The sequence below is a fragment of the Tardiphaga sp. 768_D3_N2_1 genome (genome assembly GCF_052076105.1).
Taxonomy (GTDB): Bacteria; Pseudomonadota; Alphaproteobacteria; order Rhizobiales; family Xanthobacteraceae; genus Tardiphaga.
The window spans coordinates 5,942,703-6,000,373 of sequence record NZ_CP197245.1 but is presented as its reverse complement, the minus strand read 5'-3'; the positions used below and the strand labels follow the sequence as shown (position 1 = coordinate 6,000,373).

At 61.7% G+C, this 57,671-nt stretch carries 49 protein-coding genes (2 of these 49 cut by a window edge); 28 read left to right on the top strand and 21 right to left on the bottom strand.

Annotation, left to right across the window (positions count from 1 at the left end; all coding sequences use genetic code 11):
* Together AB8A27_RS28185 and AB8A27_RS28180 are read left to right on the top strand one after the other, a co-directional pair.
* On the top strand, positions 1 to 105 hold the 3' end of the coding sequence (locus tag AB8A27_RS28185) for an FAD-dependent oxidoreductase (protein WP_441244723.1). Its footprint begins 1,119 nt before the window's first position; the window shows 105 of its 1,224 coding nt (coding positions 1,120-1,224); its start codon lies beyond the left edge, outside the window; its stop codon occupies positions 103 to 105.
* A 154-nt stretch (positions 106 to 259) separates the two neighbouring features.
* On the top strand, positions 260 to 1,237 hold the full coding sequence (locus AB8A27_RS28180) for a Bug family tripartite tricarboxylate transporter substrate binding protein (protein WP_441244722.1): 978 nt from the start codon (positions 260 to 262) through the stop codon (positions 1,235 to 1,237).
* Positions 1,238 to 1,629: 392 nt separating this feature from the next.
* On the opposite strand, the gene AB8A27_RS28175 is transcribed toward AB8A27_RS28180, so the two are convergent.
* Positions 1,630 to 3,864, bottom strand: a complete 2,235-nt coding sequence (locus AB8A27_RS28175) for a putative bifunctional diguanylate cyclase/phosphodiesterase (protein ID WP_441244721.1) — start codon at positions 3,862 to 3,864, stop codon at positions 1,630 to 1,632.
* A gap of 378 nt (positions 3,865 to 4,242) precedes the next feature.
* On the opposite strand from AB8A27_RS28175, the gene mepA reads away from it, so the two are divergent.
* The 6 genes from mepA to modC all read left to right on the top strand — a co-directional run bounded on the left by mepA (position 4,243) and on the right by modC (position 8,379).
* Entirely contained in the window at positions 4,243 to 5,178 is a 936-nt protein-coding gene (mepA, locus tag AB8A27_RS28170; RefSeq protein ID WP_441244720.1) for a penicillin-insensitive murein endopeptidase, read from the top strand.
* 153 nt (positions 5,179 to 5,331) lie between these two features.
* On the top strand, positions 5,332 to 5,541 hold the full coding sequence (locus tag AB8A27_RS28165; RefSeq protein ID WP_089262895.1) for a TOBE domain-containing protein: 210 nt from the start codon (positions 5,332 to 5,334) through the stop codon (positions 5,539 to 5,541).
* A 2-nt stretch (positions 5,542 to 5,543) separates the two neighbouring features.
* The gene (locus tag AB8A27_RS28160; RefSeq protein WP_441244719.1) at positions 5,544 to 6,041 is read left to right on the top strand and encodes a hypothetical protein; all 498 of its coding nucleotides are present in this window, start codon (positions 5,544 to 5,546) and stop codon (positions 6,039 to 6,041) included.
* A 170-nt stretch (positions 6,042 to 6,211) separates the two neighbouring features.
* A complete protein-coding gene (gene modA / locus AB8A27_RS28155) occupies positions 6,212 to 6,997 on the top strand; it encodes a molybdate ABC transporter substrate-binding protein (RefSeq protein ID WP_441244718.1) in 786 nt (261 codons plus the stop codon).
* Between the two features lie 3 nt (positions 6,998 to 7,000).
* A complete protein-coding gene (gene modB / locus AB8A27_RS28150) occupies positions 7,001 to 7,696 on the top strand; it encodes a molybdate ABC transporter permease subunit (RefSeq protein WP_441244717.1) in 696 nt (231 codons plus the stop codon).
* A gap of 2 nt (positions 7,697 to 7,698) precedes the next feature.
* Positions 7,699 to 8,379, top strand: a complete 681-nt coding sequence (gene modC / locus AB8A27_RS28145; protein WP_441244716.1) for a molybdenum ABC transporter ATP-binding protein — start codon at positions 7,699 to 7,701, stop codon at positions 8,377 to 8,379.
* Positions 8,380 to 8,384: 5 nt separating this feature from the next.
* Here modC and AB8A27_RS28140 read toward each other — a convergent pair whose 3' ends face one another.
* Positions 8,385 to 10,181: a potassium/proton antiporter gene (locus AB8A27_RS28140; protein ID WP_441244715.1), complete on the bottom strand. Its 1,797-nt coding sequence runs from the start codon at positions 10,179 to 10,181 to the stop codon at positions 8,385 to 8,387.
* Between the two features lie 240 nt (positions 10,182 to 10,421).
* Between AB8A27_RS28140 and AB8A27_RS28135 the strand changes: the two genes are divergently transcribed.
* The 4 genes from AB8A27_RS28135 to radC all read left to right on the top strand — a co-directional run bounded on the left by AB8A27_RS28135 (position 10,422) and on the right by radC (position 14,239).
* Positions 10,422 to 11,744 carry a mechanosensitive ion channel family protein gene (locus AB8A27_RS28135; protein ID WP_441244714.1) on the top strand — a complete coding sequence of 441 codons (1,323 nt, stop codon included), beginning with the start codon at positions 10,422 to 10,424 and terminating at the stop codon, positions 11,742 to 11,744.
* A gap of 5 nt (positions 11,745 to 11,749) precedes the next feature.
* Positions 11,750 to 12,463, top strand: coding sequence for a DNA/RNA nuclease SfsA (gene sfsA, locus AB8A27_RS28130; protein ID WP_441244713.1), 714 nt, complete (start codon positions 11,750 to 11,752; stop codon positions 12,461 to 12,463).
* Positions 12,464 to 12,594: 131 nt separating this feature from the next.
* Positions 12,595 to 13,422 carry a type I methionyl aminopeptidase gene (gene map, locus AB8A27_RS28125; RefSeq protein WP_068733840.1) on the top strand — a complete coding sequence of 276 codons (828 nt, stop codon included), beginning with the start codon at positions 12,595 to 12,597 and terminating at the stop codon, positions 13,420 to 13,422.
* A 97-nt stretch (positions 13,423 to 13,519) separates the two neighbouring features.
* Entirely contained in the window at positions 13,520 to 14,239 is a 720-nt protein-coding gene (radC, locus tag AB8A27_RS28120; protein WP_441244712.1) for a RadC family protein, read from the top strand.
* A 5-nt stretch (positions 14,240 to 14,244) separates the two neighbouring features.
* Here radC and AB8A27_RS28115 read toward each other — a convergent pair whose 3' ends face one another.
* The 6 genes from AB8A27_RS28115 to AB8A27_RS28090 all read right to left on the bottom strand — a co-directional run bounded on the left by AB8A27_RS28115 (position 14,245) and on the right by AB8A27_RS28090 (position 19,457).
* On the bottom strand, positions 14,245 to 14,940 hold the full coding sequence (locus tag AB8A27_RS28115) for a tetratricopeptide repeat protein (RefSeq protein ID WP_441244711.1): 696 nt from the start codon (positions 14,938 to 14,940) through the stop codon (positions 14,245 to 14,247).
* Between the two features lie 156 nt (positions 14,941 to 15,096).
* Positions 15,097 to 15,747, bottom strand: coding sequence for an AprI/Inh family metalloprotease inhibitor (locus AB8A27_RS28110; RefSeq protein ID WP_441245060.1), 651 nt, complete (start codon positions 15,745 to 15,747; stop codon positions 15,097 to 15,099).
* 56 nt (positions 15,748 to 15,803) lie between these two features.
* Complete coding sequence (locus tag AB8A27_RS28105) at positions 15,804 to 16,787, bottom strand: 2-hydroxyacid dehydrogenase (RefSeq protein ID WP_092140052.1); 984 nt, start codon at positions 16,785 to 16,787, stop codon at positions 15,804 to 15,806.
* Positions 16,787 to 17,623, bottom strand: coding sequence for an ABC transporter permease (locus tag AB8A27_RS28100; RefSeq protein ID WP_115031516.1), 837 nt, complete (start codon positions 17,621 to 17,623; stop codon positions 16,787 to 16,789). The genes AB8A27_RS28105 and AB8A27_RS28100 overlap by 1 nt, the downstream gene beginning before the upstream one ends.
* Entirely contained in the window at positions 17,620 to 18,426 is an 807-nt protein-coding gene (locus AB8A27_RS28095) for an ABC transporter ATP-binding protein (protein WP_441244710.1), read from the bottom strand. The genes AB8A27_RS28100 and AB8A27_RS28095 overlap by 4 nt, the downstream gene beginning before the upstream one ends.
* A gap of 8 nt (positions 18,427 to 18,434) precedes the next feature.
* Complete coding sequence (locus AB8A27_RS28090) at positions 18,435 to 19,457, bottom strand: ABC transporter substrate-binding protein (protein ID WP_441244709.1); 1,023 nt, start codon at positions 19,455 to 19,457, stop codon at positions 18,435 to 18,437.
* Positions 19,458 to 19,545: 88 nt separating this feature from the next.
* Between AB8A27_RS28090 and AB8A27_RS28085 the strand changes: the two genes are divergently transcribed.
* From AB8A27_RS28085 to AB8A27_RS28075, 3 genes are all read left to right on the top strand, one after another.
* Positions 19,546 to 20,367 (top strand): creatininase family protein, encoded by an 822-nt coding sequence (locus AB8A27_RS28085; protein WP_441244708.1) that lies wholly within the window; start codon positions 19,546 to 19,548, stop codon positions 20,365 to 20,367.
* A 171-nt stretch (positions 20,368 to 20,538) separates the two neighbouring features.
* The gene (locus tag AB8A27_RS28080; RefSeq protein ID WP_092140059.1) at positions 20,539 to 20,802 is read left to right on the top strand and encodes a hypothetical protein; all 264 of its coding nucleotides are present in this window, start codon (positions 20,539 to 20,541) and stop codon (positions 20,800 to 20,802) included.
* Between the two features lie 416 nt (positions 20,803 to 21,218).
* The gene (locus tag AB8A27_RS28075) at positions 21,219 to 23,204 is read left to right on the top strand and encodes a carbohydrate porin (protein WP_441244707.1); all 1,986 of its coding nucleotides are present in this window, start codon (positions 21,219 to 21,221) and stop codon (positions 23,202 to 23,204) included.
* Between the two features lie 59 nt (positions 23,205 to 23,263).
* Here AB8A27_RS28075 and AB8A27_RS28070 read toward each other — a convergent pair whose 3' ends face one another.
* Both AB8A27_RS28070 and AB8A27_RS28065 read right to left on the bottom strand, forming a co-directional pair.
* Positions 23,264 to 24,904 (bottom strand): FMN-binding glutamate synthase family protein, encoded by a 1,641-nt coding sequence (locus tag AB8A27_RS28070; protein WP_441244706.1) that lies wholly within the window; start codon positions 24,902 to 24,904, stop codon positions 23,264 to 23,266.
* 211 nt (positions 24,905 to 25,115) lie between these two features.
* Positions 25,116 to 25,889, bottom strand: coding sequence for a ferredoxin--NADP reductase (locus AB8A27_RS28065; protein ID WP_441244705.1), 774 nt, complete (start codon positions 25,887 to 25,889; stop codon positions 25,116 to 25,118).
* 374 nt (positions 25,890 to 26,263) lie between these two features.
* On the opposite strand from AB8A27_RS28065, the gene AB8A27_RS28060 reads away from it, so the two are divergent.
* Together AB8A27_RS28060 and AB8A27_RS28055 are read left to right on the top strand one after the other, a co-directional pair.
* A complete protein-coding gene (locus AB8A27_RS28060) occupies positions 26,264 to 27,271 on the top strand; it encodes a hypothetical protein (protein ID WP_441244704.1) in 1,008 nt (335 codons plus the stop codon).
* Complete coding sequence (locus AB8A27_RS28055) at positions 27,264 to 28,583, top strand: bifunctional folylpolyglutamate synthase/dihydrofolate synthase (protein WP_441244703.1); 1,320 nt, start codon at positions 27,264 to 27,266, stop codon at positions 28,581 to 28,583. Before AB8A27_RS28060 ends, AB8A27_RS28055 begins: the two co-directional genes overlap by 8 nt.
* 177 nt (positions 28,584 to 28,760) lie before the next feature.
* Here AB8A27_RS28055 and AB8A27_RS28050 read toward each other — a convergent pair whose 3' ends face one another.
* Together AB8A27_RS28050 and AB8A27_RS28045 are read right to left on the bottom strand one after the other, a co-directional pair.
* Positions 28,761 to 29,675 carry an amino acid ABC transporter substrate-binding protein gene (locus AB8A27_RS28050; protein WP_441245059.1) on the bottom strand — a complete coding sequence of 305 codons (915 nt, stop codon included), beginning with the start codon at positions 29,673 to 29,675 and terminating at the stop codon, positions 28,761 to 28,763.
* An 8-nt stretch (positions 29,676 to 29,683) separates the two neighbouring features.
* Positions 29,684 to 30,979, bottom strand: coding sequence for a dicarboxylate/amino acid:cation symporter (locus AB8A27_RS28045; RefSeq protein ID WP_441244702.1), 1,296 nt, complete (start codon positions 30,977 to 30,979; stop codon positions 29,684 to 29,686).
* A 234-nt stretch (positions 30,980 to 31,213) separates the two neighbouring features.
* On the opposite strand from AB8A27_RS28045, the gene AB8A27_RS28040 reads away from it, so the two are divergent.
* The 4 genes from AB8A27_RS28040 (at position 31,214) to AB8A27_RS28025 (ending at position 36,232) form a co-directional block, all read left to right on the top strand.
* Entirely contained in the window at positions 31,214 to 32,215 is a 1,002-nt protein-coding gene (locus tag AB8A27_RS28040; protein WP_441244701.1) for an NADP-dependent oxidoreductase, read from the top strand.
* A gap of 1,235 nt (positions 32,216 to 33,450) precedes the next feature.
* On the top strand, positions 33,451 to 33,909 hold the full coding sequence (locus AB8A27_RS28035) for a PaaI family thioesterase (protein WP_441244700.1): 459 nt from the start codon (positions 33,451 to 33,453) through the stop codon (positions 33,907 to 33,909).
* A 221-nt stretch (positions 33,910 to 34,130) separates the two neighbouring features.
* The gene (locus tag AB8A27_RS28030) at positions 34,131 to 34,541 is read left to right on the top strand and encodes a response regulator (protein ID WP_441244699.1); all 411 of its coding nucleotides are present in this window, start codon (positions 34,131 to 34,133) and stop codon (positions 34,539 to 34,541) included.
* 128 nt (positions 34,542 to 34,669) lie between these two features.
* Positions 34,670 to 36,232, top strand: coding sequence for an ATP-binding protein (locus AB8A27_RS28025; RefSeq protein ID WP_441244698.1), 1,563 nt, complete (start codon positions 34,670 to 34,672; stop codon positions 36,230 to 36,232).
* A 3-nt stretch (positions 36,233 to 36,235) separates the two neighbouring features.
* On the opposite strand, the gene AB8A27_RS28020 is transcribed toward AB8A27_RS28025, so the two are convergent.
* The 7 genes from AB8A27_RS28020 to AB8A27_RS27990 all read right to left on the bottom strand — a co-directional run bounded on the left by AB8A27_RS28020 (position 36,236) and on the right by AB8A27_RS27990 (position 46,835).
* Positions 36,236 to 38,860 carry an EAL domain-containing protein gene (locus tag AB8A27_RS28020; RefSeq protein ID WP_441244697.1) on the bottom strand — a complete coding sequence of 875 codons (2,625 nt, stop codon included), beginning with the start codon at positions 38,858 to 38,860 and terminating at the stop codon, positions 36,236 to 36,238.
* A 190-nt stretch (positions 38,861 to 39,050) separates the two neighbouring features.
* Positions 39,051 to 41,684, bottom strand: coding sequence for an EAL domain-containing protein (locus tag AB8A27_RS28015; protein ID WP_441244696.1), 2,634 nt, complete (start codon positions 41,682 to 41,684; stop codon positions 39,051 to 39,053).
* A 269-nt stretch (positions 41,685 to 41,953) separates the two neighbouring features.
* A complete protein-coding gene (locus AB8A27_RS28010; protein ID WP_320446456.1) occupies positions 41,954 to 42,739 on the bottom strand; it encodes an ABC transporter ATP-binding protein in 786 nt (261 codons plus the stop codon).
* Positions 42,736 to 43,509, bottom strand: a complete 774-nt coding sequence (locus AB8A27_RS28005) for an ABC transporter permease (RefSeq protein ID WP_093761596.1) — start codon at positions 43,507 to 43,509, stop codon at positions 42,736 to 42,738. The genes AB8A27_RS28010 and AB8A27_RS28005 overlap by 4 nt, the downstream gene beginning before the upstream one ends.
* A 135-nt stretch (positions 43,510 to 43,644) precedes the next feature.
* Positions 43,645 to 44,589 carry an ABC transporter substrate-binding protein gene (locus tag AB8A27_RS28000; protein ID WP_441244695.1) on the bottom strand — a complete coding sequence of 315 codons (945 nt, stop codon included), beginning with the start codon at positions 44,587 to 44,589 and terminating at the stop codon, positions 43,645 to 43,647.
* Between the two features lie 105 nt (positions 44,590 to 44,694).
* Entirely contained in the window at positions 44,695 to 45,456 is a 762-nt protein-coding gene (gene hutC / locus AB8A27_RS27995; RefSeq protein ID WP_441244694.1) for a histidine utilization repressor, read from the bottom strand.
* Complete coding sequence (locus AB8A27_RS27990; RefSeq protein ID WP_441244693.1) at positions 45,456 to 46,835, bottom strand: formimidoylglutamate deiminase; 1,380 nt, start codon at positions 46,833 to 46,835, stop codon at positions 45,456 to 45,458. The genes hutC and AB8A27_RS27990 overlap by 1 nt, the downstream gene beginning before the upstream one ends.
* Positions 46,836 to 46,930: 95 nt before the next feature.
* Here AB8A27_RS27990 and hutI point away from each other — a divergent pair, with 95 nt between their 5' ends.
* From hutI to AB8A27_RS27970, 4 genes are all read left to right on the top strand, one after another.
* Positions 46,931 to 48,160 carry an imidazolonepropionase gene (gene hutI, locus AB8A27_RS27985; RefSeq protein ID WP_441244692.1) on the top strand — a complete coding sequence of 410 codons (1,230 nt, stop codon included), beginning with the start codon at positions 46,931 to 46,933 and terminating at the stop codon, positions 48,158 to 48,160.
* An 11-nt stretch (positions 48,161 to 48,171) separates the two neighbouring features.
* The gene (hutU, locus tag AB8A27_RS27980; protein ID WP_441244691.1) at positions 48,172 to 49,845 is read left to right on the top strand and encodes a urocanate hydratase; all 1,674 of its coding nucleotides are present in this window, start codon (positions 48,172 to 48,174) and stop codon (positions 49,843 to 49,845) included.
* A 10-nt stretch (positions 49,846 to 49,855) separates the two neighbouring features.
* Positions 49,856 to 50,440 carry a HutD/Ves family protein gene (locus tag AB8A27_RS27975; RefSeq protein ID WP_441244690.1) on the top strand — a complete coding sequence of 195 codons (585 nt, stop codon included), beginning with the start codon at positions 49,856 to 49,858 and terminating at the stop codon, positions 50,438 to 50,440.
* 138 nt (positions 50,441 to 50,578) lie between these two features.
* A complete protein-coding gene (locus AB8A27_RS27970) occupies positions 50,579 to 51,460 on the top strand; it encodes a LysR family transcriptional regulator (RefSeq protein WP_441244689.1) in 882 nt (293 codons plus the stop codon).
* 185 nt (positions 51,461 to 51,645) lie between these two features.
* Here the strand turns inward: AB8A27_RS27970 and AB8A27_RS27965 are convergent, their stop codons facing one another.
* Positions 51,646 to 52,605 carry a phospholipase D-like domain-containing protein gene (locus tag AB8A27_RS27965; protein ID WP_441244688.1) on the bottom strand — a complete coding sequence of 320 codons (960 nt, stop codon included), beginning with the start codon at positions 52,603 to 52,605 and terminating at the stop codon, positions 51,646 to 51,648.
* A 73-nt stretch (positions 52,606 to 52,678) separates the two neighbouring features.
* Positions 52,679 to 54,022: a TAXI family TRAP transporter solute-binding subunit gene (locus AB8A27_RS27960; protein WP_441244687.1), complete on the bottom strand. Its 1,344-nt coding sequence runs from the start codon at positions 54,020 to 54,022 to the stop codon at positions 52,679 to 52,681.
* A 181-nt stretch (positions 54,023 to 54,203) separates the two neighbouring features.
* Here AB8A27_RS27960 and AB8A27_RS27955 point away from each other — a divergent pair, with 181 nt between their 5' ends.
* The 3 genes from AB8A27_RS27955 to feoB form a co-directional block, all read left to right on the top strand.
* The gene (locus AB8A27_RS27955; RefSeq protein WP_441244686.1) at positions 54,204 to 56,009 is read left to right on the top strand and encodes an ABC transporter ATP-binding protein; all 1,806 of its coding nucleotides are present in this window, start codon (positions 54,204 to 54,206) and stop codon (positions 56,007 to 56,009) included.
* Positions 56,010 to 56,256: 247 nt separating this feature from the next.
* Positions 56,257 to 56,544, top strand: a complete 288-nt coding sequence (locus AB8A27_RS27950) for a FeoA family protein (protein WP_441244685.1) — start codon at positions 56,257 to 56,259, stop codon at positions 56,542 to 56,544.
* Positions 56,541 to 57,671: the 5' portion of a ferrous iron transporter B gene (feoB, locus tag AB8A27_RS27945; protein ID WP_441244684.1), read on the top strand. It continues 756 nt past the right edge of the window; only the first 1,131 of its 1,887 coding nucleotides appear in the window; the start codon lies at positions 56,541 to 56,543; its stop codon lies off the right edge, out of view. Before AB8A27_RS27950 ends, feoB begins: the two co-directional genes overlap by 4 nt.

Here is a 57,671-nt window from a genome sequence, read left to right as displayed (position 1 = left end):
GCCGCCGATCCGGAAAAGGGACGACAACTATTGCGCCGGATCGCGATGCTCGACTCGCTCGAGCGGGCCGGTGCGTTGCATGTCGCTGAACACCGCCCAGGGTGATCAGCAAACCTCTCTGAGACGATGTCGACGACAACCGGTCACGAGGCTGGATAAAAACCGCGACAATGGAAGCGCCAGTAAGCCTGGAGGAGCCAACACCATGGTTCCCAAGATGTCATGCAGGAGTTTCAGAATGCCAAGCAAGGATTTACGGATGAAGTGGACGACGTTTCTTTTCGCAGCGCTGGCAGCGCCTGTCGCCTTCGGCGTGCCCGGCGCGGCAGCGGCCGGCTTTCCTGAAAAAATGATCACGATCGTGGTCCCCTATCCGGCTGGAAGCACGGCGGACGCGATTCCGCGACTGGTGGCTCCGCTGATGTCGAAGTCGCTCGGCGTCACCGTGATCATCGAGAACCGCGGCGGCGCCAACGGCTCGATCGGAGCGGCTCGCGTCGCCGCGTCGCCGGCGGATGGCTATACGATCCTGCTCGCGACGACCGGCATGATGGCGATCAATCCGTGGATCTATGAGAAGCCCGCCTATAATCCCGAAAAGGATTTCGCGCCGATCACCAATGGTGCCTCGACGCCGAACATCCTGGTCGTCAATCCGTCGGTCAAGGCGAACTCGCTGAAAGAACTGGTGGCGCTGGCCAAGGCCGAGCCGGGCAAGCTGACATTTGCGTCAGCCGGTATCGGCAGCACGAGCCATCTGTGCGGCGAGACGCTGAAGGTGCTCGAAGGCATCGATGCCGTCCACATCCCGTATCAGGGCGCAGCTCCGGCACTTCAGGACGTCATCGGTGGTCAGGTATCCATGATGTGCGACAACCTGTCGAATACGGTCCAGCAGGTGCAAAGCGGAGCATTGAAGCCCATCGTCGTGACCGCGGCTGAACCAAGCAAGCAGTTGCCCAATGTGCCGACGTCACCGCAGGCAGGCTATCCCGATCTCCTCGCAGGCAACTGGTACGGTTTTGTCGCTCCATCGGCGACACCCAAGGACGTGATTGAGAAGCTCAACACATCGATCGTGGAGGCGTTCCGAGATTCAACCGTTTCGGCTCGCCTGGAAGGCCTTGGTTTGACCGTGATCGCCGACAAGCCCGATCAGTTCGGAGCGGTTATCGTCAAGGATTCTGCGCGGATGGAAAACATCGTGAAGCGCTCGAAAGCGAAGATTTCCAACTAGGGACTTTTCGACATCCTCCGAACTTGAATCGATCTTGACTTTAATCCTAGATCGAGCTATCTCGACTCCGGCCTGATCGATTGCTGCGTGCTCATGACACACAGCATCGATCAGACTGCAGCGGCGGCCCGGTCATCCGGGCAACTGCTGGTGGAGCGCCGGGAGGCGCAGCGTTCGCTCGGCGGGCTTCGCACCCCCACCGATGTCGTAACGCGTGCGTCTCTCCTGCGGGACTCGCAATCCCGCCGGTGCTGACGTGCAGGCCAGCCCTCGCAAGGCTAGCCTCAAGGGGTCTCGCAAGCCCCTGGCGCCTCCCGGCGCTCCATTCTCGCAATGGGAAACGGGATGAAGGGTCGTCCGCACCCTCGCCGAAGCGGAGATCGGCGCGTGCCTTATGCGACCTGTGCGCGGACGGATAGTTCCGTGTCCGGCGCAGCGGTAGCCTGAGCGCGCAGCAACTCGATGATCTCCTCATTCGGCCGCGCCCGACTGAACAGGAATCCCTGACCTTCATGGCAACCCTCGCTGCGCAGGCAGGCGAGTTCGGATTCGGTCTCGACGCCTTCCGCCGTGATGGTGACGCCGAGGCCCATGCCGAGGCTGATGATCGAGCGCACAATCGCCTGCGCATCGCGATTGGAACCGAGATCGCGCACGAAGGACTGGTCGATCTTGATCTTGTCGAACGGAAAGCTTCTGAGATAGCTCAGCGACGAATAGCCGGTGCCGAAATCGTCCATCGAGATGCGCACGCCGAGCGCGCGCAGCGCGTGCAGGGTCGCCAGCACCTGATTGCTCTTTTCCAGCAGCAGCGTCTCGGTGATCTCAAGTTCAAGCCGCCGCGGCGGCAGTCCCGAATGCTTCAGCGCATCCATCACCACCGAAAGCAGATTGCCGACGCGGAACTGCAGCGGCGACAGATTGACGGCGACGCGCACTTCATCGGGCCAGCGCGCAGCCTCGTTGCAGGCGCGGCGCAGTATCTGCGTACCGAGCGCATTGATCAGGCCGGTGTCTTCGGCCACAGGGATGAAATCTGCCGGCGATATCATACCGCGTTCTGCATGCGGCCAGCGCACCAACGCCTCGCAGCCGGTGATGCGGCCGGTCTTGAGATCGATCAGCGGCTGGTAGAATGGCCGCAATTGATCGTCCTGAATCGCGGCACGCAGATCGATTTCGATCTTGCGACGCGCCTGCGCGCGAGCATCCATGCCGGACTCGAAGAAGCTGAAGGTGCCGCGCGAGTCATTCTTGGCGCGCGACAGTGCCATGTCGGCGTTCTTGAGCAATCGCTCGGATTCGTCGCCGTCGCTCGGCGCCATCGCGATGCCGATCGAGGCGCCGATGACCACCGAATGACCGTCGAGCAGATAGGTCTCACCGACGGCGTCGAGCAGCCGGCGCGCCAGCAGCACGACATCCTCGGGACGATTGATGCCGGTCTGGATGATGGCGAATTCGTCGGAGTTCAGCCGCGCCAGCGCGTCTTCCTCGCGCAACGACGAGCGCAGCCGCCGCGCCACGCCGCGCAGCAGCTTGTCGCCGATACCATGACCGAGCGTGTCGTTGACGCCCTTGAAGTTGTCGAGGCCAAGAAACAGGACCGCGACCTTCTCGCCGCTGCGCCTTGTATGCGCGAGGACCTCGTCGAGACGCTGACGCAGCAGATTGCGATTCGGCAGGCCGGTGAGACCATCGTGATGGGACATGAAGGCCAGCCGCATCTCGGCGCGCTTGCGCTCCGTGATATCCATCAGCGCCAGCATCACCGCTGGCTCCTCGTTGTAGACGAGGTGCCGCGAATAGATCGCCAGATCGATCAGCGAGCCGTCGGCCTTGACGTGTTTCCAGGTCCGCGCGGCCTGCTCGTCATTGGCATGATCGCCGACCCAGGGCGGGGCGGCCTCGAAGGCCTGTAACTGGCGGATGGTGAGCTTCTCGAATTCCGGACGCGTGTAACCGTAATGTTCGATCGCAGCGTCGTTGACGCTGAGGATGCGTTCGTCATCGAGCGCACAGACGATCATCGGCACCGGATTGCTCTCGAACAGCAGACGGAACGACGCCTCACGCTGTTTCAGCTCGGTGATGTCGACGCGCAGACCGACGACACCGCCGTCTTCGGTGAGCCGCTCTTCGATCAGGATGACGCGGCCGTCGGCCAGAACCTGTTCGTGGCGTTCGCCGGGATGGAACAGCTTGGCGACGCGCTCCGCGATCCATTCGTCCTCGCGACCGATGGCTTCAGGATAGTCGCCGCGCTCGACACCGACGCGGATCGTGTCCTGCAGACGGGCACCCGACACGAACAGATCCGAGCTGCGGTTGTAGATCTCCGCGTACTTCTTGTTCCAGAGGATGTAGCGCCCGTCGGGATCGAGAAACACGATGCCTTGCGGCAGGATGTCGATCGCCTCGCGCAGACGCTCATGGGATTTACGGGCTTCGGCGATCGCCGCCTCAGCCTGGGCACGCTGTCGCACGATTTCGCGGATGGGACCGCTGACAAGACCCTTTTTCGGCGCCAATTTCGGTGCAGCCGCGATCGCCCGGCTCGGCCGGGTAATCCGAGACGCCAGTCCGGCTTTCGCTTTCTTCTTCGCTTCAGGCCGGAACTTCGGCATCAATGATCCACTCGCAACGCGCGTGTGACAATCTGTGCAATAAGTGTCTGAAAAAACGGTATCAATGCCCGTTCGCAGCAACTGATTACCGTCTGCACTGCGGGCCTGTACACATCCCGTGCCTTCACAACAGGCAAAAGCCGTGGGCGTATGGTTACCCATGTCTGGATGTTAGCGGGTTACGCACGATCATCCCCGCCAAGTGAGAGACGCAAGCGGCTCGAAACGCTGATAAAATGATCGAGCCGGTGGCAATTGGAGGACCGGCAAACCCAAACGCAAAAAAAAGCGCCAGCGTCTGACATGGTTACCTGCGGATTAAAATCAGGCGCGCCGCAGGTCACTCACCTCATCGACAGCTTCGGCTATAGTCGCAGGATGAGCCTTCGCCTGATTCTCAGCCTCATATCCCTGCCGGCTGTCATTGCTTCAACGTCGCTGGCGTTGGCGCAAACCCTAGGCAGCGTCGATCCGAAACCGCTGCCGCCGCTGGCCAATCCGAACGACCCGACCATCGGCGCCAAGGAATTGTTCGGCCGCAAGGTACTGCCGACGAAATCGCCGGTGCGCGTGGTCGGCTTCTACGCCAAGGGCTGCATCGCAGGCGCCGAAGCGCTGCCAATCAACGGGCCGACCTGGCAGGTGATGCGACTGTCGCGCAATCGCAACTGGGCGCATCCGCAATTGGTCGAGCTGCTGGAGCGGCTGTCGGTCAAGGCCAACAAGAATGCGGGCTGGCCAGGCATCCTGGTCGGCGACATGTCGCAGCCACGCGGCGGGCCGATGATCACAGGCCATGCCAGTCATCAGGTCGGGCTTGATGCCGATATCTGGCTGACGCCGATGCCGAACCGCCAGCTCTCGCGCAACGAGCGCGAGGAAATGTCGGCGGTGATGATGGTGCGGCGCGACCGGCTCGACATCGATCCGACCACCTGGACTCCGTCCCATCTGCCGGTGATCCGCGCCGCGGCGCTGGAGCCCAGCGTGGAACGCATCTTCGTCAACGCCGCCATCAAGAAGGCGCTGTGCCGCGAAGCCAAGGGCGACCGCAGCTGGCTGTCGAAGGTGCGGCCGATGTACGGCCACGACTATCACTTCCATGTCCGCATCAAATGCCCGGTCGGCAGCACCGAATGCGAAGCCCAGCCACCGCCGAACGAAAGCGAAGGCTGCAGCGCCGGCGATCTCGCTTACTGGTTCAGCGATGCCGTGCTGCACCCGAAGCCGCCGCCGGTACCGCCCAAGCCGAAGCCGCCCATGACGCTGGCGGAAATGCCGGCCGCGTGCCGACAGGTTCTGACGGCACCGTGATCGGCTGACTGGCTATCGCATTGTCGTGAAACCGGGGTAGAACACGCCATCGTTGCGCCGTAAGCCGACGATCAATAACGGGCGCCCCTCCCGAACTCCTTGTCGTATCAGCCGTGGCTGTCAGCTGCCCGGCCCAATCCCGCGAGATCCAACATGCGCATCAGTGCACGCAACCAGATCAAAGGTACTGTCCTCGAAGTCACCAAGGGCGCGACCACATCCCACGTCCGCGTCGATATCGGCGGCGGCCAGGTCGTGACCTCGTCAATCACCAACGAAGCTGTTGACGATCTGGCGCTCAAGGCCGGCGGCAAATGCATCGTCGTGGTGAAGGCTTCCGACGTCATGATCGCGGTGGATTGATCATGATTGCGCGTCTGATTGTCGCGCTCACGCTGCTCGGTTCGGCGCCCGTATGGGCGGCCGAGCCAAGCGGCTGTGACAAGTTCAAGTGGCCGATCGACAAGGAGCGTGCTGCACTGACGGCGCAGGATCGCCCCAGGATTGCCTCCGGTAGCGACCTCGCAATTCCCGCTGCAGCGACCCTCGATCTGAAGGCGCCCGCTGAGGCGAAGCTGCCGACATCGCCAGAGCGAAAGCCGAAAGACGGTACATTTGCAGGCTTTACACGCTTCCAGAAAGCGCCGAAGGCCGGCACCTACACGGTGAGTGTATCGGTCTATGCCTGGGTCGACGTGGTGCAGGACGGCGAGATCCTGAAGCCAATGGAATTCAGCGGCGCGACCGATTGCGCCGGCATCCGCAAGACCATGGAATACGATCTGGCAGCAGGTCCGTTCGTGATCCAGCTCACTGGCGTGACCGAGAACAGCATCAGTCTGGCCGTACTGCCATCCGAGTAAGGATCAGGGGTCTTTACCCCCTTGATCAGCCTGATATTGTTGCCCTGCGATATCCTGGCGGACCGTAAGTCCCCGGGATTGCCGGAACGGCGCTTCCGCCTGTCGCTCTCCTTCCCAACCTACGCCTGAGTTGCGCGCGCTTTGCGCTGCGACCACGCATGGAGCGCCACATGAATCGATTTGCCGGACTTTTTGCTGCGTTCTCGATCCTGCTCGGATCGACCTTCACGCCTGCACACGCGCAGGACAAAGCCCTGACCGTGTTCGCCGCAGCGTCGATGAAGAACGCGCTCGACGAGCTCGATGCCGCCTATACTGCCAAGACCGGCGTGAAGATCACCGCCAGCTATGCTGCAAGCTCGGCGCTCGCCAAGCAGATCGAACAGGGCGCCCCGGCCGACGTCTTCGTGTCCGCCGACACCGACTGGATGGACTACGCCATCGGCAAGAAGAACATCAACCCAGCGTCCCGCACCGACCTGCTCGGCAACAGCATCGTGCTGATCGCCGCAAAGGACTCCAAGCTCGACAACGTCACCATCGGCCAGGGCTTCGACCTCGCCAAGCTCGCCGGCGACGGCAAGATCGCCACTGGCGACGTGAAGTCGGTACCAGTCGGCAAATATGCCAAGGCGGCGCTGGAGAAGCTTGGCAGCTGGAGCGCTGCCGAGCCCAAATTCGCCATGGCCGAAAGCGTGCGCGCCGCGCTAACGCTGGTCTCGCGCGGTGAAGCCCCGCTCGGCATCGTCTATGCGACCGATGCCAAGATCGATCCGGGCGTGAAGATCATCGGCACCTTCCCGTCGGACTCGCATCCGGCGATCATCTATCCGGTCGCTGCGACAACGACCGCCAAGACTGAAGCCGCCGACTATCTGGCCTTTCTGAGGTCATCGGCCGCAAAGACGGTTCTTGAAAAGTACGGCTTCACATTCCTGGTCAAGCCGACGTCCTGACGCGTGTTCGACATTTCACCTCAGGAATGGACGGCGATCCTGCTTTCAATCAGGGTCGCCGTAATCGCGACATTGATCTCGACGCCGATCGGAATCGGCGTCGCGTGGCTGCTCGCGCGGCGTGACTTCTGGGGCAAGCCGATCATCGACGCCATAATCTATCTGCCGCTGGTGCTGCCGCCTGTCGTCACCGGCTATCTGCTGCTGCTGCTGCTCGGCAAACGCGGACTTCTCGGCGCCTGGCTCGCCGAACATCTCGGCATCGTCTTCGCCTTTCGCTGGACGGGTGCCGCGCTCGCATGCGGCGTGATGTCGTTCCCTCTGCTGGTGCGGCCAATCCGGCTCTCGATTGAAGCGGTTGACCGGCGGCTCGAACAGGCGTCGAGCACGCTTGGCGCATCACCCTGGAAAGTATTTGCGACGGTGACACTGCCGCTGGCGCTGCCAGGCGTTTTGGCCGGCATGGTGCTCGGTTTCGCCAAGGCTATCGGCGAATTCGGCGCCACCATTACGTTCGTTTCAAACATCCCCGGCGAGACCCAGACGATTTCCTCCGCGATCTACTCGTTGATCCAGACGCCCGACGGTGACGCGGCAGCCTCACGTCTGGTGATGATCTCCATCGGCATCGCCGTACTGGCGCTGATCGCTTCGGAATGGTTCGCGCGCCGCGCGACGCAACGGCTGCACGGAAACTGATCGTGCTGCGCGTTGACGTCTTCAAACAACTCGGCGAATTTTCGGTCGACGTCGCTTTTACCAGCGAAGGCCGCGTGACGGGCCTGTTCGGCTCCTCAGGTGCGGGCAAGACCTCGCTGGTCAGCATGATCGCGGGCCTTGTACAGCCGGACCGCGGCATCATCGCCGTGGATAGTGACGTACTCTATGACGGCAGCGCGCGCATCCACGTCCCGCCGCATCGGCGCCGCATCGGCTATGTGTTTCAGGATGCGCGACTGTTTCCGCATCTGAGCGTCGCGCAGAACCTCGATTACGGGCGCCGGATGAACCGCCTGACACGCGACCCCACTGAGGAAACGCGCATTACGGAGATGCTTGATATCGGACATCTGCTCGATCGTCGCCCCGGCGGCCTTTCGGGCGGTGAACGCCAGCGCGTGGCGCTGGGACGCGCGCTGCTATCGCAACCGAGGCTGCTACTGCTCGACGAACCGATGGGTGCGCTCGACGAGGAGCGGAAGGCGGAGATCCTGCCCTACCTCAAGCGGCTGCGCGATGCAGGCGACGTGCCGATGATCTTCGTCAGTCACGATGCCGATGAAATGCGGCAACTGGCGACGCAGGTCGTTATGCTGAAGCGAGGCCGTCTCACGGCCTTCGGTGGCACCGAAATCCTGCCGCGTATCATCCCGGCAGCCTGAGCCAATCAGGCGCCGGACAGTGTGGTCCACCCTCGCTTCAGTTTCGCCTTGAGGGCTTGCCTGCGCGTCAACTTTGGCGGCGCGGGCTCTTCATCTTCAGGCAGACGCAGGCCAACCACATTGACACGCCCGCCACCGAGACTGCGCGCGACGAGATCGATGCTGTCGATCGGCAATGCGGCGCCAACGGTCGGCGCATGATCGAGATGGATATCGAAATAATCGGCCAACGTCAGCGATGACTGGGCTGGATCGACGGCGATGCCGTAGATCGCGGCAAGATCGCCGAGAGTGATTTCACCAGACACCATGAAGTCACCAAGCAGATGCGGGTCCGGCGCCGTGCTCGGCGGCATATCGACGAAGAAGCGATCCAGCGCTTCAGCTTTTTCCGGCGGCGCCAGCAGATAGATGTAATCGCCGGCCGCAACCGGCTCGGCCTCCGCTGGCGTCAGGATGCGCTCATCGCGAATGACCAGCGTCGGCTTCGACCACGACGGAATGAGGTTGCGCTTCAAATAAAGGCTCTTCGGGCGCACGGCATAGCCAACCAGTTGCTGTTCGAGCTGACCTGGCAAATCGAGTTCGATACGGCGCGGCCCCCTGTCGGTGCGCGGCAGAGCGACATGCAGCTTCCGGGCGGCAAAAGCCAGCGTCCATCCCTGGAACAGCAGCGAGATGATCACGACCACGAAAGCGACGTCGAAATACAGCGGTGCCTTGGGCAGACCGACCAGCATCGGTATCGAGGCGAGGAAGATGGCGACCGCACCGCGCAGGCCGACCCATGACACGAATACCTTCTCGCGCCAGTTAAAGCGGAATGGCTGTAAACACAGGAATACGGCAACCGGACGCGCCACAAACATCAGAGCCAATGCAACGCCGACCGCCGGAATGATGCTGCCCACCAGTCGCTCCGGCGACACCAGAAGACCGAGCATGACGAACATCACGATCTGCGCCAGCCACGTCGCGGCGTCGAGGAACGTCACCACGGAGTTGTGCGCCCGCGTCGGGCGATTACCGATGATGATGCCGGCAAGATAGACCGCCAGAAAGCCCGAGGCGTGAGCGATCTGAGCCAGCCCGAAGATCACCAAAGCCGCCGTACAAACGAAGGGCGCATGCAACCCCTGCGGCAACGCCACGCGATTCATGGCCAGGACAACCAGCCGGCCACCGACGACGCCGATCACGGTGCCCAGCACGGCTTCCTGAGCAAATTCCATTGCCACATGACTGGCAGTGGTGTCCCCCAGCGACAGAAGTCTGACCAGCGTCAGGGTCAGAAAGACGGCGAACGGATCGTTCGTTCCGGACTCAACTTCGAGCGTTGCGCCAACCCTCGGCCTGAGGCGCAGGCCTTGCGCATGGACCAGCAGAAAGACAGCCGCCGCGTCCGTGGACGCCACCACCGCGCCGGTCAAGAGCGCCTGGGTCCAGTTCAGGTCGAGGGCATATTTGGCGACAGGTGCAGTGATCAATGCCGTCAACAACACGCCAATCGTGGCCAGTACCATCGACGGGGCCAGCACCGCGCGAATGGCCTGAAATCGTGTCTTCAACCCACCGTCGAAGAGGATCAGCGCGAGTGCAACCGAGCCGACCACGTAGGTTGTATGGACGTCGTCGAACCGCAGTCCGCCGGGGCCCGCCTCGCCGGCCACCATGCCGATAAACAGGAAGAACAGCAGCAAGGGCGCGCCGAAGCGAAGCGCAAGCAGGCTGGACAGGATGCCAGCCATGACCAGAACTGCGCCGAGAAGGATGGCAATGCTGACGGAATCAAGTGACGCCATGAGGCTCCGAGGCCGGAAATACTTGTAAATCCATGCTTATCGTCGTCATCCCGAGACGCCAAACGTTTTCTGCGTGATACCTGTTTGCAGGTATATTTCTCGGGAATTGCTCGAGGCAGGAGCTCCGCTCGATGGCGCCGACGCGGTGCTTGTGTGAATCTCCTGCCCATCCGAATCAAATGCGCCGTCCAGCGATGATTCCACACCACACGATACATTCACGACAACGAGAGCTGCGCGATGCTTGACCTGACCGACACCCACGAATTCGTGCTGTCGACCGCACGATCGTTCGGCGCCGAGGTAACCTCGCCGTGGTTCTATCTGCAGCTCGGACTGATGATGGCCGGCGGTGGCATTGCTTTCGCCATCGGGGCCGCAATCCGCTCGCGAGTCGATATGACCTCGCTGGCGATGGGCTGGCCGGCGCCGCTGCGCATGTTCATGCGCATTCTCGTCGGCAGCGCAGCCACCGCAGCCTTTGCGATCCTGATGACCCTCGACCGCGTGATCATGCTGAGCGTGACATGGCCGAGCCGCAGCTATTTGCTGTCGGTGGCCGCGAAGCTTGCGCTCGCCTGGCTGGTGATCCGGCTTGTCACGAGCGTGATCCGTAACGAATTCCTGGTCCGGCTGGTGTCGATCTCGGCCTGGTTCGTGGCGGCCCTCAGCATTGTCGGCCAGTTGCAGCCGACCATCACCATGCTGGACGCGAACGGGATTGATCTCGGCGGCCTCCGGCTGACCCCGCTGCTCTTGATCAAACTCGGCGTCTTGCTCGCGGTGGCGCTGTGGCTCTCGAACATTGCCAGCAATTTTCTCGAAGGACGCATCAGGCAGTCCCATGACCTCACGCCCTCGATCCAGGTCCTGCTGATCAAGCTGGTGCGGCTGCTCTTGATGGTGTTCGCCGTCGCTCTCGTCATGGGTGCGGTCGGCATCAACCTATCGGCGCTCGCCGTATTCTCCGGCGCGGTTGGTGTCGGTATCGGTTTCGGCCTGCAGAAAATCGTCGCCAATTTCATCAGCGGCGTGATCCTGCTCGCGGACAAATCGGTGAAGCCTGGCGACCTCGTCACCATTGGCGACAGTTCCGGACGTATCAGCGCGATGAATACGCGCTACATCTCGGTCGCCGCGGGCGACGGCCGCGAGTTCCTGATCCCCAACGAGGACCTCATTACCCAGAAGGTGGTGAACTGGACCTATACGGACAAGGACACGCTGGTGAAGGTCAATTTCAGCGCCAATTACGATGCGGATCCGCGCGTCGTCTGCAAGCTGGCTATCGACGTCGCAACGGCATCGCCAAGGGCCAATACGGCCAAGACGCCGAACTGCATCCTCACCGAATTTGCCGAAGCCGGCATGAAATTCTCCCTGACCTTCTGGATCGACTCGCCCGACGGCATGGACGCCGTAAAGAGCGAGGTGATGCTGGGCCTGTGGGATGCCTTCAAGCGCGAGGGCATCCGCGTGCCTTATCCGGTCCGCGAGCTGAAAATCCGCAGCGGCGCATTGCCGGTCGAAACCATCGTCGAAGTCGCCTCTGGTCCGGAATAGGCCCGATGAAGCTTCCGCTCGACCTCGTTCCGGCGACGCTGCTGCGGCGCTACAAGCGCTTCCTTGCCGATGTCGAACTGGCCGATGGCAGCGTGATCACCGCCCATGTTGCCAATCCCGGCGCAATGATCGGCCTGCAGGCGCCCGGCGCACGGGTCTGGCTGTCGAAGTCGCCGAGCAAGACCCGCAAGCTGCCTTTTTCGTGGGAGCTGATCGAAGCCGATTTCGGCAATGGCCCCGAACTGGTCGGCGTCAATACAATGCACCCCAATGCCATCGTCGCCGAGGCACTGGCCGACAACGCGATCCCCGAACTCGCCGGTTACGACATTATCCGCCGTGAGGTAAAATATGGCGCGGCGTCGCGGGTGGATTTCCTGCTGGAACACCCTTCGCGGCCACCCTGCTATGTCGAGGTCAAGAACGTCCACATGATGCGCCAGCCCGGACTGGCCGAATTCCCGGATTCCGTCACCGCGCGCGGTGCCCGCCATCTCGACGAATTGGCCGCCATGGTCGCTGCAGGCGCCCGAGCCGTAATGCTGTTTGTGGTCCAGATCGGCTCGTCCACGGCTTTTGCGCTGGCGCGGGATATCGACCCGGCCTATGGCCGCGCCTTCGACAAGGCCCGCGCCGCTGGCGTCGAGGCCATCGCCTATACCTGCCAGATAGACCACGGCAGCATCGTTCTGGCTGGCCGAGTGCCGATTCAGCCATGAATATGGCGAGCATGCGGACCGAGCGATGAGGTCCTGGAAAGCCTCCTTTGGCTTGCGCTGACCGCCCCAGCCATTAAATTGGGGCCTCAAATCAAACATTCCCGTCGCATCCTGCCTGGCAAGATCACCTGATGAGCTACGTCGAAGCCTCTGAAACCTCCCAGCGCAAAACCGGTCAGATCAAGCTGCATGGTCCCGCCGCTTTTGCTGGCATGCGCAAGGCCGGCGCTCTGGTGTCGCTCTGCCTCGACGAACTGACCGATCTGGTGAAGCCGGGCGTGCTGACTTCGGCGATCGACGACTTCGTGCGGGAATTCGCCTTCAGCCATGGCGCATTCCCGGCCACACTGATGTATCGCGGCTATCGCTATTCGACCTGCACGTCGATCAATCACGTGGTCTGCCACGGCATGCCCGGCGACCGCGCGCTGAAGGAAGGCGACATCGTCAATGTCGACGTCACCTTCATCGTCGAGGGCTGGTATGGCGATTCCAGCCGCATGTATGGCGTCGGCGAACTTGCCCGCAAGGCGGAGCGTCTGGTCGAGGTCACCTATGAATCGCTCATGCGTGGCATCGCCGTGGTCAAGCCCGGCAACACCACCGGCGACATCGGCCATGCGATCCAGAGTTTCGTCGAACCGCAGCAGATGAGCGTGGTGCGCGACTTCTGCGGCCATGGCCTCGGCCGCATGTTCCATGATGAGCCGAACATCATCCATGTCGGCCGCCCCGGCGAAGGCGTGACGTTGCGCCCCGGCATGTTCTTCACCATCGAGCCGATGATCAATCTCGGCAAGCCGCATGTGAAGGTTCTGTCCGACGGCTGGACCGCCGTAACTCGCGACCGGTCGCTGTCGGCGCAGTTCGAGCACACCGTCGGTGTGACGGCGACTGGCGTCGAGATTTTCACGCTGTCCAAGCGGCATAACGAACAGCCGCCGACGCCCGCCGCCTAAACTTCAAATCGCTACACAGCAGCGAACACTTTCTGGTTGCAAATGCAGCCGGGGACGGCATGCTCATGGATACGATCCATGCGAGCGTTGGCGCCCCATGTCCGTCAGTCCCAGTGATCCAGCCACGCCGACGGGTCTTGCCGAAGCGCCGCATTATCATGGCCATCGGGAGCGCCTGCGGGAGCGCTTTCGCAGCGTCGGTGCCGATGCGCTGAGCGACTACGAGCTGCTGGAAATGGTCTTGTTCCGCGCGCTGCCGCGCCGGGATGTGAAGCCGCTGGCGAAATCGCTCATCACCAAATTTGGTTCCTTCGCCGAGACGGTGCATGCGCCGGATACGCGATTGCGCGAGATCGGCGGCCTCGGCGAAGCCGCCATCACCGAGATCAAGCTGGTCGCTGCCGCCGCCAGCCGCGTCGCCAAAGGTCAGCTGAAGCAACGCACCGTGCTGTCGTCATGGGCCACGGTGATCGACTATTGCCGCTCGGCCATGGCCTTTGCGGACAAGGAGCAGTTTCGCATCCTCTTCCTCGACAAGCGCAACCAGCTCATTGCTGACGAGGTGCAGCAGGTCGGTACCGTCGATCACACACCGGTCTATCCGCGCGAGGTGGTGAAGCGCGCCCTCGAACTATCCGCGACGGCCATCATCATGGTGCACAATCATCCATCAGGCGATCCCACACCCTCGCAGGCCGACGTGCAGATGACCAAGGCGGTGATCGATGTTGCCGGCCCGCTCGGCATCTCGGTGCATGATCACATCATCGTCGGCAAACACGGCCATGCGAGTTTGAAGGGGTTAAAGCTGATCTAGAACGCTTAGTTCTTGATGGTTTTGACGTATTCTTCCGCTGCCCGAATACCGCCCTTTGCCTTGAGCGTTAAGGCAGTTGTCCGCGGCTTCCATTCGGACATCAGCTTTTCTGCACTTCTGAGTTCCTGCTCGGACAACGTTGCAGCCATTTCATTCACATGTTTCGCGGGCGCCATGTTCGAGAGTTTGAAATATGCATACGCCAACGACGGATCCCTTGGCGTTCCTTTTCCGATGAAATGCAAGCGGGACAATCCAAAGAGGGCGCCGGGATATCCCTGATCACCCGCCTTCTTCCACCATTTCAGCGCTTCTTCTGAGTTCCCTCGTCGATCGTACAAATTGCCGACATCGTGCTGGGCGAGCGAATAGCCGGCTTCGGCCGCAACAAGCTTGTACTTCAAAGCTTGATCGGCGTCGGATTCTACGACGCCCGCGCCTTGCCCGTCATAGTAACAACCGAGCTTATAGGCGCCCAACGGGTCGTTCGACGCAGCCGATTTTTGAAACCACTCAAAGGCCTGCCTGCGATCCTGTTGTGTGCCGATGCCATTATTGTACATCATGCCCACATGATATTGCGCCTCTGCATCTCCCTTGTTCGCCAGGGCGACCATTGCATTGAAGGTATCCGCGTCATTTGCGTTGGCAGGCATCGAGAAAAATAAAAGGCACGAAAAAGCCAAGGCGAAAAATTTCATCTCACCCTCCAATTGGGTTGAACGATTTCACCTTGGTCACGCGCAGCGGAAATAGGTTCGAAGACGCTGATTTGCGCCGGACGGATTGATGCGTAAAGCGCAATCCGGGCACCCCCGTCTTCGCAGGGGCGACAAAAGCGGGCGCGGAGCGAGCTCCTACTGCCGCAGCAATATCAGCGGATCGGCACTATCAGGCACACGGCGCCATTGCGCGTTGTCATCCGCCTCGAAATGCCAGGTCTCGCCGGATGCCGACATCATCAGCAATTCACCGCGTTCGAGACGCCACTGCTTGGGGTTGAAATTCGCCACCAGGGGGTCGCAGCGCGGCTTCAGGAAGACGGCGAAATTGTCCTGGGTCGTCTCGGTATTGGTCAGCGTCAGGCCGCAGACCAGGCGGCCGCTGCCGCGCACCATCGACCAGTCGCCGATCATCTGGTCCATCGACTTGGTCAGCGAGCGGGCCGCCGCCAGGTTCTGCAGAATATAGACGCCCTCGCCGGTGCGAATACCCTCGAAGATGCCGCTCTCGACTTCGGTAAAATCGATTACCGCTTCGCCCGTCGGATTCTGCAGCCGGACGATATCGAGCCCCTTGATGTTCCAGGCTGCGATGTCCTTGGTGAAGGGCAACGCCTTCGCGCAATCCGGCTCGAGTTCGAGCTTCAGCCCCTGCGGCGACGTATCGTTCTTCAGCGTCACCACGCAGGTCTTGCTTCGCTCGGTGGTAGAGAGCTCCCACTGCCCGATCATGTTTTTCCGAAGGGTGGCAGCATCCTGAGCGCGCGTCGGGGCGCCGACGAGCATCGCGCCGGCAACTGCCAGCGCAAAATATCGACAGCGCCCCGACGCGTGCCTCACGATCAGCGTCCCTTTATCGGTGTTTCCGCAATCGGCGTCGTCGGCGCCTTGCCGGCAAACCAGAGCTTGAGATTGTCGACCACAAGCTGATCCATCGCATTGCGTGTCACCACCGAGGCCGAGCCGACATGCGGCAGCAGAACCACGTTCTGCATCGCCTTCAGCTCGTCCGGCACCTTGGGCTCCTGCGCAAACACGTCGAGGCCCGCGGCCAGAATGGTGCCCGACTTGAGCGCCGCAATCAGTGCAGGTTCATCAATCACCGAGCCACGTGCGATATTGATGATGATGCCGCGCGGACCGAGCGCCTGCATGACTTCCGCATTGACGAGATTGGCCGTCGAGGCTCCGCCCGGCGTGATGACGATCAGCGTATCCACCGCCTTCGCCATCTCGACCAGGTTCGGATAGTGCTTGTGCGAAACGCCTGCGGCGGGATTGCGCGAGTGATAGACCACCGGCACCAGCGAGGCGTCGAGACGGCGCGCAATGGCCTGGCCGATGCGGCCCATGCCCACCATGCCGACCTTGCGATCACGCAGCGAGCCGACCGTGAGCGGATAAGGCTGTGTCAGCCACAGGCCCGAGCGGACATATTTGTCCGCCTTGATGAATTCGCGGGCAGTGGCGATGAACAGGCCGAGCGCCGTATCAGCGACTTCCTCAGTCAGCACATCCGGCGTGTTGGTGACGAGGATATTGTTCTCGGCGGCATATTTAGCGTCGACGTGATCGTAGCCCACGCCAAACGAGGAGATGATCTCGACCTTGGGATATTTCGCCAGCACGGCGCTGTTGGTCGGCACCAGACCGGTCACAGCAATGCCGCGGATCTTCTCGGCGACACCCGCCGGCAGCCGCTCGAGATCGTGCTGGGTTTCATATTTATGCAATACGAACTGATCCGAGAAACCGTTATTGATCAGCGGCTTCGTCGGTCCGTAGATCAGCAGGTCGATTTTATCCGAAGAGATTCCCGTCCCCATTATTTTTCCTTTCGCAGTGCACTCTCATGCCAGCGCCGCAATACAACGTGGGATACCAGCGCGAGCAGCATATAGATCACAATCCCCGCAACGGACAGCAACAATAACGCGGCGAACATTCGGGGAATATTGAGGCGATAGCTGGATTCGGAAATGCGATAGGCGAGGCCTGAACCTGCACCGGCCGCCCCCGCCGCGATTTCCGCCGCCACTGCGCCGATCAGCGACAACCCGCCGGCGATGCGCAATCCGCCAAGTATGAATGGCAATGCCGCCGGAAGCTTCAGATAGCGCAGCACCTGCCAGCGCGAGGCGCGATAGAGCTGAAACAGACCAGCCAGATTGCGATCCACCGAATTGAGGCCGAGCGTCGTATTGGCCAGCACCGGAAAGAACGCGACGATCCAGGCGCAGACAACGACCGCGGTTTGCTGCGGCAGATAGATCAGCATCAGCGGCGCAATGGCGATGACGGGTGTCACCTGCAGCACAATGGCATAGGGCAGCAGGGAATATTCCAGCCATTTGGACTGGTTGAACAACAGCGCCAATGCGATGCCACCGACGGCCGCGGCAATGAACCCCTCCAGCGCTGTCAGCAATGTCACACCGAGCGATTCAGACAGGATCGACCAATCAGCGATCAGCGTCTGAAAGACGAGCACGGGACCGGGCAACAGATAGGGCGGGATTTCGCCGATCCGGACGACGAAATCCCACAGCGCGATGCCCGCGATGAAGACGACGACGGGCCAGACGATGCGTTGCCATTGCACATCCCTGCCCGGCGCGACCGAACCGCGGTCGACCACCGGCAACGGCTCCAGCCCCTTCATGCCCGCGCCTTTGCGTCGTTGAAGGCCGGGTCACTGGCCGCCATCAGCGCCTGCGAAACATCGCGGCAATAGCCGGCATAGGCTACCGAGGTCCGGAATGCGTCGTCGCGCAGTTCGGCAGTTTCGATACGGTACTCGGCGCTGACGCGACCGGGCCGCGAGGTCATCACCACGACACGCTGCGACAGATAAACCGACTCGAACACCGAATGAGTGACGAAGATGACCGTCTTGCCGAGTTCGCGCCACAGCGTCAGCAAATCATTATTGAGCCGGAAGCGCGTAATCTCGTCGAGCGCCGCAAACGGCTCGTCCATCAGCAGGATGTCCGGTTCGGTCACCAGCGCGCGGGCCAGCGACGCCCGCATCTTCATGCCGCCCGATAATTCGCGTGGATAGGCGTCGGCAAAGTCCGCGAGACCGACCTGTGCAAGCACTTCATTCACGCGCGCACTCGATTGAGCATCCGGCATATGCGCCAGCTTCAGGGGCAGCCGCACATTCTCGCGGATCGTGCTCCACGGCATCAGTGTCGGCTCCTGGAACACGAAACCGATGGGGTGATCGCTGCTGCGCGCGGCGACATCAACAGTGCCCGCGGACGGAGCGATCAGGCCGGCGATCAGGCGCAGCGCCGTGGATTTCCCGCAGCCTGATGAGCCCAGAAGCGAGACGAACTCGCCCTTGCGGATATCAAGATCGAGTGGCCCGAGTGCGATGGTGCCGTTGTCATAGACCTTCGTGACACCGCGCAGGCGCACGGCAGCGGGGATATCGTTCAAAGGCAAAGCGGGATCGGCCATCTGCCGGCTTACTTCTTCGGCCGCAGGTTGACGCCGACGCCCTTGTTGACGAATTGCAGCGTGTAACCCTTGCGATAGTCGACATCGCGCTTGACCACGCCGGCGCGCGACATCTTGTCAAAGAAGCTGCTGACGCGTGCATCGCTCATCGCGCCGATGCCGTCCTTCAGCGTATCGCCGGAATCGACGATGCCGTACTCCTTCATCTTGGCGATGGAATAGGCCAGCAACTCGTCGGTCATTTCCGGATTGAGCTTCTTGATGACCTCATTGGCGGCTTTGTTGTCGCCATAAAGATAATTGTACCAGCCGATCATCGAGGCATCGACGAAACGCTGGACAAGATCCGGCTTCTTGTCGACCCATTCGCGGCGCGTTTCGATCAATGTCGAATAGCCGTCGAAACCGTAATCCGCGAGCAGCATCACCGTCGGCTTGAATCCGGCCTGCTTCTCGACAACGAACGGCTCGGACGTGACATAGCCCTGCATCGCGCTGTTCTTGTCGACGATGAAAGGCTGCGCATTATAGGTGTAGGGCTTGACCTTGGATGCGCTGAAACCGAGTTCGGACCGCATCCATTGGAAATAGCCGGCGACGCCCTCTTTCGAGATCAAGAGCGTCATCGGCTTGAGATCGTCGAGTTTGGTCACCTTGGGACTGGGATGGGCGAGAAAGACCTGCGGGTCCTTCTGGAAGATTGCGGCCACCGAAACCACCGGCACATTATTGGCGACGGCATCGAAGGATTGCAGCGTGTTCGCGCTCATGAAGAAGTCGAGCTTGCCCGAAATCAACAGGATGCGGTTGTTCACGTTCGGCCCGCCCGGCACGATGGTGACGTCGAGGCCGTAATTCTTGTAGGTGCCGTCCGCGACTGCCTGGAAGAAGCCGCCATGTTCAGCCTCGGCCACCCAGTTGGTTCCGAAACTGACCTTATCGAGCCTGGTTTCCGCTGCGGCGGGCGACCACGCGACCATCATGGCCACTGCGCCAATGGTTAACGCGCGCAACAGGGATATCGGGCTCATATTGGACTCCGTCGACCGTTATGGCCCATGATAGGAAGCAATCTGCCGCCAGACTACCCTGCAAAATTGACCAAAGAAACGCACCTCGATGACTGCCAACATGCCGCCCCGCGACTGGACTGCCATTCACTGGCCCGACATCGCCAAGAGCGACCCGGCCTCCTGGATTGCAGTGCTGCCGCTCGCCGCGACCGAACAGCACGGGCCGCATCTGCCTCTCGGCACGGATGTCATGATTGCGGAAGCCTATCTCGCGGAGGTTCAGCGCCTGCTGCCCGCCGATATTCCTGCGACGTTTTTGCCGCTTCAACCCGTAGGCATTTCGACCGAACACCTCGCCTTTCCCGGTACGCTGACGCTGCCAACCGAGATCGCATTGCAGACCTGGACTGCGATCGGCGAAAGCGTCGCGCGCGCTGGCGTTCAGAAACTCGTGATCGTCACCAGCCACGGCGGCAACAGTGCGGCCATGACGCTCGCGGCGCAGGACCTGCGCGCCGAATACGGCATGCTGGTCGCCACCACCGGATGGAATCGATTCGGTGCACCGGACGGTCTGTTCACTGACGAAGAGTTACGTCACGGGATTCACGGCGGCGCTGTCGAGACGTCGATCATGCTGGCGCGCTACCCGCAGCATGTGCGTAACGACAGGATCGCAAATTTCGCATCGTCAGCGATCGCGATGGAGAAGAACTATCGCTGGCTCTCCGCAAGCCGACCCGCGCCATTCGCGTGGCAGGCCGAAGACCTTCATCCCAGCGGCGCGATTGGCGACGCCACACAGGCATCGGCCGACAAGGGCGAGAAGCTGCTCGCCCACGGCGCAAAGGCGTTCTGCGAATTACTCGCTGACATGCATCGCTTCGATGTCGCGGCATTTGATCGCGAACCGGCCCCCGACGCGTGAGATGTGGTTAACCGCGGATTGCGCGATTCGTGCGACGACATATTCCGTGCAGATGACGACATAATCCTGAAACCAAATAGTTCGACCGGGTCTCGAACCCGATCCGTTTAGGCTCCGACTGATGGGCATGCAGGCCACGATGGCTGCACTTCAACAGGATGGAGTTATCCCATGTCGATCAAGTCCAAGATTGCTGCTTTCGCTCTCGTTGCTCTCACCGCTGCCGGCACCGTGGCCTCGTCCACGCAGTCGGCTCAGGCCAAGGGCCCGGGCATCGGCTTCGGCATCGCTGCCGGTGTTGTCGGCGCCGCGGTTGTCGGTAGCGCCATCGCCGCCAACAACGGCTACTACGGTTACGGATATCGCTGCGGCTGGGTCCGCCAGTATGACGGCTACGGCAACTATGTCGGCCGCGTCCGGACCTGCAACTACTAATACTAATCTCTTGATCGACTGACGTGGATTTGCGTCCGACACGGGCGCCTCATCCACCCCGTGTCGCACCAGACCCGCCCGATTGTCCCCTCGGGCGGGTCATTTTTTTGCGACCGTCAAATGCCTTTCGAGGCGTGCCAGCCAGCTGCTGTTATCCAACCGTCATGATCCGCTGCCACTGAAACATGTCTCTCCAGTTGGTTCTTGCTATTGCGAATTAGTTGCAATTATAATCAAGGAGTCGGCGGGTCGCTCATTTTGCTTCGTTTTGTCTGATGACGCCCTTCGGCACCCTACTGTTATGGGCGAATCGACTATTTTCCCGGAATATCAAACGGTTCGCCGCATGATCGGCGGCGACCTGAAGCGAGAAATGACGGCCGCATGAAGTATCCCGACCACTCGCGAGCATTGTCGTGAAGCGCGTTTTGGCGGGTTTTGCGCTGGGCGCACTGGCGTTCGATGGCTCTGCGATCGCGGCCGATATTTCATCCGGCATGGCGCTGAAGGCACCTCGCCTGGTTTACGACTGGACCGGGTTTTATCTCGGCGGTCACATCGGCTATGGCGGCGGCAGCTTTGGTCCCGGCAGCAATGCGCTGCCTGCGCAGGGCGTTGTCCTGCCGCCTTCGCCGACCGGTCTGATCGGCGGCTATCAGCTCGGCTACAACAGACAGTTCAGCAACAATGTCGTGCTGGGCTTCGAGGCCGACGCCACGTTCAGCAGTCCGCAGGACGCCGCGCGGTTGATGCCAGCACCTTTCCATACGACTTTCGATTATTTTGCGACCGCACGCGGCCGCATCGGCTACGCCTTCGGCGCGTTGATGCCTTACGTCACCGGCGGCGTGGCGTGGGGGCGCACCAAACTCAATCTCAACAATGCCGACGGCGATCTCATCGCTTCGGCGACTCGCAGTCATTTCGGCTGGACCGCCGGCGCGGGCGTCGAATTTGCCGTTGGCGGCAACTGGACCGCCAAGGCCGAATACGCCTATCTCGATCTGATGCGGCAGACCTATGACCTCGGCGAGGCCGGGCTGCCGAATGTGAGCGTTGATCCGAATATTCACACCGTCAAAGTCGGCTTGAATTATCGGCTGTGGGACACGCCGCCATGGTCACCGTCAGCCCCCATCACCGGCAAGACTGCGCTGCCGGAATCGACAGACTGGAATGTCCACGCCCAGACCACCTTCATCGCGTCCGCCTATCCGCGGATTCGCTCGCCTTATGAAGGCACCAACAGCCTTCCCGGTGGTGGCCAGGGGCGCGAGACCTTTACGACGACGGCGTTCCTCGGCTGGCGACTGTGGCAGGGCGGTGAGCTCTATCTCAATCCCGAGTTGGCGCAGGGCTTCGGCCTCAACTCCACGCTCGGCCTCGCCGGCTTCCCTAATGGCGAGGCGCAAAAGGGCGGCGCGCCGTTCCCACGCTTTCGCATGCAGCGCTATTACTTCCGCCAGACACTTGGCCTCGGCGGCGAGCAGGAAGACGTCCCCGACGCCGCCAATCAATTGGCAGGCAAGCGCGATATCGACCGCATCACGCTCACGGTCGGACGCTTCGCGGTGGGTGATTTCTTCGATGGCAATTCCTACGCCAAGGATCCGCGCGCCGATTTCATGAACTGGGCGATGTGGTCATCGGCCGCTTACGACTTTCCAGCCGACCTGCCGGGCTTCACCCGCGGCGCCGTCGTTGAACTGAATCGCAAGGACTGGGCGATCCGAGCCGGCCTGTTTCAGGTGCCGGCGCAGCCTAACAACGACGTCCTGACGTTCAAAACCGGCGGCGCGGTCGTCGAATTCGAAGAGCGTCACCAGATCTTCGACCAGCCCGGCAAGCTGCGCGTCGGCGCCTTCATCAATCGCGGCAATACCGGCAGCTATCGCGGCGCACTGGCAATCGAGGCCAATGATCCCACGCTGGATATCAACGACGTGATGTCCTCGATCCGCCGCGCCAGCGACAAATACGGCTTCTACGTCAACGGTGAGCAGCAGGTTGCCACTGACGTCGGCGTCTTCGGGCGCGTCAGCTGGAACGATGGCCAGAACGAGATCCTGTCCTTCACCGATATCGACCGCAGCGTCTCTGCCGGCGTCTCGATCAAGGGCAGCCATTGGGGCCGCGCCAATGACACGATCGGCCTTGGCGGCGCGATCAACGGCCTGTCCGCTGCGCATCGCGACTTCCTCGCCGCCGGCGGCAACGGATTGCTGATCGGCGACGGACGGCTGAATTACGGCACCGAGCGCATCCTCGAAACCTATTACGCCTATGCCATCGACAAGAACTTCACCCTTACGGTCGACTACCAGCTGATCGTGAACCCTGCCTACAACAGGGATCGCGGGCCGGTCTCGATCTTCTCAGGCCGATTGCACGGCGAGTTCTAGAGCATTTTCGAGCGAAGTGGACACCGCTTCGCACCGAAGAAAACGCAGCGAACAAAACTCTAGGCCGAATGCTCCAGAGCTGCTGGCATGAACGAGCCCGCTTGCGCCATCTCCCATGCATCGCGAAAGCGCTTGTCGCCGGTGCCATCGATCAGCTCATTGTGGCGTAGCGCCGGATACATCCGCGTGAAAGACAGGACGTCGGTACCGGAGGCGCGGTGCGAGAAATGGATCGGGCGAATCTCCTGCGGGTGATCGAGCCCGGCTGCCGCGATCAGCTCAGCCAGCGCATGCAACGTTGCCTCGTGATAGTTATAAACGCGATCGGTCTTCTGCGGCACGGCGAGGGCGCGATTGCGCGTGGCGTCTTGCGTCGTGACGCCTGTGGGACAGCGATCGGTGTGGCAGCTCAGAGACTGGATGCAGCCCAATGCGAACATGAAGCCGCGCGCCGAATTGCACCAGTCGGCGCCCAGCGCCATGGCGCGGGAGATATCGAAGGCCGTCGCGATCTTGCCGGAGGCGCCAATCTTGATGCGGTCACGCGCGCCGATGCCGATCAGCGCATTATGCACGAAGTTGACGCCCTCGCGCATCGGCATGCCCAGATGGTCCATGAATTCCAGCGGCGCCGCGCCAGTGCCGCCTTCATTGCCATCGACCACGATGAAATCCGGATAGATGCCGGTCTGCAGCATGGCCTTGCAGATGGCGAGGAATTCCCAGGGATGACCGATGCACAGCTTGAAGCCGGCGGGCTTGCCGCCGGACAGACGGCGCATCTTGTCGATGAACTCCATCATCTCGATCGGTGTTGAAAACGCCTTGTGATAGGCCGGCGAGATACAGTCCTCGCCCATGGCGACGCCGCGGATACGCGAGATCTCTTCCGACACTTTCGCCGCCGGCAACACGCCGCCATGGCCGGGCTTTGCGCCCTGGCTGATCTTGAGCTCGACCATCTTGATCTGATCGTTGACGGCAAGCCTCGCGAAGGCGTCGGGGTCGAAGTTGCCATCGCGCGTGCGGCAACCAAAATAGCCGGAGCCGATCTCCCAGATCAGGTCGCCGCCCATTTCCTGGTGATACGGGCTGACGCCACCTTCGCCAGTGTCATGGGCGAAGTTGCCACGCTTGGCGCCGGCATTCAGTGCCCGGATCGCATTGGGACTGAGCGCGCCGAAACTCATCGCCGAGATATTCAGTACCGAGGCGGAGTAAGGCTTGAGGCAATCCGGCCCGCCGATGGTGATGCGGAATTGCTCAGTCGCATGCGGCTTTGGCGCGACCGAATGGTGCATCCACTCATAGCCCTCTTCGTAGACGTTCTTCTGGGTGCCGAAGGGACGCTTGTCGAGCACCATCTTGGCGCGCTGATAGACCACCGCGCGCGTGTCGCGGCTGAACGGCATGCCATCCTTTTCGCTCTCGAAGAAATACTGCCGCATCTCCGGGCGGATTTCTTCGAGCAGGAAGCGGATATGCGCCGAGATCGGATAGTTGCGCAGAACCGCATGGTCCTTCTGCAGCACGTCGTGAATGCCGAGCACAGTCAGGCCGCCGAAGACGATGACCGGGATGACAACGAGAGGGATGACCTTGGGGTCGTGAATGCCAATGCCGACCAGCAGCAAGGTGGCGGCGCTGCAGATCGTCAAAACGATGAAGCGCGGCGAGAGGGGAAGCATCAACGTTTCCATAAAATCCTGCCTGACATGAATGGCGCTAGCGTTACACAGACCCGATGACGCAAACATCACAAGCGCGTTGCCGCAGAGCATCGCACCCGAGCGCTCAATCTAGCGCGCCACGCTCAATGAATTGTTGCCAAAAGCGAGAACCTGAAACGACAAAACCCGCGCCGAAGCGCGGGTTTTGCAGTGCAGTGAATGTCGATGGTGTCGGGCTGCCTTAGCGCTCGACGAACGCCTTCTCGATCACGAAATGGCCGGGCTTGTTGCCGCTGCCTTCGATGAAATCGCGCTCTTCGAACATGTTCTTGAGATCCTCGAGCATCGCGGGGCTGCCGCACAGCATAATGCGGTCGGTCTCGATGTCGAGCGGGCCCTGGCCCATGTCCTTGAAGATCTGGCCGGACTCGATCAGGTCGGTGATACGGCCGCGATTGCGGAATGGCTCGCGGGTGACCGTCGGATAATAGGTGAACTTGTCCTTCATCAGCTCGCCAAACAGCTCGTCGTTCTGCAGCCGCTCGACCAGGCGCTCACCATAGGCGAGTTCGGAGACCTGGCGGCAGCCATGCACGAGCACGACATGCTCATAGCGCTCATAGACGTCCGGGTCCTTGATCAGGCTGGCGAAGGGCGCGAGGCCGGTACCGGTGGACAGCATCAGGAGACGCTTGCCCGGCAGCAGGCTGTCGGTGACCAGCGTGCCCACCGCCTTGCGGGCGACCAGGATGGTGTCGCCTTCCTTGATCTTCTGCAGGCGCGAGGTCAGCGGACCATCCGGCACCTTGATGCTGAAGAATTCGAGTTCTTCCTCGTGGTTCGCGCTGGCCATCGAATAGGCGCGCAACAGCGGCTTGCCCTCGACTTCGAGGCCGATCATGGCGAACTGGCCGTTCTGGAAGCGGAATGAGGTGTCGCGGGTAGCTTTGAAGCTGAAAAGTGTATCGGTCCAATGCTGGACGGAAAGAACTTTCTCTCTGTGAAAGGCGCTCATGAGATCTGATTTTCCAGTGCGGGCTTTTTTAGAACAAGTCCATTGTTTGCCGCGTCACGATGCCGAGAAACCATTGCGGCTATTGGCTAATTTTGGTTCTCGCAGCTGCGAATGACAATTAGTCAAAGAAGCCATGAAGTGCAATTGCGGACTGACGGAGGCGGTCGATTAATTTCCAAAGCAGGTTACCCATGCAGCAGCGGCCGATCTGGCCGCGACATTAAATTACCCGATATGAGGGGTTTCGTTCAATTTCTTGCCGGACACCGTTAATGGGTATCCGGCTGGATCGCCCGATCCCGATCCGGTAGTTTCAGGCCACCTCGTTAAAGTCGTCGCAGGCGGCTTTTCGTTCAAACGTCGGCCTGGCCCTGATGACATCCCTTCGCGACATCCGGGCCGGAAAGCCCCCATCCTATCCCGACCAGTCGATCTATGCCGAATACGCGTGCCGCCAGTTCGGGCTGGATTTCGCCGAGGTCGATGGCGGAACGGGCCTGATCTTCACCGTCGGCCGCAATGGCAGGAGCGCATCCTTCGGCGCCGGACGCGGCTCGTTCTTTCCGCAGAACAATGCCACGGCTGCGACGCTGGCGAACGACAAGTATTTCGCCAATGTGCTGATGGAGCGCGCCGGCGTCCCGACCCTGGGCGGGAAATACTTCTTCCTGCATGAGCGCTACCGCGCCCATCGCCCGCCCGGCCACGAATATGCCGACGCCGTCTGGCATTTCGCCGAACTCGGCGACCGGGCCTTCATCAAGCCGCTCATGGGATCGCGCGGCGATTTCGCGGAGATCGTCACCGGCGGCGATGCGCTCATCGCCTATCTCAAGCAGGTCGCGCAGTATTATGACGCGATCCTGATGCAGCGGATCTATACCGGCCAGGAATATCGCGTCTTCATCCTCGACGACGACGTCGTGTATTGCGCGCAGAAGACGGCGCCCTTCGTAACGGGCAACGGCAAGGCGACGCTGAGGCAATTGATCGCCGCGGAGACGTCCGCGCTGGACCGCCACGGCATATCGTCAGCCGCCACAGGTCTCGACGACACCTCCCTCGATCGCGTGCTGCCATATGGCGAGCGACGCGCGATTCCCGGCCGGATGAACCGCAGCGCAGGCGGCAGCATGAGCTTTGCTGCACCGGGAAACGAGACTGTCGCCTTTGCGATGGCGGTGCAGGCCGCCAAGGCGCTCGGCCTGCGCGCCGGCGCGGTCGACCTGTTTACGGATATCGACGGAGATGCTGCGGCCTTGCGCGTGATCGAGGTCAATGCCAATCCCTCGATCCGCTTTCTCGAAGACAGCGGCCGCGAGGATCTTATCCTACGCATCTGGCGGCATACATTCACGGCGATCGGCCTGCTCGATGTTTAACCTGCCCAAATATGGCGACGGCCTCTGCCTCGCGCGGCTGTCCCTGCTGCTCGATGCGCTGTCCATCGATCGTGTCCGGCTGCGTAAACATTCCGTCGTCGTGACCGGCTCGAACGGCAAGGGCTCGACGGCGGCATTCTGCGCCAGCGTCGGACGCGCCTTCGGCCTGCGCACCGGACTGTTCACCTCACCGCATCTCTACCGCTTCAACGAGCGCTTCCAGATCGACGGCATCCCGGTCGATGATGAGCTGCTCGAAGCGCTGGTGCTGCGTGTCGCCACGGCCATCGCCGACCTCAAGCAGCACACGCTGAATGAGGTCTTTGGCGCCTTCGAGGCACAATTCGCGTTGGCCTGCCTGTATTTCCAGGAGACCGAATGCGAATTCGCCGTGTTCGAGGCCGGCATCGGCGGACGCTACGATCCGGTTCGGCTGGTCGGCGCCGACATCACCTGCGTCACCTCGGTGGATCTCGAACATGTCAACCTGCTCGGCAACTCGCTCGAGCTGATCGCCTGCGACAAGAGCGATGCGTGCATCTCGGGCGGCACGGTCGTCTATGGCGAGAACTGCCTGCCCATGCGCGGCAATCTCGCCGAGTACAATCGCAACCGCAACGTCACCGGCCTGCATATCGGCGACGAGATCACGATCAGCAACGTCTTTGCGTCAGCCAAGGGCCAGACCTTCAACTGCCGGCTGGGCGCATTCGACCTGCGTGCACTCGAACTCGTGCTGGCCGGCGAATTCCAGCTCAACAATGCCGCCATAGCGGCTGCGCTGTTCATTCTCTGGATGCAGCGCATGCATCCGGATGCGACCACCAGTGCCATCGATCTCGCGGTCCGGACCGGGCTGCGCGACACCAGATGGCCGGGACGCCTCGAAATCGTTCAGCGCGATCCCCTGACCGTCATCGATGTCGGCCATACGCCCGATGGTGTGGCACAGGCCCTGAAGAGCCTTCGCACCATCCATGGCGATGACAACTGGCTGCTCGTGCTCGGCGTGTCCGGCGACAAGAATGTCGACGATATCGCACAGCACCTCGCGCCCAATTTCGATACGATCGTCTGCACCCGCGCCTATCACAAGGGCGCCGACGCGCGCGTGGTCGGCGCTGCCGCGCGCAAGGTCCACCCGGCGGCGCGCATTCATGTGGCCAATGCCATGGAAGACGCGGTGCGCCTCAGCCAGCAACTGGCGCGCGCCGTGCCGCGCAAGATCTATGTGGCCGGCGGACTGTTTGCCGCGATCGAATATGCGACGGTGCTACGCGGCGGCAAGGCGCAGGATCTGGTGTTTTTTTGAGATCTCTCCGTCGTCCCTGCGAAGGCGGGGACCCATACACACCGAGTGAGTGTTTGGCGCTGTGGCTGCGACTATTCCCGATTTCAGGCCCGGAGGTTATGGGTCCCCGCCTTCGCGGGGACGACACGTTGATGGTATCGAGCCCGGAATGACAGTTTGTGGGGTGACGCTTTGTGGCTAGTTCGTCCCGCCCGCTGAATCGTCCAGTACTTTGAAGCTCTCTTCCAGCTGCGGCGAGATCGAGACGCCCATGCGCTCACCTGTCGGCAGGCGTGCGACGAACCACTTGTTGTAGAGCGGGATCAGATCGCGATTGGAGCCGAGGCGCCGAAAAGTACGCTCGACCACGTCGCTCAGTTGCTTCTCGCCCTTGCGGAACATGATGCCGTAGGGATCGTAGGACAGGTAATCGCCGACGACACGATACTTGTCCTGCGACTTGTGCCGCGCGATCAGGCCGGACAGCAGGATATCGTCGGTCGCGAAGGCATCGGCCTTGCCGTCGACCAGCATCTGGTAGCTCTGCTCGTGATCGGGCGACACCACGATATTGAGGCCGAGATTGAACTTCTTGTCGACCGCATGCATCGCCTGTTCGTTGGTGGTGCCTTTGGTGACCACGATGGTCTTGCCCTTGAAGTCGGTGGGCGCGGTACCCGTGGTCGTCTTCGGCACCATCAGCTTGGTGCCGGCGACGAACGTCAGCGGCGAAAACGCGACCTGCTTGCGCCGCTCGGCATTGGCTGTGGTCGAGCCGCATTCGAGATCGATCTTGCCGTCGATCACGGCCGGAATACGATCGTCCGACGTGACCTTGACGTATTCGATCTTCAGCGCGGGATCGTCGACCTCGATGCCGATGTCCTCGACGATGCCCTCGCAGAGTTCGAGGCTGTAGCCGATCGGCCGGCCGGCCTGATCGAGGAACGAGAACGGCGGTGAACTCTCGCGATAGCCCAGCTTGACCACATGCGCCTTCTTGATGGCCGCCAGCGTCGGGCTAAGCCCTTCCGCAGGCGCTTGCGCCTGCGCGGTCGTCGCCAGCAGCGCTGCCAGAATTCCGGTGATAGGCCCCGTCAGAGAGTGGCGCATCATGCACCTCACCCATGGCCGAGAGCGGGGATTTCTCCGGGGATCATGCTGCCGGGCACCACGTCGTCGGGACCGAGTTCATGTTCGGGCGCGAGTTCGCCTTCCCATTTCGCGACCACCGCCGTGGCCAGCGAGTTGCCGATCACATTGGTGGCGCTGCGCCCCATATCGAGGAACGTATCGATGCCCATGATCATCAACAGGCCGGCTTCGGGAATGTTGAACTGGCTGAGCGTGGACGCGATCACCACCAGCGAGGCGCGCGGCACGCCGGCGACGCCCTTGGAGGTGATCATCAGCGTTGCCAGCATCGCGAGCTGCGTGCCGAGCGACATTTCGATGTGATAGGTCTGCGCGATGAAGATACTGGCGAAGGTGCAGTACATCATCGTGCCGTCGAGATTGAACGAATAGCCCAGCGGCAGCACGAAGCTGGAGATGCGCGACGAGGCGCCGAAGCGGTTGAGGCCCTCCAGCGTCTTCGGATAGGCCGCTTCCGAACTTGCCGTGGAGAACGCGATCATCAAAGGCTCGCGGATCAGCCGCAACAGATGGCTGTAGCGCGGGCCTATGACCACGAAGCCGACGACGATGAGGATCGCCCACAGGATCGCCAGCGACAGATAGAAGCCGCCCATAAAGACGATCAGCTTCCAGAGCACGCCGAGGCCGTTCTTCGACACGGTCGCCATGATTGCCGCCCAGACAGCGAGCGGCGCGAACAGCATCACATAGCCCGTCACTTTCAGCATGATGTGACCGAGGTCATCGATCAGCGCCAGCATCGGCTTGGAGCGCTCCGGCATCGCACCCATGGCAACGGCGAAGAAGATGGCGAAGATGACGATTTGCAGGATCTCGTTCTGCGCCATCGCATCAGCGATCGACGTCGGAATGAGGTGGGTCAGGAATTTCTCGATGGAGAAAGCCGATACGGGCAGGCCCGTGGACTGGCCGGCCGCAGGCAGCGTTCCCGGGAAATTTGCGCCCGGCTGCAACAGGTTGACCATCACGAGGCCGAGCAGCAGCGACACGAAGGAGGCGCTGATGAACCAGCCCATGGTCTTGGCGAAGATGCGTCCGAGCTTGGAGCCGGAGCCCATATGAGCGATGCCGCCGACCAGCGTGGCGAAGACCAAAGGCGCGATGATCATCTTGATCAGGCGCAGGAACAACATGGCGATCAGGTTGACGTCGGCCGCGATCTCGACGCGGCTATCGGGCAAGTAGTTGAAAACCAGCGAGCCCATCACGATGCCCAGCGCCATCGCGATCAGAATGTATTGCGTAAACCTGTTCGACATATCGACCCCCGTTACACATTCCCAACTGCGACAGTCTGTCATATTGATCAGGGCGCGCAACAAGCTTCGTCAGCCGCGTACCGTTTCGGTATCATCAGGCGGAAAATAGCCGTTGTGGAATGCCGCGCTGCCGCATAGCGTCATCGCCAACTATAAAAACTGTGCAGCCTGATTGTTTTGTACGCGGTGACTGCAACAAGTTTCGACAAAGGAAGAGACAGGGAGACAACGGCCATGACCGACACCGTGAATCATCAGGTGCTGCTCGTCGAAAAGCCCACAGGAAAATTGGGGCTAGAACATTTCAAACTATCAAAGGGCCAGATTCCCGAACCGAAGGATGGCGAAGCGCTGCTGCGCGTGCGCTACATCTCGCTTGATGCCGCCAATCGCGCATGGATGCATGGCGCGACCTATCGCGCTGCGGTCGAGGCCAATACGGTGATGGCGGGCGGCGGCATTGCCGAAGTCGTATCGTCGAAGTCGCCTGCGCTGAAGCCGGGTGACATCGTGTTCGGCGACACCGGCTGGCAGAATTACGCGGCGGTGCCGGCCAAGCATCTCAACAAGATGCCACGCATGGAACCGATGACACATCTGCTCAGCGTCTATGGCATCGCCGGACTGACGGCCTATTTCGGTCTGCTGGACGTCGGCAAGCCCAAGGCCGGCGAGACCGTCGTCGTCTCGGCAGCGGCCGGCTCGGTCGGCTCCATCGTCGGCCAGATCGCCAAGATCAAGGGCTGCCGGGTGATCGGCATCGCCGGCGGCAAGGACAAATGCGACTGGCTGACCAAGGAACTCGGCTTCGATGCCGCGGTGGACTACAAGGACGGCGCGGTGTTCAAGGCGCTGAAGGCGGCAGCACCGAATGGCATCGATGTGTATTTCGACAATGTCGGCGGCGATATTCTCGAGGCCTGTCTCGCACAGATGAATCTCAACGGCCGCATCGCCTGCTGCGGCGCCATCTCGCAATATGACGGCGCCCCCTCCGCAACCGGCCCGCGTGGTGTGCCCGGTCTCATCGTGGTGAAACGCCTGATCATGCAGGGCTTCATCGTGATGGACTATATGAACCAGCGCGAAAAGGCCTTGGCCGATCTGCAGTCCTGGGTCGCCGCGGGCAAACTCAAGGTGCAGGAAGACGTCATCGACGGGCTGGAGAACACGCCGCGGGCACTGATCGGTTTGCTGGCCGGTGAGAACCGGGGCAAGCGGATGGTGAAGGTGTAGTTCGCATCCTTTCTGGTCCTCGTCCTTACGATCTCGCATAACGCTCTCGGTCGTCATGGCCGGAGCGCGCGAAGCAAGCTTCGCGATGCTCTCAGGTCTATCACCACGTCATGGCCGGGCTTGTCCCGGCCATCCACGCCTTGCTGTGGATGTCGCCAAGACGTGGATACGCGGGACAAGCCCGCGCATGACGACTGAGTATGTCGTGACCACGGGCGCCACGTCTCTCCTGATTCAACTGTCAAACAGCCACTGCGCTTCAGGCATGCGTCATCACCCCTGTTGTTTGCGGCGCGGGGGCGCCGTCGTCTGCTGCATTCCCGCCCCCTTGTGAGAGGGCGTGCGGAACGCCGGGTGCCCGTTGCACCCTTGGGCCTGATGCGAATGCGGTCTTCCGCAAGGGTAATGTGCATCAGGACTTTCGGAAGCGTCAGGCAAGTGCCCAGCGTTCCGCCTGCGGTGTTTTTTCGACTTGCTTGCACTTTGCCTCAGCGAACGATCCGATCACCGAATTAAAGTCCCAAGGCGATGGGAAGGGAGCCTCAAGCACTTGAGCCGGACGCGTTTCGATTTGGTCGTCCGTCACACTGTCCAGGGGTCTTTCCATCCCAGGGTCGGCCGTCTCCTTGCCAGTGGCAGTGCTGGCGCAGATCCGTCCTGCCCGAAGACAGACGTCACCCCCAAACCGCGTAACGCCGCATCTCCGGCGTCCACCGCACCCTGCCCCGCGAACGTGACGATCGCGATCGCCCCTCTCGGTGGGGCAGGACAGTGGGGAATATAATCAATAAAGGGATATTGTCAACGGGCGATAGGAAAAAATGTTTGACCCGAACCTCTCCGCTGTCGTCCCCGCGCAGGCGGGGACCCATACACGCTGGAGAACTGGTGAGAGTGCTATCGTTGTAACTCTGCCGCTTCAATCACACTGACCGTGGTTGTGGGTCCCCGCCCCGCGCACGCCTTCGGCGTGCTACGCGGGGACGACGCGGAGAGGTCAGCGCGGCCCACACTCGTCATTCCGGGGCGGGACCGGCGCCGCAGGCGACGGGACCGAACCCGGAATGACGGTGGAGAATGACGAGCCAAGCGCACCTCCCGGAATAACGAGCGACGAGCCATGCAGATCCCGCAGCAAGGACGGCTTGCGACGTCCTATCCACCCGTCCCGTGCTTTTGTATGACCTAGCCCTCACTCCCTCCAGCCCATCGAAATCTCGCGAGAAGGACAATCCATGACTGATGCGGCGACTGACGCGGCCAATGCTGAACTCGAAGCCGCCGGCTGGAGCATCATGGACGATGACGGGTTCATCCATTTCGTCGGCCCGATGTGGCACCGGATCGTCGATGGCATCAACGAATTCGCCATTCTCGGCCAGGACAAGCACCGCAACCGCCGCGGCGTGGTTCAGGGCGGGGCGGTTATGACGCTGGCCGACCGGAGCTGCGGCATGGCGGCGCGCGAGGCTGCGGGGGTGGAGGCGCTCGCCACCGTCCAGATGGATACTTATTTCGTCGATGCCGCCCGGATCGGCGACCTGATGATCTCCCGGCCCAAGGTCCTGCGCGCCACCAAGAGCCTGATCTTCATGAGCACCGAGGTCAGCGTGAACGATCACGTGGTCGCCACGGCGCATGGCGTGTTCAAGACGGTCCGCGACCGCACCGATACCGGGCGCAAGAACGACTGAGCTGACGGCCGACGCGGATTTTCCGTCATTCTCACGGATTTTTTTGGCGCGCTGCGGAACGAAAGTGCGAGCAGCGCGCTTAGCAGAGACATGCGAACCAAAACAGTTTTTACGCGACCTATATTCGTATCCGAATGATCACGTTCAGACTGACTGATGCTTTCGACCCGAACCATCCCGGCCCTGTGGCCCATGGAACCGGCGATCAAGGTTCAAATCCCATGGCCCAAGACGCTACCGCAAACGACACCGCCCTCCCCGCCACCGTCCTCGTCGTCGAGGACGATGTGCTGCTGCGGATGTTTGCGGTCGAAATGATCGAGGAAGCCGGTTTCCGGGTGATCGAGGCGCAGGATGCTGACGCCGCAATCCGCCTGCTCGAGGCGCGCAACGATATCCGGATCATCTTTACCGATATCGATATGCCCGGCTCGATGAACGGGCTCAAGCTCGCCCATGCGGTCGCCAATCGCTGGCCGCCCATTCGCATCATCGCGACATCGGGCCACTTCAGGATCGGCGAGAGCGACCTGCCCAATGGCGGCCGCTTCATTCCCAAACCCTATCGGCAGCACCAGGTGATCGGCGCCCTGACCGAATTCGCCAGCCCCGGCCGCGCATTCGGCCGCTGATAAGCCCCGTTCCCAATTGCGCTCACGCTTGACGCTTCCATACCGCCCAGTCACGCTGGTTCCACGATACCAGCTATCGGCAGGGGCAGGCGATGTGGGCATCACTCAAGAACTTTCTCGATAGTTCCATGTTCGCCCCACACGGCATTTGCCTGTTGTGGGATCCCGGCCTGATCTGGCTTCACGTCGGCTCGGATGCACTGATCGCCGCGGCCTATTTCTCGATCCCCATCGCCCTCACGATCTTCGTCTGGAAGCGCCGCGATGTGGAGTTCGGCTGGATCTTCTGGGCCTTCGCGCTCTTCATCATGGCCTGCGGCCTGACCCATGTGATGTCGATCTATACGCTATGGGTTCCGGCCTATGGCGCCGAAGGAATCCTCAAGGCGGTCACCGCCATCGCCTCGGTCGTTACGGCAGCCATCCTATGGCCACTGCTGCCGAGGCTGCTGGCGATCCCCTCGCCTGCGCAATTGCGCGAAACCGAGCTGGCGCTGATCGAGGAGGGCCGGCACCGGCGCGAGGCCGAGGACATGCTGCGCCATACGCAGAAGATGGAAGCGATCGGTCACCTCACCGGCGGCGTCGCCCATGACTTCAACAATCTGCTGACCATCATCATCGGCAATCTCGAAATCGCCGAACACAGCATTTCGACCTGGACGGAGTCCTCGCGCGATCGCCTCAGGCGCGTCATTGCCAGCGCAGCCGGCGGCGCCCAACGCGCCGTGGTGCTGACCCAGCGCCTACTCGCTTTCGCACGCAAGCAGCCGCTCGACCCGAAGACCATCAATGTCAACGGATTGCTCCACGGCATGTCGGACTTCTTCCAGCGCACATTGAGCGAGAATATCGATCTCGAAATCGTCGGCGGCGCCGGGCTGTGGCAGGTCGAGGTTGATCCGAGCCAGATGGAAGCCGCCATCCTCAATCTCGTGGTCAATGCACGCGACGCCATGGCCGGCTCGGGCAAGCTGACGATCGAAACCAGCAACGCCTTCATCGACGAGATCTACGCCCTGCAGCATTCCGATATCGTCATCGGGCAGTATGTCCTGATCTCGGTGACGGATACCGGACCGGGCATGCCAAAGGACGTGCAGGAGCGCGCCTTCGACCCGTTCTTCACCACCAAGGAGCCCGGACAGGGCACCGGTCTCGGCCTGAGCCAGGTCTACGGCTTCGTCAAGCAATCCGGCGGCCATGTGAAGATCTATAGCGAGGTCGGTGAAGGCACGACCATCAAGGTCTATCTGCCGCGCAGCAGGCAGCATACGGAGCGGTCGACCGAGATCGACAGGCGCGTCGTCGGCAGCAAGGGCAATGAAACGGTGATGGTGGTGGAGGACGATCCGGATGTGCGGTCCTACCTGGTCGAGACGCTGGAAGGTCTCAACTATCAGGTCCGTGAGGCCGGCAATGCCAACGCAGCGCTGGCCGATTTTTCTGCCGACCCCGAGCCGTTCGACCTGCTGCTGACCGATATCGTGATGCCCGGCATGAACGGGCGACTATTGGCCGACGAGATGCAGAAGCGGCTGCCAAAGCTGAAAGTGCTGTTCATGACCGGCTATTCGCGCAACGCCATCGTGCATCAGGGCCGGCTCGATCCCGGCGTGTCGCTGCTGCAAAAGCCGATCACGCAAGCCGCGCTCGGCGGCAAGGTACGCGAGATGCTCGACAGGCGGTAAAGGTCAGGGGATTCGCCTGACGGGAACGGCACTGCGCGTCCGCTCCGCCTGACGCCGCATATCGCTCAAGCTCGCGGCGGCACGCGACATTTCGTGAGCAGCGAGCCAGAGTTCGAAATCCGGCACCGACAGCGCCGGCGAATAGACGAAGCCCTGGATCACGTCGCAGCCGAGTTCGGTGAGAATCCGGCGCTGCCCGTCGGTCTCGACGCCCTCGGCCACCACGATCATGTCGAGGCTCTGGCCGACGCGTATGATGGCGCGGGTAATCGCCAGCGCGCTCGCCTCGCTTTCAAGACCACGCATGAAGCTGCGATCGATCTTCAACTCACGGATCGGCAGATGCGTGAGACGGCTGAGGCTGGAATAGCCGGTGCCGAAATCATCCATCGACAGCCGCACGCCGGACTTGCGAATTTTCTCCATAGTCTCGACGGCGGTCGAATGCTCGCTCATCACCACGCCTTCGGTGACCTCCAGCATCAGCATGTCCGGCGACAGACCGTTCTCGGCGATCACCTCGCCGACCAGCGTGGCGAGATCGCCATTCTGGAAATTGATCGGCGACAGGTTGACCGAGACGCCGGGCACGTCGATGCCATTTTTGCGCCAGGCCGCGACCTGCCGGCAGGCCTCGCGCAGCGACCAGGTGCCAATCAGCTCGATCAGCCCGTATTCTTCCGCGAGCGGAATGAATTTCGACGGCGGCACTTCGCCGAGCACCGGATCGGACCAGCGGGCCAGCGCCTCGACACCGTAAAGGCGACCGTCGGCGCGCACCTGCGGCTGATAGTGAAGCCGCAGCGCTCCCTGCACGATGGCATTGCGCAGCGCCGTGCTGAAGGCGAGCCGCTCCTCGCTGACGCGGTTCATCTCCGCACTGAAGAAACGATAGGTCGAGCGGCCGGCCTGCTTGGCCTGATACATCGCCGCATCGGCATGTTTGAGCAGACCGTCGATATCACCGGCATTGTCGGGATAGATGCTGACGCCGATGCTGGCCGATACCGGCACCAGCTTGGCGCCAAGCTGCATGGGCGGCAGCAATGTCTCGAGCAGGCGGCTGGCGATCAAGGCGGCGCCTTCGACATCGCAATTCGGCAGCACGATCACGAATTCGTCGCCGCCCTGCCGGCTCAGCGTATCCGCTGGCCGAATCTGCTTGCACAGCCGCTGCGTGACCGCGACCAGCAACTCGTCGCCGATGGAATGACCGAGCGTGTCGTTGACGTCCTTGAAGTGATCGATATCGAGGAACATCACGGCAATGCGGTCCCGCGACTTGCTCTTGTCGATCAGCCCCGTCAGGATCTGGCTTAGTTGCGCGCGGTTCGGCAGGCCGGTCAGCGCATCGAAATAGGCCAGACGCGCGATTTCGCTGCGGGCCTCGTGCCGTTCAATGGCCAGCGCGCAGAGATGCACACAGGCATCGACAATGGTCTGGTGCCAGCGCGTCGGGCCGCGTGTCTCGCGGAAGTAGAAGGCAAAGGCGCCGATCACACGACCATCCCGCGCCTTGATCGGCGTCGACCAACAGGCGCGCAAGCCGGCTTCCAGCGGCAGGCTGTTATAGGGCAGCCACCGCGGATCCGTGGCGATATCGGTGGCCAACACCGCATGGCCGAGAAAGGCCGCCGCGCCGCAGGACCCGACATCGGCGCCGATGGCCAACCCGTCAATGAGGGGCGCGAAGGTCGGCGGAAGGCTGGGGCCGCCGAGAGGATGGAGCCGACCTTCCGCATCCACATGCAACACCGACGAGACGATATCAGGCGCGATGGCTTCGACGCGGTGGCAGAGATCGCCAATCACATCCACGACCGGCATGTCGTTGGCGAGATTTTCCAGCACGTGATGCTGCAGCGAATTGACCTGCTTGCTCTCGGTGATGTCGTCGAGCACTGCGACCAGATGCTCGACCTCGCCGGCTTCATTGCGGCCTGCGTTGACGGTGCTCGAGATCCAGATCTCGTGACCATCCTTGTCATAGACAAGGATATCCTCTTGCCCGTGTCCTTCGGCATCGATCTGCGCTTGAAACCGCTCCAGCGTTTCGTTGTCGGTATATTCTCCGGTCAGCAGATCCCGGGGATGTTTGCCCATCGCTTCCGCGAGCGTGTATCCGAACAGCTCCGTGAAAGCGTCGTTGACATAGACGATGGTCATGTCGCGTTTGGAGACCATCACGACACGGTCGGTCTTTTCGGCAACTAGTGCCATCAGTGCATTTTGCTCGCGCCCATGAACCTCGTCCGTCACGTCGCGGATGAAGTTGATGTAGAGCGTCTTGCCGGCGTAATCGACGCGGGAGATCGAGAACGCGCCCCAGGCCTCGCTCCCGTCCTTGCGGCTGATCCTGAATTCGCGGCGCCCCTTGACCGCCACCTGCGGATCCATCGCCGCGATCGCCCCGTCGAGATGTTCGCGCATGTCGGGCGGCACAAGGAAGCTGACCTGCCGACCGATGACGTCGTCGCGGTGATATCCCCACATCCGCTCGGCCGCGGCATTGAAGTGCCGGATCGCGTTGTCGACACCCGTGATGACAACAGCATCGACCGCCTGTTCGAACGCCGAGAACAGCGCTTTCGCGGCTTCACTGGGCTGGCCGACAGGACTTGTGGGCATGAAACGACCTTCGATCACGGGAGCCGCGCGAGCACGATGGCGGCTGCCTTCGTTACAACGGCAATGTCATTCGCAGGTACAAGTGTATTTGAACTCCGGTAGCTAAGAAGTTCGTTCAACCTCAGATCGAGGGGCTCGAATACCGGATGTCGTTAACAACACCTTAACAACGGTCGCCGACTTCCCGGGATTACATGGCCGCAAGCGCACCCGGCCGTGTTTCCCCTTGCGAGGCTTCGGCCCGGCGCTCGTCGACCAGCGCCGCCCAGCGTTCGGCATGGCGGGTCACCAGCCAGGCTTCGAAATCGAACGCGGACAAAGCGGGCGAATACAGGAACCCCTGAATGACGTCACAGCCCAGCCCGGCCAGAATCCTGCGCTGCTCTTCGGTCTCGACGCCTTCGGCCACGACCGTCATGTTGAGGCTCTGCCCGACGCGCACGACGGCGGTGGTGATCGCCAGAGCACAGACCTCGGTCTCGATGCCGCGCATGAAGCTGCGATCGATCTTCAGCTCGCGCACCGGCAGATGCGCCAGGCGGCTCAAGCTCGAATAACCCGTGCCGAAATCATCCATCGACAATCCGATGCCGGCCGCGCGGATCTGCTTCATGATCTCGATCGCGGTCGTGTGTTCGCTCATCACCGCACCCTCGGTAACTTCGAGCATCAGCCTGTTCGGCGCCAGCCCGTTTTCCGCGATGAAGTCGGAAATCAACGCCGGCAATCCCGGATTGAGAAAATTGATCGGTGACAGATTCACTGAGACGCAAGGCACATCGAGCCCCGCTCTTTGCCACGCCGCAATCTGCCTGCACGCCTCGCGCAGCGACCAGACACCGATCTGCTCGATCAGGCCGCATTCCTCCGCGAGTGGAATGAATTTCGCCGGCGACACATCGCCCAATACGGGATCATGCCAGCGCGCCAGCGCCTCGACGCCGTACAGATCGCCGTTACCCGCGCGGATCTGCGGCTGGTAGTGCAAGCGCAAACCGCCTTGTGTCACCGCATGGCGCAAGGCGGTGCTGAGACGAAGGCGCTCCTCGTTCATGCGATCCATATCGTTGCTGAAAAACCGATGCGTGGAGCGGCCGGCTTGCTTGGCCTTGTACATTGCCGCATCGGCATATTTCAGCAGGCTATCGAGATCGCGGGCATTGTCCGGAAACATGCTGATGCCGGCGCTGGCGGAAATCGGCACCTGATTGCCGCCGAGCTGCAGCGGAACCGACAGCGCCTCGGTGAGACGGCTCGCGATGCGGGAGGCATCTGCCGCGATGCAGTTCGGCATCAGGATGATGAATTCATCGCCGCCCTGACGGCTGAGGATATCGCCGGGCCGGATGTGCTGATGAAGCCGCTGCGTGACGGCGACCAGCAAGTCATCGCCGACAGCATGGCCCAGCGTATCGTTGACGTCCTTGAAATGATCCAGGTCGAGAAATATCAGCGCCATCTGCCTATCGGCGGAACATTCCGCGACGGCACGCTCCATCAACTGGCGCATGTGCGTCCGGTTCGGCAGACCGGTGAGCGCATCGAAATAGGCAAGCCGCGAGATTTCGTTGCGCGTTTCCTCACGCTCGATGGCGACCGCTGCGAGATGAACACAGGCATCGACGATGCCGTGATGCAAGCGGCTGGGTCTGCGACATTCCCTGAAATAGAATGCGAAGGTGCCGATGACGCGCCCATCCCTGGTCTTGATCGGCATCGACCAGCAGGCCTTCAGGCCGGCAGCCAGCGGCACACTGTTGTATGGCAGCCATAGAGGATCGTTTTCGATATCGGTGACCAGAACAGGCTGGCCGCGAAAGGCCGCGGTCCCGCAGGACCCGACATCCGGTCCGATGGCAATGCCGTCCAGCGCCTGCGCATAACCCGCCGGCAGGCTCGGTCCTCCCAGGGGACGCAGCAGTCCCGCGGCATCGACATGCAGCACCGAACAGACGACATCGGGCGCGATCTGCTCCACCTTCCGGCAAAGATTGTCCATCACCTCGCGCAGCGGCTGCTCATCGGCCAGCGCTTCGAGAATGTGGTGCTGCAGCGACTGAAGCTGCTTGCTCTCGGTGATATCCGTCATCAATGCGACGAGGTGCTGGAGTTTTCCATCCGCGTCGTGAATCGCATTCAGGGCAACCGAGACCCAGACCTCGTTGCCCGCCTTGTCGTAAAGGAGAATTTCGTCTTCAGCAGAACCTTCCGTTCTGATCTGCTGGAACAGATAGGCGAGCGTCGCCTGGCTGGTATATGCACCGACGAGAAGCTCCTCGGGGACCCGTCCGGTCGCCTCTTCCAGCGAGTAGCCGAACATGCCGGTGAAGGCGCCGTTGACATAGCAGATGCGTGCATCGCGGCCCGCGATGTAGATAGCGCGTTTTGTCTTGTCGACCACGAGAGACAGCCGGACCATCTCTTCCCTGCGCTTCACGTCCTCCGTCACATTGCGGACGAAGCCCATATAGGTGATCTCGCCATTCATCTCGACGCGCGACATCGAGAACGATCCCCAGATCTCGCTGCCGTCCTTGCGTTCGATTTTCACTTCGCGGCTGTGACCGACGATGCGATTGACACCGGTGGTGCGGTTCGCGGCGATATAGCCGTCATGATGCGACTTGACGGCCATCGGCACCAGGAAACTGACATTTTGTCCGAGCACTTCGCGGCGCTCATAGCCCCACAACCGTTCGGCAGCGGCGTTGAAGTGGATGACGGTGTTGTTGCTGTCGATCATCACGACAGCATCCATGGCCTGTTCTAGTCCCGCGAGCAGCGTCCTAGCGGCATCACTCTCGTCAACATGCACCAACGTCATAAACGCAACTCGCAATTACTTTGCTCAAACCATCGGACCGTCGTGGAAATGACCCGATCACCGGCTTTCAGCCGAGGTGGTGCAATCGTATGTGCGAGACGTCGCCAAACTGTTTTGCGCAGCGCCTGAGTTTCAGACAGCCGCGAACGTAATTAAGGTTCGGATAAAACCGCGCAGCCTGAGAAGGAGGCGCAATGCACCACGCAACCTTCGATAGATCGCGCGTCGTTCGAGCGGTATCCTGACGCCGAAAGAATGCGCGAAAAGACTTAGTGAGCTTCAGCCGCGAGCACGGCTTCGACGCGGATTTCTTCCGTCAACCGTGCTTTCAGGTCGGAAAAGGCCGGTGTGGTCTTGATTGTGTAGTGCCGCGGGTGCGGCAAATCGACCGGAATGTCCGCCTTGATACGACCGGGACGTGCAGACATCACCACGGTTCGCGAAGCAAGAAATATCGCCTCTTCGATATCATGAGTGACGAAGATCACTGTCTTGCGCTCACGCTCCCAGATGCCGAGCAGCAATTCCTGCATCAAGGCGCGGGTCTGGTTGTCGAGCGCGCCGAACGGCTCGTCGAGCAGCAGGATCTTCGGATCATTGGCGAGCGCGCGTGCAATCGCTGTGCGCTGCTGCATGCCGCCGGAGAGTTGCTTCGGGAAATGATTGGCGAAACTGGTGAGACCCACCTTCTCCAGCCACTGTTTGGCGATGTCGTTGCGCTCACGCTGGGACACGCCGCGCTCGCGCAGGCCGAAGGAGATATTCTCCGACACCGTGAGCCAGGGAAACAGCGTGTAGGACTGGAACACCATGCCGCGATCGGCGCCAGGGCCGGTGATCGCCTTGCCATCGAGCATGATGCGGCCCGTGGTCGGCGTATCCAGTCCGGCAACCATGCGCAGGAGCGTGGACTTGCCGCATCCGCTTGGCCCGAGGATCGTGACGAAGTCGTTGTCCGCGACGGACAGATTGGTCGGCTCCAGCGCACGCGTGGGCGTGCCGCCGCGAACCGCCGGAAAGATACGCGAGACGTTGTCGATAACGAGCTTGCTCAAATGATGCTCCACGGAAACAAGCGCCGGTTCGCAGCCTTGAACGCGTAGTCCGAAATCAAACCGATGATGCCGATGACGATGATGCCGAAGATGATCTGGCCAGTGGCGAGCAGCGCCTGGCTGTCGATGATCATATGGCCGATGCCCGAAGACGAGCCGATCAGTTCGGCGACGATGACATAGGTCCAGGCCCAGCCGAGCACGAGCCGGAGGATTTCCGCAATCTCCGGCGCAGCGGATGGAATGAGAACGCGCTTGAGTACACCGGCATCGCGCGCACCGAGTGTCAGCGATGCCTCGACGAGATCGCGGCGCACGCTGCCGACGGAGACAGCGACCATGAGAATGAGCTGGAACACCGAGCCGATGAAGATCACCAGCAGCTTCTGCAATTCGCCGATACCGGCCCACAGGATCAGCAGCGGAATGAAGGCGGACGCGGGCAGATAGCGCGCGAAGGATACGAAGGGTTCGAGAAACGCTTCGATGGGCTTGTAGGCGCCCATCAGGATGCCGATCGGCACCGCAAACAACGCCGCCAGCACGAAGCCGCCGATGACGCGCCAGATGGTCATGCCGATGTCGTGCAGGAAGCCCTGCTTCACCAGCAGAAACCAGCCGTCCTGCAGCATGGTCCATGGATTGGCGAGAAAGGTCTTGGACACGAAGCCGCCAAAGGTCGCATAGGACCATGCGGCCACGAACAGCACGAAGAAGGAGATGCCGAGCACGACGCGCGCGGTGGATGAGATAGGTGCGAGCGGTTTCATGTCGGACCTGAAAGCGATGCTAAAGATATCGCCGTCATTGCGAGGAGCGAAGCGACGAAGCAATCCAGTCTTCGCTTGTTACTTCTGGATTGCTTCGCTGCGCTCGCAATGACGGCTGAGAGGTGATGCGTCCGATTACTGAATGAAGCGCGGATCGGCGAGCTTCGTCAGATCCGGGATTTCCTTGATCACGCCGATTTCGAGCAGCAGCTCGGCCGCTTCCTTCGAGAAGGCCGCGTGTTCACCGGCGAAGAACTTCTTGTTCGCCTCCTGATCCTGCCAGCGCAGATACTGCGCGGAGGCACCGAACTTCTCGCCGGTCTGCTTCACGTCGGCGCCCATGATCTCATAGGATTTGGCCTGGTCGGCCTTGATCATCGCGACGGCTTCGAAATAGCTCTTGGCCAGCGCCTTCACGGCGTCGCCATTGTCGGCGATGAATTTCGGCGTGCAGCCGAAGGTGTCCATGATCATCGGATAGTCGAGGGTGGTGGCGATGATCTTGCCGGCTTCCGGCTTCTCGCGCACGGCCGAGAGATAAGGCTCATAGGTCATGGCCGCATCGTTCTGGCCGGCGATGAAAGCCTGCGCAGCCGGACCCGGCTCCATATTGACGACGGAGACGTCCTTCACCGAGAGGCCGTTCTTCTTCAGGAACCAGGCGAGCGTGAAATAGGGCGCGGTGCCGGGCGCCGACGCGGCGACGGTCTTGCCCTTCAAATCCTTGATCGATGCGGTGCCGGCGCGCACGGCCATGCCGTCGGCGCCATAGGACTTGTCCAGCTGGAACAGCTGCGTGGTGGCGACGCCATTGGCATTCCATACCACCCAGGTCTCGACCGTGGTGGCGGCGCATTGCACGTCACCGGATGCGATGGCGAGATGGCGGCTGGCCTGTGGGACTTTCTTGATCGTGACGTCGAGTCCGTTTTTGGCGAAGATGCCGGCTTCCTTCGCCAGCGTCAGCGGGGCAAAACCGGTCCAGCCTGAAATAGCGATGGTGACCTTGGTCTGCGCTGCAGCCGGGGTCGCAACGAGAGCCGCGAGCATGGCGGCGACGGAAACTCCAATCAACTTCATAACGCACTCTCCTCAGCCAGATTTAGAATGATACTGCATGGCAACATGGCGGATTGCCAGAGTCAATTTCCGCAGACGGCCTGCGGCAGATGATTCATGTCGTCCTCATGATCGCAGCCCCGTCGGCGTGAAGCGCGCGGTGAGCTGATACAGATCATTCGGATAGGTGACGCGCACCGATGTGATGATCTTGTTCTTGCGCCAGGTGCGGCGCTCGACCACGAGACAGGCGGCCGGCTTCTTCAGCGTCAGCGCCTTCAACGCGACATCATCTGCCAGAGACGCGGTGATCCGGTGCTCCGCCTCATTCCACGGCACGTGACCGAGCAGCCAGGTGCCGGGCGGCACGCGGGTGAAATCGATGTCAGACGCGGGCGGCACCACGTCGAGATTGATCAGGCGCTCTTCCAGCGCGAAAGGCCTGCCCTTGGCGATGTGCCGACAACTCAACACCAGCACGTCGCAGCTCTTGTCGATGCCGAGACGTTCGAGATCGTCCTTGGTTGCCTTGCGCCGCTTGCGCGAGAGCAATTCATAAGCATAGGCCTCGCCGCGTTTGGCGATCTCGGCCTGGATATCCGGAATATGCAGCACCGCCGACTGCACGAGAGGCTTGGCGACAAAACTGCCGACGCGGCGCTTGCGCTCGATGACGCCAGCCGCTGCGAGACCGGACAGCACCTTGTTCACGGTCATCCGCGAGCAGTTATAGCTCTCGACCAGTTCATGTTCGAACGGAATACGATGACCGGGCGGCCAGCGGCCGGAGAGGATCTTCTCTTCGAGATCGGCACGGATGCGCTGATACAGCGCCTGCGGCGCGGCCTGCGCTTTTCCATTTGGTTTTGACGCGCGCGGTGTCGCCATCAGAGTGTCGCCAGCCGCTGCACGACACGCCGATAGCGTTCGGTGATGGATGCGCGCTTGATGTGCCGTCCGTTGCTGACGACCTGCTGGCCGCCGACGAAGACGTCGGAGATCGCCGATTTTCCGGCGACGAAGGTCGCGGCGTCGAGCCAACGGTCGCCGGTGACGGCGCAGAGATCGGGATGCGCGGTGTCCAGCACGACGATATCGGCGCGCTTCCCGACCGCGAGTGCACCGATATTGCGGCCCGAGGCCTGCGCGCCGCCGGCCAGCGCATGTTCATAGAGCGCACGGCCGGTGGATTCGCCCTCATGGCGCGCCACGGCATTGCGGACGCGATAGGCGAGACGCTGGCTGTATTCGAGCTGCTTGAGCTCGCCCGGCGCGGTGATCTCGATATTGGAATCGCTGCCTACACCGAAAACGCCGCCGGCATCGATGAAGCGCGGACCTTCGAAAATACCATCGCCGAGGCTCGCTTCGGTCAGCGGACACAGGCCGATGACGGCCCCCGCTTTCGCGACGCCGGCGGTTTCTTCGGCTGTCATATGAGTCGCGTGGATCAGCACCCAGCGCCGGTCGACCGGCATATGATCCAGCAGCCACGCCACCGGGCGCTGACCGGACCATGCGATGCAGCCCTCGACTTCCTTAGTCTGTTCGGCGACGTGAATGTGGATCGGTCCATCCGGCACCGCCTTGAGGACTTCATTTAGTGTGCCTGGCGTGATCGCGCGCAGCGAATGCGGCGCGATACCGATGGCGGCGTCATCGAGATGCGCGATGGCAGCGCGCGACTTCTCCAGCAGCGCCAGAAAGCGCGCGGGATCATTGATGAAACGGCGCTGGCCGTGGATCGCCACCGCGCCGCCGAAGCCACTGAAATTGTAGAAGGACGGCAGCAGCGTCAGGCCGATACCGGTCTCGCCGGCCGCTGCCGCGATACGCACCGCCATTTCGGCAAGATCCGAGTAGGGCGCGCCGGTCTCGTCGTGATGCAGATAATGAAACTCGGCCACCGAGGTGAAGCCGCCTTCCAGCATCCCGGCATAGGCGAAAGAAGCTATGGCCTCGACATCATCAGGGGTCAGCGTGTCGATGAAGCGGTACATGAGCTGCCGCCAGGTCCAGAAACTGTCCTGCGTGGCGCCGCGGATTTCCGTGAGACCGGCCATGCCGCGCTGGAACGCATGGCTGTGCAGATTGGGCAATCCGGGCAGCGCCACGCCGCTGATGATTTCAGCGTCAGCGCTGCTCGAATTCGCGGCAACGGCCGTGATGGTGCCATTCTCGACCGTGAAAATCACGTCGCGCGCCCAGCCCGACGGCAGCAGCGCGTTTGCGAAGAACAGCCTTTTTGCAGCACGTTGCGTGCCCATAGCGATTGCCTGTTGCATTCAAAAGACGCTCGACAATAAGCGAGGCCGCTGATTATGTATAGACATACGACGTCCCGAATTTACGGCAGTCCGTCATGACCTTCGATACCATCTGGACCAATGCACGCCTTGCGACCATGGCGGCCGGCACGGCCGGCCTCGGCATCGTGGAGGATGGGTGCATCGCAGCAAAGGACGGCCGGATCGTTTTCGCCGGACCGGCGTCAGAGCTGCCGGCTGGCGCCGATGCCAAAACCAGCATCGATTGCGAGGGTCGCTGGATCACGCCCGGCCTCGTCGATTGCCACACCCATCTGATCTATGGCGGCAACCGCGCGACTGAGTTCGCAATGCGGCTGGAAGGCGCGACCTATGAAGAGATCTCGCGCGCAGGCGGCGGCATCGCCTCGAGCATGAAGGCCACGCGGGCGGCGACTGAACAACAGCTCGTCGCCAGCGGATTGAAGCGTCTCGATCATCTGCTCGCCGAAGGCGTCACCACCATCGAGATCAAGTCGGGCTACGGCCTCGACAAGGATACTGAAATCCGCTGCCTCACAGCGGCGCGGCAACTGGGCCGTGAACGCGACGTCTCTGTGATCACGTCGTTCCTCGGCGCGCATGCGATGCCGCCGGAAGCCAATGGCGATAAGGACGCCTATATTGAAAGCGTCATCACCGAGATGCTGCCGGCGATCGCGGAACTGAAGCTGGCCGATGCCGTCGATGCATTCTGCGAAGGCATCGCCTTCTCGCCGGAGCAGACCGCGCGGGTGTTCGACGCCGCCAGGAAACTCGGCCTGCCCGTGAAGCTGCATGCGGACCAGCTCTCCAACCTTCATGGCGCCAAACTCGCCGCCGACTACAACGCACTGTCCGCGGATCATCTCGAACACACGGACGAGGACGGCGTGATCGCGCTGACCAGGGCCGGCACCGTCGCCGTGGTATTGCCGGGTGCTTACTACACCTTGCGCGAAACCCAGGCGCCGCCGATCGCTCTGTTCCGCAAGCATGGCACGCATCTGGCGCTTGCCACCGACAGCAATCCCGGCACCTCGCCGCTGACCTCGCTGCTGCTCACCATGAATATGGGCGCGACTTTGTTCCGCATGACGGTCGACGAGTGTCTGCTCGGCGTGACGCGCGAGGGCGCACGCGCGCTCGGCAAACTCAAGGATGTCGGCACGCTGGAAGCCGGCAAGGCCTGCGATCTTGCGATCTGGGACATCGAACACCCCGCCGAGCTGGTTTACCGCGTCGGCTTCAATCCGCTTCACGCGCGCGTCTGGCACGGCCAATCGCACGCGACCGTTTCCAAGTAAGGATCGACATCATGGATCGCAGCAAGAACAGCCGCATCGTGCGCAGCCCGCGCGGCACCGAACTCTCCGCCAAGGACTGGCTCACCGAAGCACCGCTGCGCATGCTGATGAACAATCTCGATCCGGAAGTGGCCGAGAACCCGAACGAGCTCGTCGTCTATGGCGGCATCGGCCGCGCTGCGCGCAATTGGGAAGCCTTCGACCAGATCGCTGCATCGCTGCGCGCCCTCAACGCCGACGAGACACTGCTGGTGCAGTCCGGCAAGCCGGTCGGCGTGTTCAAGACCCATGCCGATGCACCGCGCGTGCTGATCGCCAATTCCAACCTGGTGCCGCGCTGGGCGACCTGGGAGCATTTCAACGAGCTCGATCGCAAGGGCCTGATGATGTACGGCCAGATGACGGCCGGCTCGTGGATCTATATCGGCTCGCAGGGCATCGTGCAGGGCACCTACGAGACCTTCGTCGAGGCCGGACGGCAGCACTATAATGGCGACCTCTCCGGCAAGTGGATTCTGACGGCTGGCCTTGGCGGCATGGGCGGCGCGCAAACTCTGGCGGCGACCATGGCCGGCGCGTCGTGCCTCGCGGTGGAGTGCCAGCCGAGCCGCATCGAGATGCGCTTGAAGAGCCGTTACCTCGATGTACAGGCGAAAGACCTCGACGACGCATTGGCGATCATCGAGAAGGCCAACAAGGAGAAGAAGCCGATCTCGGTCGGCGTGCTCGGCAATGCCGCCGACATCTTCCCTGAACTGGTCCGCCGCGGCGTCAGGCCGGACATCGTCACCGACCAGACCTCGGCGCATGACCCCGTGAACGGCTATCTCCCGAAGGGCTGGACGCTCTCGGAATGGGAAGCCAAGCGCGCCAGCGATCCGCAGGCGGTGGAGAAGGCCTCGCGCAAATCGATGAGCGAACATGTCCGTGCGATGCTCGACTTCCACAAGATGGGCGTGCCGACCGTCGACTACGGCAACAACATCCGCCAGATGGCCAAGGAAGAAGGCGTCGACAACGCGTTCGACTTCCCGGGCTTCGTGCCGGCTTACATCCGCCCGCTGTTCTGCCGCGGCATCGGCCCGTTCCGCTGGGCCGCGCTGTCCGGTGATCCCGAGGACATCTACAAGACCGACGCCAAGGTGAAAGAGATCCTCGGACACAACAAGGCGCTGGTGAACTGGCTCGACATGGCGCGCGAGCGCATCCAGTTCCAGGGCCTGCCGGCGCGCATCTGCTGGGTCGGCCTCGGCGATCGTTATCGCCTCGGCCTCGCCTTCAACGAAATGGTAGCCTCGGGCGAGCTGAAGGCGCCGATCGTGATCGGCAGGGATCATCTCGACTCCGGTTCCGTGGCAAGCCCGAACCGCGAGACTGAAGCAATGAAGGACGGTTCCGATGCCGTCTCCGACTGGCCGCTGCTCAACGCGCTGCTCAACTGCGCATCTGGCGCAACCTGGGTGTCGCTGCATCACGGCGGCGGCGTCGGCATGGGCTTCTCGCAGCATTCCGGCATGGTCATCGTCGCCGACGGCACGCCGGAAGCCGCGAAGCGCCTCGAACGCGTGTTGTGGAACGATCCGGCCACCGGCGTGATGCGTCACGCGGATGCCGGCTATGAGGAAGCCATCGCCTGCGCCGAGGAACATCACCTCAATTTGCCGTCGCTGCACGCCAAAGGCTGATTGCTGCGCCATGCAAATCCTGCGCGCCGCGAATTACAAGGTGATGCCCTGGAAGAACGGGCTGGGATCGACGACGGAGATCGCGATCTTTCCGGCGGATGCAAAGCTGGACGATTTCGACTGGCGCGTCAGTATGGCGCAGGTGACGAGCGACGGAGCGTTCTCGTTATTTCCCGGGATTGATCGTACACTTCTCGTCATTGATGGTGCCGGCATCGACCTCGATGTCGACGGCTGCGCATCCGTGCGCATTGATCGCAGCACGATCCATTCCTTCCCCGGCGATCAGCAAACATCAGCGACACTGATCGACGGCCCCATCACAGATTTGAATGTGATGAGCAGGCGCGGGATCGTCTCACAGCGAGTGAGACGTATCAACGTAATGAAACGTCAGGATTTTCTAGTTTCTGCACAAATGTTTCTATTCGTTGAGCATGGCACCGTGACCGTACGGTCGGCATCGACCGTCGACAGCCTGTCGACGCATGATGCACTGCTTGTCGAACAAGGATCAGCACCTGTCACGATTGAGTCCGATGCCACAGCGCGTGTCGTCATCATCGAGTTCGGTAGACAGCCGTCACACCAATGATTTTGATGACGCCATAAATTCCAGAAATGGCATCCAAATCAAATATATAACCAAAACTGATTACGCATATATGATTGGTACAGAATCGCGACAGCACTTAGTCTGACTCATGGCTCCATTGCGAGGCTGGATATTCAAATGCAGAAGCGGCATCTCAATATTCCGATTGAAATTGTTCGTACCGTCGTTGCCATTTCAGAGACGGGTAGTTTGACCAAGGCTGCAGAACAATTGGGATTGAGCCAGCCTGCAGTAAGTTCGCAAATCAAGCGCCTCGAACAACTCGTTGGCGGGTCGCTGTTCAGCAAGACACCGAACGGAAGTTGTCCGACCGATCTCGGCAAGCTGGTGCTTGCGCAGGCGCGCAAGATCATCGAGGCCAACGATCAGGTGCTCGCACTCGGCGGAGCCGATAGTCATGGCGAGCGGCTTCGTCTGGGCCTGAGCGTCGTCATGGCGCAGCGCTTCGTGGCCCAGCAGAGCCCGAGCAATCTCCATGACCTACATATCCATGCCGCAATGTCCGCCGAGATCGTGACAGCGTTGATCGACGGCCATGTCGACATCGGGTGTTTTTTCCAGCGGGGAGAAATCAGTCCCGATCTGGCTCCGCTTGTCGTTGATGAATACGAGGATCGGCTGGCATGGGTTCGCGCGAAATCATTCGTGCTCAGCCCCGGCGCGCCTATCCCGGTCATCACCTGGACCAATGACGACTGGATGCTTCATACGCTCACGCGACATGGCCTTTCCTATCGGATTGCCTTCAGCAGTCAGGACTACAGCGCAAAGAAGGCCGCCGTCGAAGCCGGCATCGGACTGACGGCTGTTCCCAGCCGGATCATTCCGCCGGGACTGGTTTGGGCCAGGGACTATTACTTGCCGGAGCTTCCGACCATCAAGGCGTTGCTCTGCATTCGTCCGGGCCTGACGTCGCCGCGTGTCATGGAAATCAAGGATCAGCTCTCGGAGATGTTCCTGCACCCCTCACTGCCCAAGGAAAACGACAAAGTTGCCTAGCGAAGCTGCATATTTCAGAGAGCAGGCCGAGCGCTGCGAAAAGCTGGCGCGGGAGATCGATGACCCCGTGGTTCGCGAGCGGCTGCTGAACCTGGCCACGGAATATGCGCGCCGCGCGGAAAGGAAACCCGTGCAGCCGCGAGCCCGGCTATCGCCGCGGCCGGAGCGGCGCTGAGCGAGACGCGCTACTGCCGGATGCCGTGTTTGTCCAGGTCCGCTTGAACCGCCTCGTCGGAGAGGTCGAGTTTGCGTGAATGTTTCCAGTCATGATGCGAGGTGTCGACGAGACGCTTCACGACATGGTGCGCATCGGTCTCGATGGCCAGTTCGCGGCGGTCGTCAAAACTGCCCGGCGTGAGATTGATCGAACCGACGATCGCGCGTTCCTCGTCGGCTAACAGCATCTTGCCATGCAGCTTCATATCATTGAGCCGGTGCACCTTGGCGCCGACATCATGCATGATGCGCAGGCCCCCAATCCCCTCGATCAGCTTGTTCTTCTTCAGCTTGTGCGGCTGCCGCGCCATGATGTGGACCTGCACGCCGCGCAGCACCGCGCGAACCAGCCGCTCGATGATGTCCGTATCCTGATAACGCTCGTTCTGGATCCAGAGCGTGTCCCGCGCGGAATCGATGAAAGCGCCAATCCGCTCGCGGCCGTTGTTCGGGCACCAGATCAGCTGCGAGTCCGGATGCGGCACAAAGTCCTGTTTCGCCCAGTCGGCGTCGAAGCAATCCACCATCTCGGAGATTTCGAGCTTCTTGGTCGTGGTCACCGCGTAGTCGCGCGTCTCGGTGAGATCGCGCGTCTCCCAGTTCAGCGACTCGACAAAACCCCATTCGTCGTCGATCACCATCGACTTCTGATGGGTCAGCGCGAAAGCAGGATTGCTGTCGCGAACCTCGACCCCGGCAGCAGCCAGCGCCGCGGCGGTTTCGTCATTCTCGCTCTCGCCGTTGCGCCGTGCCGGATTGAGCATGACGCGCACTTTGACGCCGCGCCGTTTGGCGGCAATGACCTCATCGAGCAGCGTCGGATCGGTGAACAGGAACATCCGGATGTTCAGGCTGCGCTTTGCCGCCCTGATCGGATCGACGATGCATTGCGCGGTGTCATCCGGAAACACGAGCAGGTTATGCGTCATGATTGACCTCCCGCGAGAAATGAAGGTGCGCGCAAACGGCTGGTGGCTCTGCAAGACAGCGGCATGGCCTGGACTACGTCTCCAACTCTATACTTGAACGCGGCGCGGCAGAAAACGGGGCGCGCCCCAGCGCCGAACGGCGGTGATGGATGAGATTGTCGAGGCGCTGCGCCGAAGAGACCAGCGTCGCCATTTCAAGTGCGTCTTCATCATCGCGCATGGTCTTCGCCAGCTGCGCGCTGAGAAGGTCGTCGACCTCCTGCTCGATCGCGCACAGTTCCGCATCGTCAGGCGCGGCCCGGATCCGGCGCGGCAATGCATAAAGTGCATTGAGCGTCGCCTCACGGTGGTCGGGCGGGCGGATGCCGAGGAACTTCCAGGCGGCAGCCAGCACAGAGGCAAGGCCGCCAAGGATCATGGGGGCGAGATAGATGTCGTCGCCGTATTTATCCATGAAGCTCTGCTCAGTGCCGTTGTAGTAGGCGGCAGCGCCGGGATGAATGGGGATAAAGGCATCGGGATCGGTGTCGGCAGCGGCGATACCGGCGAGTTGCGGTTGCCCGGCGATCAGATCGCGGCGCGCCGCGATCACCATTTCGGTCAGACGGGCGATCAGGCCGGAATGAAGCTTCTTGTTCGCGACCAGATAGTAACTGACCCGAAGCGTTGTCACGTCGTCATCGGGGACCGGCGGCGCGCCGCGGAGCGACCCTTTCGGAATGTCGAAGCTTTCATAGGCGCCATTGGCATCGGCAATGGCGCCGGCCGCATCGATCGGGATCAGCACCGGTGCGCCGGTTTTGAACAGACCGCGCACCAGGGACAAATACTTCTCGGTGAGCGGAATCACCACCAGCAGGGCGCCGACTTCCTTGGCTTCCACCGCGCGCCGGGTATCGCTGATCTCAAGATTCCTGAATGTGACCTTCGCGCTCGTCAGGTCATATTGCTTGGTGAGTGCATCGACCAGCTTGCGATTGACCTCACCGCCCACCACACCGACGGTGCGGCCGCGCAGGCCTTCGACGCTGGTGATTTTCGAACCCGGAGGCGCGATCAGCATGACGACCGCCTTGGCCATGACGGCAACGGCGCGCGCTTCGGAGAGATCGCCGACATCGGCCCGGACGACAGCGAGATCGACCTTGCCGGAGGAGAACGCCTTGCCGGCATCGACCGCGTTGCCGAAGGTCTCAAAATCCAGCCGGATCGGCGACTTCTTGTTGGCGAAATGACTGGCGATGATCGAGGCCGTCCTGCCGGCTTCGCCATCGATCGACCCGACCGCCAGCTTGAGCACGGTCGGACGTTCGATATAGCGCCAGGTCAGAAGGCCAGCGCCCAGCACCAGACCGAAGATGCCGGCCAACAGAAGTACCCTGCCCCAGAACGGGAAAGCAACGGATCGCACGTTCATGTTCGGTCCTGCGCGGCCCTACCAATCGACTGACGCCCCTGCCAGCATGCGCGGGCTGTCAGCAAAAATCCATCTGTACCCCACTACAGTTAAGACCCGCTAACCGACGGCGGCTATATACTGCGACCGCCCGGGCATCCATGATTCCCGATCTGGACCGCGTTGCTGGAGACAATGTTCGATGGCTCGTCTGGTACTCGAGATGCTCCGGCCCTATCGCGGCTGGCTCGTCATCGTCTTCCTCGCCATGCTCGTCGAGATCGCCATGAGCCTGGCCGCGCCCTGGCCGCTGAAACTGGTGCTCGATGACGCGCTGGGTACTCATCACCTGCCCGCCTGGCTGGACTGGGCCCATGACTATGGCATCGGCCGCCACACGCTGGGCGTGGCACTGTTCGCCGGCATCGCCACGCTGACGATCGCCGTGATCGGCGCCATCGCCACCTATATCGACAACTACTATTCGACATCGGTCGGCCAGTGGGTGGCCAACGACCTGCGCATCTGTATCTATGCGCATCTGCATCGGCTGTCGCTGCGCTACTACGACAAGGCCAAGACCGGCGCGCTGATGTCCACGATCACCACAGACGTCACGACGCTGCAGAACTTCGCTTCATCGTCGACGCTGGATATCCTGCTCGATCTCATCACCATCGTCTTCATGATCGGGCTGATGTTCTGGCTCGACTGGGATTTTACGCTGATCGCGCTCGGCATTACGCCGTTCCTGATCGCCTTCGTGTTCCACTTCAAGCGCGCCGTGAAGGAAGTGACGCGCACGGTGCGCCAGCGGCAGAGCGAGATCGTTGCCGTGGTCCAGCAGGGCCTCGGCCAGGTGCGCGCAGTCACGGCCTTCGGCAGGCAGGATCTCGAACTGGCACGGCTGGAAGCCGCCAGCCATGCGACGGTCGAGGCCGCCATGAAGGCGCGGCAGGTGAAGTCGCTATTGTCGCCGGTGGTCGGTGTCGTAGTGGCATTCTGCACGGCCATCGTACTGTGGAAGGGCACCTCGCTGATCGTTGCCGGTACAATGACCGCAGGCGCGCTGACCGTGTATCTCGCCTATCTCGCGCAGTTCTTCAAACCGGTGAAGGACCTCGCCAGCATGACCAGCGCGATCGCGCAAACCACGGTGGCGCTGGAGCGCATCCAGAACATCCTCGCGGCTGACGATGTGATCGTGGAGAAGCCGGGTGCCGTCGATCCCGGCCGCGCCAAAGGCGCCATCTCCTTCGAGAACGTCGCCTTCGCCTATAGCGAGGAGGCCAGCGTGCTCCGTGATGTCTCGCTCCGTATCGAACCCGGCCAGATCGTCGGCGTGGTCGGGCCAACCGGCTCCGGCAAATCCACGGTGCTCAGCCTGATCCCGCGCTTCTATGACGCGACATCGGGCCGCGTGATGATCGATGGCGTCGATGTCACCGATTACAAATTGTCGGCGCTGCGCGCCCAGGTCGGCTTCGTGCTGCAGGAGACCGTGCTGTTCCGTGGCACGATCCGCGAGAACATCGCCTATGGCCGACCCGGCGCCACTGATGACGAGATTGTCGCCGCCGCGAAGATCGCCAATGCCGACGAGTTCATCAGCCGCATGCCACACGGCTACGACTCCATGGTCGGCGAGCGCGGCGATACATTGTCCGGCGGCCAGCGCCAGCGCATCGGCATCGCGCGTGCGGTGGTGCGCAACAGCCCGATCATGATCCTGGATGAGCCGACGGCGGCGCTCGATCCGGAATCCGAGGCGCTGGTGATCGAGGCGCTGCGCCGGCTGATGCAGGGCCGCACCGTCATCATGATCGCGCATCGGCTCTCGACCATACGCGACGCCGACAAGATCATCGTGCTGAAGGAGGGCGTGGTGGCCGAGCAGGGCTCCAATGACGAATTGATCGCGCAGGGCGGCATCTATGCAGAACTGGTGAAGATCCAGCAGCGGGTGGTGAACGAGCAATCTGCAGGAGCGTCGTCGAGCGTGGGATAGCCGCCACATATTCAAGCGTCGTCCCCGCGAAGGCGGGGACCCGTACACGCTGGAGATTTGATGAAAGCGCTGTAGCGGTGGCTCTTCCGTTTTAACAACACTGACCGTGGTTATGGGTCCCCGCCTTCGCGGGGACGACAGCGGAGAGTGCCGCCCTAGAGGTGCCAGAGCGCCTTTTTATAATCATTCTAATAACATACGCGCGTATGTCTTGACCTTGTCAGGGCGCTGCTCGACAAGGTCGGGCATGACCGTGCACCAGACTGCATCCGAAACATCCACACACGAATTGCGCCTCGGCAATGCGCCGCGCGGATTCATCGGGACCATCGTGGCGTTGCAGCCCGATATTGCAGGCGCCGCCAAGAGCGGCCACGAGCTCGAACGGCATCTGCTGGAAATGGGCTTCACCGAAGGTGCGCGCGTCGAGATCCTGCATCAGGGCGCCATCCAGCGCGATCCGATCGCCGTGCGGGTCGACAATATCACGATCGCCGTCCGCCGGCGCGAAGCCATGGCAGTTGTTGTGAAATGACCAGTACAGACGTGACCACCGAGCGCTTTCATCTCGCGCTGGTGGGAGCCCCCAATAGCGGCAAGACGTCGCTCTTCAACGCGCTCACTGGCAGCCGCCAGAAGGTGGCGAATTATGCGGGCGTCACCGTCGAGCGCAAGGCCGGCGCCTTCGTGACACCGGCCGGCCGTCAGGTGACGCTGCTCGACCTGCCCGGCACCTATTCGCTGCGCGGCCGCAGCCCGGACGAAGAGATCACCCGCGACGTCGTGCTTGGCAAGCGTCCCGGCGAAGCCGCGCCCGATCTGGTCCTGTGTATTGCCGACGCCACCAATCTGCGCCTCACGCTGCGGCTGATCCTGGAGCTCAAGCGCACCGGCCGCCCGCTGCTGGTGGTGCTCAACATGTTCGACATCGCGCAGCGCCGCGGCGTCTCGATCGATGTCGACGCGATGTCCACGGCACTCGGCGTGCCGGTGATCACCTCGGTCGCGGTGAAGAAAGCCGGCGTCGAGGAACTGCGCAAGCGCACCGACGAATTTGCGGCCAATATGCCGGCAATCACCGCCGGCGATGGCTGGAAGCCGCTCGGCCTGTCCGAGATGAAAGCGCTGCAGCGCGAGGCCGACCGCATCATCCGCGACACCGTCAAGATGCCGAGCAAGCCCGACACGCTGACCACCCGCGTCGATGCCGTAGTGCTGCATCCGGTCGCCGGCCTCGCGATCCTCGCGCTCATTCTGTTCGTGATGTTCCAGGCGGTGTTCTCCTGGGCGCAGCCGCTGATGGAGCTGCTGTCGGATTCCTTCGGCGCGCTGGGCACGCTGGTGGCGCAGGTGCTGCCCGAGGGAATTTTCCAGAGCTTCCTGCAGAACGGGTTGATCGCCGGCGTCGGCAGCGTGCTGGTGTTTCTGCCGCAGATCATCATCATCTTCCTGTTCATCCTGCTGCTGGAAGACTTCGGCTATATGGCGCGCGCCGCGTTCCTGATGGACCGCGTCATGGGCGGCGCCGGCCTGCATGGCCGCGCCTTCATCCCGCTGCTGTCGAGCTTCGCCTGCGCGATCCCCGGCATCATGGCGACGCGCGTGATCGATAATCGCCGCGACCGCCTCACCACCATCCTGATCGCGCCGCTGATGACCTGC

Excerpts from the sequence above, each read along its gene's own strand:
- sfsA (WP_441244713.1), top strand. The coding sequence starts at position 11,750 with ATGAAGCTTCCGCTCGACCTCGTTCCGGCGACGCTGCTGCGGCGCTAC.
- AB8A27_RS28025 (WP_441244698.1), top strand. The coding sequence starts at position 34,670 with ATGTTCGCCCCACACGGCATTTGCCTGTTGTGGGATCCCGGCCTGATC.
- AB8A27_RS28035 (WP_441244700.1), top strand. The coding sequence starts at position 33,451 with ATGACTGATGCGGCGACTGACGCGGCCAATGCTGAACTCGAAGCCGCC.
- AB8A27_RS28005 (WP_093761596.1), bottom strand. The coding sequence starts at position 43,509 with ATGAAACCGCTCGCACCTATCTCATCCACCGCGCGCGTCGTGCTCGGC.
- AB8A27_RS27975 (WP_441244690.1), top strand. The coding sequence starts at position 49,856 with ATGCAAATCCTGCGCGCCGCGAATTACAAGGTGATGCCCTGGAAGAAC.
- AB8A27_RS28100 (WP_115031516.1), bottom strand. The coding sequence starts at position 17,623 with ATGAAGGGGCTGGAGCCGTTGCCGGTGGTCGACCGCGGTTCGGTCGCG.
- AB8A27_RS28160 (WP_441244719.1), top strand. The coding sequence starts at position 5,544 with ATGATTGCGCGTCTGATTGTCGCGCTCACGCTGCTCGGTTCGGCGCCC.
- AB8A27_RS28085 (WP_441244708.1), top strand. The coding sequence starts at position 19,546 with ATGACTGCCAACATGCCGCCCCGCGACTGGACTGCCATTCACTGGCCC.
- AB8A27_RS28095 (WP_441244710.1), bottom strand. The coding sequence starts at position 18,426 with ATGGCCGATCCCGCTTTGCCTTTGAACGATATCCCCGCTGCCGTGCGC.
- AB8A27_RS28165 (WP_089262895.1), top strand. The coding sequence starts at position 5,332 with ATGCGCATCAGTGCACGCAACCAGATCAAAGGTACTGTCCTCGAAGTC.
- AB8A27_RS28080 (WP_092140059.1), top strand. The coding sequence starts at position 20,539 with ATGTCGATCAAGTCCAAGATTGCTGCTTTCGCTCTCGTTGCTCTCACC.
- AB8A27_RS28000 (WP_441244695.1), bottom strand. The coding sequence starts at position 44,589 with ATGAAGTTGATTGGAGTTTCCGTCGCCGCCATGCTCGCGGCTCTCGTT.
- modA (WP_441244718.1), top strand. The coding sequence starts at position 6,212 with ATGAATCGATTTGCCGGACTTTTTGCTGCGTTCTCGATCCTGCTCGGA.
- hutI (WP_441244692.1), top strand. The coding sequence starts at position 46,931 with ATGACCTTCGATACCATCTGGACCAATGCACGCCTTGCGACCATGGCG.
- AB8A27_RS28115 (WP_441244711.1), bottom strand. The coding sequence starts at position 14,940 with ATGAAATTTTTCGCCTTGGCTTTTTCGTGCCTTTTATTTTTCTCGATG.
- AB8A27_RS27965 (WP_441244688.1), bottom strand. The coding sequence starts at position 52,605 with ATGACGCATAACCTGCTCGTGTTTCCGGATGACACCGCGCAATGCATC.
- AB8A27_RS28140 (WP_441244715.1), bottom strand. The coding sequence starts at position 10,181 with ATGGCGTCACTTGATTCCGTCAGCATTGCCATCCTTCTCGGCGCAGTT.
- AB8A27_RS28105 (WP_092140052.1), bottom strand. The coding sequence starts at position 16,787 with ATGGGGACGGGAATCTCTTCGGATAAAATCGACCTGCTGATCTACGGA.
- AB8A27_RS27955 (WP_441244686.1), top strand. The coding sequence starts at position 54,204 with ATGGCTCGTCTGGTACTCGAGATGCTCCGGCCCTATCGCGGCTGGCTC.
- mepA (WP_441244720.1), top strand. The coding sequence starts at position 4,243 with ATGAGCCTTCGCCTGATTCTCAGCCTCATATCCCTGCCGGCTGTCATT.
- AB8A27_RS28110 (WP_441245060.1), bottom strand. The coding sequence starts at position 15,747 with ATGCTCGTCGGCGCCCCGACGCGCGCTCAGGATGCTGCCACCCTTCGG.
- AB8A27_RS28175 (WP_441244721.1), bottom strand. The coding sequence starts at position 3,864 with ATGCCGAAGTTCCGGCCTGAAGCGAAGAAGAAAGCGAAAGCCGGACTG.
- AB8A27_RS27950 (WP_441244685.1), top strand. The coding sequence starts at position 56,257 with ATGACCGTGCACCAGACTGCATCCGAAACATCCACACACGAATTGCGC.
- AB8A27_RS28020 (WP_441244697.1), bottom strand. The coding sequence starts at position 38,860 with ATGCCCACAAGTCCTGTCGGCCAGCCCAGTGAAGCCGCGAAAGCGCTG.
- AB8A27_RS27970 (WP_441244689.1), top strand. The coding sequence starts at position 50,579 with ATGCAGAAGCGGCATCTCAATATTCCGATTGAAATTGTTCGTACCGTC.
- hutU (WP_441244691.1), top strand. The coding sequence starts at position 48,172 with ATGGATCGCAGCAAGAACAGCCGCATCGTGCGCAGCCCGCGCGGCACC.
- hutC (WP_441244694.1), bottom strand. The coding sequence starts at position 45,456 with ATGGCGACACCGCGCGCGTCAAAACCAAATGGAAAAGCGCAGGCCGCG.
- AB8A27_RS28015 (WP_441244696.1), bottom strand. The coding sequence starts at position 41,684 with ATGACGTTGGTGCATGTTGACGAGAGTGATGCCGCTAGGACGCTGCTC.
- AB8A27_RS28060 (WP_441244704.1), top strand. The coding sequence starts at position 26,264 with ATGACATCCCTTCGCGACATCCGGGCCGGAAAGCCCCCATCCTATCCC.
- AB8A27_RS28045 (WP_441244702.1), bottom strand. The coding sequence starts at position 30,979 with ATGTCGAACAGGTTTACGCAATACATTCTGATCGCGATGGCGCTGGGC.
- AB8A27_RS28090 (WP_441244709.1), bottom strand. The coding sequence starts at position 19,457 with ATGAGCCCGATATCCCTGTTGCGCGCGTTAACCATTGGCGCAGTGGCC.
- AB8A27_RS28050 (WP_441245059.1), bottom strand. The coding sequence starts at position 29,675 with ATGCGCCACTCTCTGACGGGGCCTATCACCGGAATTCTGGCAGCGCTG.
- AB8A27_RS27990 (WP_441244693.1), bottom strand. The coding sequence starts at position 46,835 with ATGGGCACGCAACGTGCTGCAAAAAGGCTGTTCTTCGCAAACGCGCTG.
- AB8A27_RS28070 (WP_441244706.1), bottom strand. The coding sequence starts at position 24,904 with ATGGAAACGTTGATGCTTCCCCTCTCGCCGCGCTTCATCGTTTTGACG.
- map (WP_068733840.1), top strand. The coding sequence starts at position 12,595 with ATGAGCTACGTCGAAGCCTCTGAAACCTCCCAGCGCAAAACCGGTCAG.
- AB8A27_RS28135 (WP_441244714.1), top strand. The coding sequence starts at position 10,422 with ATGCTTGACCTGACCGACACCCACGAATTCGTGCTGTCGACCGCACGA.
- AB8A27_RS28055 (WP_441244703.1), top strand. The coding sequence starts at position 27,264 with ATGTTTAACCTGCCCAAATATGGCGACGGCCTCTGCCTCGCGCGGCTG.
- AB8A27_RS27960 (WP_441244687.1), bottom strand. The coding sequence starts at position 54,022 with ATGAACGTGCGATCCGTTGCTTTCCCGTTCTGGGGCAGGGTACTTCTG.
- AB8A27_RS28040 (WP_441244701.1), top strand. The coding sequence starts at position 31,214 with ATGACCGACACCGTGAATCATCAGGTGCTGCTCGTCGAAAAGCCCACA.
- AB8A27_RS28180 (WP_441244722.1), top strand. The coding sequence starts at position 260 with ATGAAGTGGACGACGTTTCTTTTCGCAGCGCTGGCAGCGCCTGTCGCC.
- radC (WP_441244712.1), top strand. The coding sequence starts at position 13,520 with ATGTCCGTCAGTCCCAGTGATCCAGCCACGCCGACGGGTCTTGCCGAA.
- AB8A27_RS28030 (WP_441244699.1), top strand. The coding sequence starts at position 34,131 with ATGGCCCAAGACGCTACCGCAAACGACACCGCCCTCCCCGCCACCGTC.
- AB8A27_RS28065 (WP_441244705.1), bottom strand. The coding sequence starts at position 25,889 with ATGAGCGCCTTTCACAGAGAGAAAGTTCTTTCCGTCCAGCATTGGACC.